A 56988-nucleotide genomic window follows, 5' to 3' on the forward strand; every position below is an offset into this window, starting at 1 on the left:
GTCGTGAAATCCCTGTTCCACTTCTACGGACCTTTTAGACAGATTTCCGACCATATCCTTCAGGTCGCCAGCCCCGGGGGAACGCAACCCGCGTTCCGCGATATCGCACTGACCAAGCGAACGCTTCCGTATTGGCCGGCGGTGGAACACCCGTTTCCGGATGCCAACCTTGAGAAAGCCGGGTGCCTGACCAAGCCCGCTGAGGCGTGATACGCTAGACATTGCGCCGATGTGTTCGTTTGTTGCGTTCACGCCCCGTATTCCGCCCGGACAACTCAGGATTGCCCGGGCCTATTTATCGGTGTGTGCGTTAAACCTTTTCGAGCTTTACGTTTTTGCCCGGAATAGGTGAGGCTGCGATGGATCCGAAATTGCGGACCGTTTCCAGGCCCCCCAACATTTCGATACGCGCCCATTGATCCTTTTTGCTTTGCACATCCAGAGCTTCGGGATCGACCATGGCGCGAAGGGCGGCCGCAAGTTCTGCCTCTCTGGGGTGGGACTGGCCGCCAGCCAGCAGATCGTTCGCCTCGTTGGGGTCGTCGGCCAGGTTGAACAGCTGATTGGGCATGTCCACGTGATAGATCAGCTTCCATTCCCCCAGGCGGATCAAGAAGCTTGAATTCAGGCTGCCCATTGCATGGTATTCGGCAAAACCCGGTCGTGTTTCGACCGCACCTCTGGCAACCGCGACCAGCGATTGTCCGGGGAGGGTCCCGTCTTCCTCGCTCGCGGCGACGTCAAACAGGTCCAGCATTGTGGGAAACAGGTCCACATGGCTCACGCAATCCTCAACCACCTTACCTGCGGGCAAACCCGGCCCCGCCAGGATCAGAGGCACGCCCGAGGAATGCTCGTACAGGTTGGCCTTGCCAAGAATACCATGAGCGCCGATCGCCTCGCCGTGGTCTGACGTGTAGGCCATATGCGTGTTGCCCGTCAGGCCAAGCGCATCCGCTTCATCGATGACCTTGCCGATCTCGGCGTCGGTCTGGGTGATCAGCGCGCAATACCCGGCATAGGCGTTGCGGACAAAGGTTTCGTCCATACCTTCGGGCAGTTGGTTCATGCGGGCCAGATAGGCCATCGCCGGGTGGTCATAACGGTCCGGCGCATCCCAGGTGGCGGGCAGCGGCATATCGTTTGGCGGATATTTGTCCCAGATGTCCTGAACTGCCCGGAACGGAGGGTGCGGGCTGGGATAAGAGACGACCAACACCCAGGGTTCGGGGTTGTTCGCATTCTCGCGCAACCAGTCCACCGCGCGTTCAGTGATCTGCCGGTCGTAGATCTGATAGTCCGTCTCGCCGGGTCCGGAGTTACCGTAGATCGCCTTGTGACCGCCCCGTGTCGGCACACCTTCTTCGGTCGCGCGCAGCAAGGTCAGGGGCGAACCGACCTTGTCGACCACATGCATGGTATGGATTTCCTCGGTAAATCCATTGTCGTCGTCGCCGGACCGGTAGTGCAGTTTGCCGATCGCCGTGACCGGCACGCCTGCATCCCGCAACCGGTGATGCCACGTCGGCACCGTGCCGTCATACATCATCGCATTGTCCCAAAAGCCGGTCTGATGCGGCCATTGCCCGGTGGCCATCGCGGCACGAGATGGACAGCAAAGGGTCGTCGTCGCGTAGGCGTTGGCAAAGCGCATGCCCCGCTTGGCCAGACGATCCAGATTGGGCGTCTGCACCACCGGGTGTTGCGCCACCCCCAAGAAACCACGGTTGTGATTGTCTGTTACAAATAGGATGAGGTTGTTTGTCTGTGCCATTTGGGTCTCGCGATGTTGTTAAGTGGCAGCCGTCCGGACCGCGCCCGTTTCGACCATCCGCGCAATCTCGACCGGGTCATAGCCAAGTCCGGACAGGACCGTTTCGGTGTCAGCACCCAAGCTGGGAGGGGGACAGTTCGGGGCATGGACGGGTGCATCATCGATGCGGAAGGGCAGGGTGGGCACGACCAACCCGTCCTCTCCCTTGTGCAGATACCCGCGGGCCGCCACTTGGGGCATGTCCAAACATTCGGGCATGGTGCGCAACCGCGCCACGGGGACGTGATGCGCTATCAGTATCTCTTCCCACTCGGCAGCGGTCCGCGTCAAAAGGATCTCTGCAAGTTCGCGTTCCAGTTCGGCGGCATTTTCACGCCGGGCCGCACCGGTCTGAAAGCGCGGATCAGAAAGCCAGACCGATCGACCCAGAGCATGCGCCATGCGGTCGAATTGCGGTTCTTCGTTTGCCCCCAGGGACAGAACCCCTTGTTTGCAGGCAAAGCTGCCCGCACCGGGCGTTCGACTGTTGGCGGCATTGCCGCGTTGTTTCGGCGCGGTCCCGGTCGCCAGATAGTCGACGATGGTTGAGGTCATCAGGGTCAGGCCGGTCTCTAGCATCGAGACGTCAACAAAGCTGCCTTTGCCCGTCTTTTCCCGCTGAAACAGCGCTGTGCTGATGGCGAATCCGGCGGCCAGCGCGACGCCGTAATCCATGATCGGCGCCCCGGTGCGCAGCGGGCCCGTTTCGGATGTGCCGGTCAAAGTCATGATCCCGCAAGCGGCCTGAATGTTCACGTCATAGGCCGGAGCGTCGGCCATATCTCCGCCGCGCCCATAACCCGTCATAGCGCAGTGAACCAGATGCGGGTGGCTAGAGCGCAGGGTCTCTTCGTCCAGTCCAAAGTCCCGCATTGTGCTGGGCAGGTGGTTTTCCACAAAGACGTCAGCCTGCGTAAGCAGACGCTGCATGACCTCTTTGCCCTCCGCACTGTTCAGGTCCAGCGCGATCGAGGCCTTCCCCGATCCCTGTGCCTGATAGGCGGTGCTCATGCCATTGGCTGACCGCTCGGCATCGGTACCGCCGCGATAGCGCATCGCGTCACCGCGGCTGACGCTTTCAACCTTGATCACGGTGGCCCCCAAGAGGCCCAGGAAGTAGCCACATGCCGGACCGGCCAATACATGCGAAAAGTCGATCACCTTGATCCCGACAAGAGGTCCTTGTGTACCTGAGCCCATGGGTAGAAGTCCTTTCTTCGCGATCACATCAACGACAAAGGACCGGCCGAACCCAGACCAAGGCGGGTTGTTTCCGTCTCGATAACCACATCGGCAGTCACATTGCCCAGGTTAACGTCTGGTCCGAATGTTTTGACCAGGAACTTTTTGCCCGCATAGATTTCCGGGGTGGTCGATCCCACGCGCGGCGTGGACAGTTCGAACATGCATCGGCTGACATCTACGTTGTCTTGAAGAACCTTGATCAGGTCCTTGTTTGGCGCGCCATTGAGCATCAGCTCCTGTCCTTCGATCATTGCGATCTTGGCACCCGAGGCCAGCACTTCGTTCACTTCCCTGACCATCTCGGCCGGGTCCGAATTGTCACGTTTGTCGCCAATTTCACCCACCGGAGCGAGGCCTGCGTCCTGAACCATCCGGATCAGCCGATCGCGGGTGCCTTCGCCCAGATCGACGATATTGTCCGAGATTTCCACCATGTCGAAACCGACTTCTTTGGCTTCTTTCAGGTGGTTTTCCATCGCATCTACGCCCATGGTGTGCAGAACATATTCCTGCATTTGCCCACCCAGGAACGGGCGCACCTGATGTTCACGCAGCAGCGCCAGTTTGGCGACCAAATGCTCGCGCGGGAACAGGCGGGACGTGCCCGTCGCCACTTTGAAGATGTCGAAGTAAGCGCCACCAAGTTCCAGCAGCCCCCGCAGACCTTCGAGCGTTGTTTGGTAGTCGGTCACCATGGTCAGCCCGGATGTGCGGGGCTTCTCGAGGCTGCGCCGGGGATCGAGGGGAACGTCGGGGAAAGCGGTGGTCAGGGGCATGTCGGCTCCGGGATAGGATTGTTTTCCTCAGAGCGTAACCAGATCAAAATGATCTGAAAATTCGAATTTTCTTTACCCTTGTTCCAAAAAACTGACTAACTATGTGCGTCAGCGATTTCTTCGACAATCTGCTTCAAGTGTTTGACGAAGGGATCGATCAAAGGGTGCCGCAGTTTGCTTTTGGACAAAAACAAACCCACTTTGAGGTGGCTTGTCGGCTCTAGCGGGATCAGTTTCAACGTTTCCGGCATGTCCAGCCCAACTGCGATTGCATCGGTGATGGTAAAGCCCTGCCCACCGGCCACAAGCTGGTGAGCCACCGCAGACACCGACACTTCATGGCGCGTTTTTAGCTGTATGTCCGTCTTGATCAGGTTTGCTTCGACCAACTGGCGCAGCAGCGTGTTTTCGGTCAGTGCAATATAGTCCATCCCCTGCAACTCACGCATATGCAGCACGTCATGTTGTGCCAAGGGGTGATCGCGGCGCACCAGAACGCCCAATGGGGTTTCACATAGATATTGGCTTTCCAAATCCTCCCAATGGGCCGACAAAGACCCAAGGCCCAGGTGAAACTGGTCCTGGACGATATACCGGCCAAAACTCTGGCGCGGCTGCACTTCCAATCGCACACGCGCTTCCGGTATCTCATCAGACAGCCGCCGGATCGCCGGCAGCATCAAACCATTCGCCATGCGCGGATGCGAAATCAACCGTAACGGAGGTGTTTGTTCTTGCCGCGCACGTTCCAGAAAATCGGGCAGGCTGTCGATACCGGCCAAAATGCGCAGAGCCTCGGGCAAAAGCTGCTCACCGGCCTGCGTTGGGATAAGCCGTTTCTTGACGCGCTCAAACAGCGGCTGACGCATCTCATCCTCAAGCATACGGAGCAAACGGCTAACAGCAGGAGGGCTCAGTCGCATGACCTCAGACGCCCGCGCAAGCGTTCCGTGTTCCATGATTAAGACAAAGACACGCAAGCTTTTGAGGTTCATGTTATTCAGCTTTTCTGAATTACTCGTAAAATGTTTATAATTTTTTTTTGCTTCTCCGCTCAAGTAACTTTGCAAAGATCGGCGAGGCCTCTGCCGTTGGCGCGCCTCAGTAACATCTGATGGGAGGACATCATGGAACGTAGAACCTTTTTGAAAACATCCGCACTGGCGTCGGTCGGATTGGCCTTGTCGGGCACGGCTGCTTTCGCGGAATGGAAGCCGCGCCGCCCGGTTAACATCATCCTGCCGTACAAGGCCGGCGGTGGCACTGACAGCTATGCCCGCGCCGTTTCATCCGCTGGCGATGGCCTGTTCCCCGTGCCCTTCGTTGTCGTGAACAAGCCGGGCTCGTCCGGTATTACCGGGGCTGTCGAAGCGTCCCGCTCGCGCCCTGATGGCACGACCGTTCTGCTGACCTCGGCTGGCTCGTTCCTTCTGACCTCGCTGCTGCGCGACACCGACGTGACGCCGTTGGATTCCTTCCGCATCGTGGCACAGATCGGCAAGCTGACCACCTCGCTGATGGTGCCTATGAACAGCCCCTATCAGTCGCTGGATGATCTGGTCGCAGACGTCAAGGCCCGTCCGGGCGAGGTGCGTTGGGCGCACACCGGCAATGGTGGCTTCCACCACGTTGCCGGGCAGGGCTTCCTGGATTCCAACGATCTGGAAGCGGTTGGTGTTCCGTTCAAAGGCGGCTCGGCCACGCGTGCAGCCCTGATCGGCGAACAGGTCGACTTTGGCATGATCGGCATCCAGCAGGCCGCCGGTTTCGAAAATGAACTGCGCCCGCTTGCCCTGAATTCGGACCAGCGCGACGCCTTCATGACCGAAGTGCCCACCTTTGCCGAAGCAGGGTATGACGCGGTCGACGTCAGCTCGCCCATCATCATGTTTGCTCCCAAGGACACGCCGGACGATGTCGTGGCCGGTCTGGAAGCTGCGATGAAGGAAATCACTGAATCCGAGGCCTTTATCAACGCGATGGCGGAACGCGGCAATGCGCCGGTCTTCCTGCCGGGACCCGAGGCCGAGGCAAACCTGCGCTCAATGAAGGACAACGTGTCCTCGATCATCGGCGCACTGAAAAGTCAGGGCTAAGCCATGTCGTCGCGCACTCTGAACACAAACACGGTCATAGGGGGGCTGATGACCCTGTTCGGTCTGGTGGCTGTCGTCGCCAGCATGGGCATCAACCCCGATCCTGATGGCGGCTGGGGCGCCCGTATCTTTCCGCTTGTCGGGTCGGTCGCGCTGGTCATCCTGGGCGTGGCGGAGTGCGCCAAAGGCCTGAAATCTCCGCCGCCAGTTGCAACAAGCGGCGGAGACCGCAGCACTATGGGGCGCATTCTGGCCCTTTTGATCCTGTCGCTGGCCTATGTCTGGCTGATCGGCAAGATCGGCTATCTGATCAGCACCGGTCTGGCCGCCGTCGGAGCGCTGATGATCTTTGGCGTTCGCAACCCGATTGGCCTGTTGATCGCTGCGGTTGTCTGCCCCGCGGTCTACCACGTCATTTTCTTTGTCCTGCTCGGAGTTTACCCACCCTACGGGGAATGGTTCGAGCCGCTGGACATCATTCAGGGGTATTAAGCCATGGAAATCTTTGCAGCCCTGGCATCGGTCCTGAGTGATCCGATCATTCTGATGTGGGTCTTCGCCGCCGCAATCGTCGGCATGGTGGTTGGCGCCATCCCCGGTCTGACCGCATCTGCCGCTATCGCGATGCTTTTGCCGGTGACCTTTTACATGCAACCCCTGGCCGCATTGGCGTTTCTCTACGTCATTGGCAAATCGGGGCGCTACGGCGGTTCGATCGCGGCCATCCTGTTTAACACCCCTGGCACCGCGGCGTCGGCCGCAACGCAGATCGACGGCTACCCCCTGTCCAAGCGGGGGATGTCCTCAAAAGCGATGAAAGTCGCCACTGTGTCGTCCATCATCGGCGACTATGTGGGCGAAATCCTGTTGATCGCTGGCGTCGGCATTATCGCTGCAATCGCGCTGAAACTGGGCCCGCCGGAACTGTTTGCGGTGTATTTTGCGGCCTTTGTGGTCATCGGTTCGGTCATCGGCAAATCCATTACGCGCGGTTTGGCGTCAGCGGCCCTTGGTGTGCTGATCAAGATGGTGGGCCTCGACCCCATCTCATCCGAAGAGCGGTTCACTTTCGGCTCGTTCGATCTTTCGAATGGAATTTCGCTGGTGCCGCTGATGATCGGTATCTTCGTTCTGGGCGAGGTGTTCTCGCAGCTTGAAGCACGCGGCAAGCCCATCGAACAGTTCGACGATCCCGACAACGAAGATGCGCGCGCCAAGAACCGCCTGACCTGGGCAGAATACAAACCCTGTATCCCGCATGTGATCCGCTCCTCCTTCATTGGATCTTTCATCGGGATGCTCCCGGGGCTTGGCTCGGCTATTGCGGCCTTTGTCGCCTATGGCGAAGGAAAACGCCGAGCCAAGAACCCCGAGGAATGGGGCAAAGGTGCCCTCGAAGGGATCGCCGCGCCCGAAGCTGCCAACAACGCGGTTTCCGGTCCGTCGATGGCACCACTGCTGACGCTTGGCATTCCGGGCTCGACCATTGGCGCGATCCTTGTGGGCGTGTTCCTGATCCACGGCATCCAGGTCGGCCCGACGCTGTTCCTGACCCAGAAAGAGCTGATCTATCAGCTGTTTGCCTGTGGTCTGGTAGGCATCGCCGCTTACGGTCTGATTGGCTATTACGGCGCGTCTTTTGTCGGTCGCTTCATCCTGAAGATCCCGACGGATGTGCTCTATCCGGTGATCTTCCTGACGTCTTTCGTCGCTGCCTATTCTGCACGCGGAAGCATGTTTGATGTCCTGATCATGGTGATCGCGGGCTTTGGTGGCTGGCTGATGAAGCGCTATGACTTCAACCCGGCGGCCTTTGTCATCAGCTTTGTCCTTGCCGGCGGTGCCGAGGAAACGTTCCGCCAATCACTTCTGCTATCGGATCATGGCGCGTTGATCTTCTTCACCCGTCCCGTGGCACTGGCCTTCTTGATCCTGGGTGTAGCGGCCGTCGTGGCCCGCGCCCGCAGCCTGAGCAAACAGGCAAAAGAAGCGTCGCTCAAAGACGCTTAACTGAACCAACCATTGGGGAAAGCTCGCAATTTGCAGGCTTTCCCGCCTCTACAACGCACCGCGTCGCGCGTGTGAACGGGCACTCTGTGCCATCTGAAAGGAAAACGATATGCCCAACCACGATTACCGCCGCGACCTGATGGGCAGTGCCACGGTGACCCCACAAGGCCCGATCGAGGCCGGCTCGTGGCAGAGTTACACGCTGGTCTACACCGCCGGGAAGTTCGGCGTCGACGATCAGGGTGGGCTGAAAGTTGCGTTCCGAACCCATTCGGACATGACCCCGCTGCAAATGGACGACCCGACTGCCCCCGGTTACCTGACCATCGAAACATCGAACGGCGCGCCGTTCGAGGCCGATTTCAGCTATAAACGCAACCTGCGCCCCTGGGGTCTGTGCATCACCGTGCTGTGCAAGCAGTTCCTGAAACCCGGTGATCAGATCACCTTTCGCATCGGCGACCAGCGTCAGGGTTCCCCCGGTGTGCGCACCCAGACCCATATCGAGGCTGAACATCAGTTCCGCGTCACCGTTGATGCCTTTGCCACTGTCGACTACACGCCGCTGGAAGAAGACAGACAGCCCTATATCACCATCGTGCCGGGCGCGCCGAAACTGTGGAAAGCGATCCTGCCAACCCTGCGCCGCGCGGATCAGCCGTTCCGCTTTATCGTCAAATCCGAAGACAATTGGGGCAACCCGTCGGACAAGTTCGACGGTGAGGTCACGCTGCGGTCAAACAAGCCAATCAACGGTCTGCCCGAGACGGTCAGCTTCAAGGCCGGTGATTTCTCGGTGGTGCTGGACGATCTGACCGTCGCCGAAGATGGCGACTACACCATCGAGGCGCTGATCGACGGCGAAGTTGTGGCCAAATCGAACCCGCTGCGGGTGTCATCCAAATCGAAGGTCGCGCATTATTGGTCCGACATGCACGGCCAATCGGGCGAGACCATCGGATCGGGTTCGGCACGCGACTACTTTTTCTTTGCCAAATACCGCTCATTCGTGGACATCACCGGCCATCAGGGCAACGACTTTCAGATCTCGGATGCGTTCTGGGACGAAATCAACGCGCTGACAGCCGAGTTCAACGAAGAAGGCAAGTTCCTGGCGCTGCCCGGTTACGAATGGTCCGGCAACACCGGTCTGGGTGGTGACCACAACATCTGGTACCGCAACGAGGGGCGCCCGATCTATCGCTCATCCCGCGCGATTGTGCAAGACAAATCACGCCCCGAAAGCGATTGCCATGACGTGACCGAGCTGTTTGATGCGCTCAAGCACGAGGATGTTCTGGTCGTACCCCATGTCGGCGGTCGCTTTGCCGATGTAACCTATGCTCATGACGCCAGTGTCGAGCCGTCGGTCGAAGTGCACTCCAGCTGGGGTACGTTCGACTGGATCGTTCAGGATGCGATGAAGATGGGCTATCGCATCGGGATCGTGGCCGGATCGGACGGGCACAAGGGCCGCCCCGGCGCATCCTACCCCGGGGACGCAAAGTTTGGCGCCTATGGCGGGCTGACCTGCCATTTGCTGCCGGACCTGACGCGCGACCACCTGTTCGAAGAGTTCCGCCGCCGCCACCACTATGCCACAACCGGTGCCCGCCTGTTCATGTCAGCCGAAATGACCTATGCGGAACCGGCGCGCGTGTTTGTGCGCAACCCGTCGCTGGACAACGACGCCTATGATGAATCGACCACAGCGATCATGGGTGACATCGTGCAGACCAACCAGGACACCGCCATTTTTGATCTTGAAGTCTCGGCGCAATGCCCGATCGACAAGATCGAAATCTTTGACGGTTTGGATTTGCTGCAACGCGTCCGCCCCTATGGAGAAGCCGACCTGGGTGCGCGCTATCAGATCACCTGCAAGGGGCAGGAGACACGCGGTCGCCAACGTCTGGTGAAATGGGACGCATCGGCCACGCTGAGCGGGGGCACGATCTCGCGCATCAAGGCGACCAACTTCTACAACCCCGACAAACAGCCCAAGCAGGTGTCCGACACTCAGATCGATTGGACCAGTGTCACCACCGGCGGCGCGCAATCGGTCGACCTGTGGGTCGAGAATGCCGCCGCGGATGCCAAGCTGACCATCAAGACGAACCAGGGTGATCTTGAGGTTGCTTTGGCCGATGTCGGGGTCGAAGGCGTCCAGGTCACATGCGGCGGAATGGATAAGGTTCTGATGGTCCAGCGTCTGCCCGACGAACGGACCGAAACGCAAATGGCCATCCGCCAAGAGGTCAAGATCCCTGCAACAGGCGACAGCGCGATCTTTGCGCGCGTTGTACTTGAGGACGGTCACGTTGCCTGGACCAGCCCGATCTACAGCTTCAAATAAGTTACTTCGGTGCCCCGGATTGTCGGGGCACCGCATCCCCCACTGGATTTCCCGAAAATGACAAATCGTACCGAAACCGATTCACTCGGCTCTGTCGAGCTGCCCGCTGATACGCTTTACGGCATTCAAACCGCCCGAGCGGTGCGCAACTTTCCAATCTCGGACGTTCCGCTTCATCACTTCCCCCGACTGGTCGAGGCTCTGGCTTTTGTCAAAAAGGCCGCCGCCCGCGCCAACCTGATCGCCGGAGTTCTAGACCCGGACAAGGCCCGCATCATCGAGGCCGTCTGTGACGAGATTTTAGCCGGGCACCATCATGAGCATTTTGTCGTCGACATGATTCAGGGCGGGGCGGGCACCTCGACCAACATGAACGCCAACGAAGTGATCGCCAATCTTGGGCTGATCAAGATGGGCCATGTACCCGGCAATTATGCCCATCTGCATCCCAATGATGACGTCAATCGCTCGCAATCGACCAACGATGTTTATCCGACAGCGATCCGTCTGGCCGTTCTGCGCATGCTGGAACCACTGACCACGGCGCAAGAGGATTTGGTGCGGGCGTTCCGGGACCGTGCCGCCGCCTTTGCCGACGTTCCCAAGGTTGGCAGAACGCAACTGCAGGACGCCGTCCCCATGACCGTGGGGCAGGAATTTGCATCTTTTGCCAACACTATCGAAGAAGACATCGAACGCACCCGGCAGCTTTCCGCCCTGCTGCTTGAGGTCAATCTGGGTGGCACAGCGATCGGTACAGGCGCAAACGCGCCTGATGGCTATACCCAAGTGGCTGTCGCGCAGCTTTCCGCCGTGACCGGTCTGTCCTTTGTTCCCGCCAAAGATCTGATCGAGGCGTCATCCGACCTGGGCGGGCTGGTGATGTTTTCGGGTGTGCTGAAACGTGTTGCCGTCAAAATCTCAAAAATCTGCAACGACCTGCGCCTTCTGTCCAGCGGTCCAAGGGCGGGCATCGGCGAGATCCGACTGCCTCCGGTCCAGGCCGGCAGCTCGATTATGCCGGGCAAGGTGAACCCGGTGATCCCCGAAGTGGTCAACCAGGTTGCGTACCAGGTCATCGGCAATGACATCACCATCACGATGGCCGCAGAGGCCGGTCAATTGCAGCTCAACGCGATGGAGCCGATCGTGACCTTCCGTCTGCTGGACTCGATCCGCATTCTACGGCGCGCGATGACCACTTTGACCGAACGCTGTGTCGCGGGCATCGAGGTTGACCATGATCGCTGTTCGGATTTGCTGGCCAACAGTCTCGTCTCGGCCACTGAGCTGGCCCCCATTCTGGGCTACGACGCGGCCGCAAAGATCGCCAAGCAAGCCTTGGCGGACAATTCGACAATTCCCGAAGCCAAAGAGCGTCTTGGGTATTGACGAAAAAGTCACGCGCTGAGCGGCTGATGGCAGACCGCCCGTCAGCCGCCGACATTCCGGCGGCGTATACTTAGGCGGCTCAGACCGATACCGCGGACTTTAGCTGTTCCTCTCCGACCTCGGATTTGGCGCCCTGCAGGAATGGCGTTCCACGCTCTAGCACCAGAAAGTCATCGCCAAGCGAATAGGCGAACTCAAAGTACTGTTCGACCAGGATAATGGCCATTTCACCCTGATCACGCAGCAGGCGAATGACTTCGCCAATCTGTTTGATGATGTTGGGTTGAATACCCTCGGTCGGCTCGTCCAACAGCAACAGCTTTGGCTTTGTGATCAACGCACGTGCAATGGCAAGCTGCTGCTGTTGCCCCCCCGACAGGTCGCCCCCGCGCCGCGACAGGAACTCTTTGAGGATCGGGAAAAGGTCAAAGATATAGTCGGGGATCGTATGATCGCTGCGGGGCAGGCAGGCAAAGCCGGTTTCAAGGTTTTCGCGCACCGTCAAAAACGGGAAAATCTCGCGCCCTTGCGGGACGTAGGCCACGCCTTTTCGGGCGAGCTCGAAAGACGTGGTATTGCCGATCTCTTCGCCGTTCAGCACATAGTCGCCACCGCTGCGGGGATGCGTGCCGGATATCGCTTTCAAAAGGCTTGTTTTTCCAACGCCGTTTGTGCCCATCACGCAGGTCACCTGACCCTGACGCGCAGTAATGTCGACGCCGTTCAAAATCTGGCTGCCGCCATAGTGCAGGGTCAGATCGGAGATATTCAGAAGGTCAGCGGCCAAGATAAACCTCGATTACTTTTTCGTTCCGGGTGACATGGTCCAACGATCCTTCGGCCAGAACCGATCCCTCGTGCAGCACGGTGACTTTGCAGTTCAGGCGACGGACAAACTCCATATCGTGTTCGACAACGACGACGGCCCGGGTTTTGGCCGCTTCGACAAGAATGTCGGTCGTATGCTTCCGCTCTGCCGGGGTCATCCCTGCTGCAGGCTCATCGACCAGCAGCAATTGCGGGTCCTGAGCCAGCAGCATCCCGATCTCAAGCCATTGCTTTTGCCCGTGGCTAAGTTCACCGGCTTTGCGGTCCAAGGCGCTCTGCAGTCCGATTTCCTCGGCCAGCGTTGCGACCTTCTCATGATCTTCCTGACGCGCCCGGAACCGCAGTACAGCCATCGGCCCGCGTTTGTTTTTCAGGGCAAGCATCAGGTTTTCGCGGACGCTTTGGTCTTCGAAAACAGTCGGTCGCTGGAACTTTCGTCCTACTCCGGCCTGCGCGATCTGACTTTCGCTCATGGACAGGAGTGAGACCGACTTTTTGCCCCACAGAACGTGACCATCATCCGGCTTGGTCTTGCCCGTGATGATGTCCATGAACGTCGTCTTTCCCGCCCCGTTCGGGCCGATGACGGCGCGCATTTCGGCCGGACCAATTTGGAACGTCAGGTTGTTGATCGCCTTGAAACCGTCGAAGGATACAGAGACGCCGGAGACTTCGAGAAGCGTGCTCATTCATTCGCCTCCTTTTCGCGCAGCGATCCACGGTCTGGTCCCAGGTCGGCCCCATGTCGATCCGGTGCGCGGCGCTCTGTAAGCTTGTCGATCAGTCCCCCTATGCCGCGGGGCGCGAACAGCGTGACCGCAACAAACGAGAACCCAAGCAGGATGGTCCACCAGTCGACCCATTGGATCGTGTAGAACCCAAGCGAGATGTCGGGGGCTTGCCCGCCCGTGAACCATGTCGACAGCAACGAGACAAAGGCCGCGCCAATCACCGCACCGTACAGCCGTCCGCGCCCCCCGATCGCCACCCAAACGGCCAGATAGATTGACGCAATGGGCGCAATTTCGGCCGGGTTAATGATGCCCGCCTGTGGATAGTACAAAGCGCCCGCGATACCACAGATCACGGCGGTGAAGGTGAAGATGAAAAGCTTGTAGGCTTCGACCGAGTATCCAAGGAACCGAACGCGGCTTTCGTCGTCGCGGATGGCGCGAATGACCGATCCGAATTTGCCGGACACCACCCATGCGCAGACAAGGTAGCCAAGGCCAAGCGCCAAGGCGGACGCCCAGAAGAACAGGATCGAAACCGTTGATTGCGGCACCGAGTCCAGCCCCGGCAGGTTCTGCAGTCCCGACAAACCATTGTTCCCGCGCAGCCCGCTGTCGTTCTGGAACAGGTACAGGGACAGCGCCAGCGTCATCGCTTGCGTCAGGATCGACAGATAGACCCCGGTCACGCGGCTGCGAAACGCCAGCCACCCAAAGACAAGGGCCAGCAGACCGGGCACCAGTACGACAGCGGCCAGTTGCAGCGGCAGGGAATGTGCGAAGGCCCAGATCGGGGGAAACTCGGACGCGCCGACAACGCCGAAAATTTGGGTGGCAATGCCATCCGAGATTTCCTGGGCCGTCGGCGGCAAGGCAGAGGCCGCGAGGCTGTCGACCACGATTATCTCGGTCCGGGCGTACATCAGCCACATGCCGATGGCATAGCCGCCAATGCCAAAGAACGCCATGTGCCCCAGCGACAGGATACCCGTGTATCCCCACACCAGATCCATCGCCAGCGCAGCAAGACACAGGCACAGCGTCTTGCCCAGCGTCTTGATAAAGCTGGTGGAAATCAGCCCGATGCCAAACCCTTCGCCCAAAACGGTGATGATCGCCGTAAACAGGGACAGGATGATCAGAAAGATCGCGACAGAGGGATAGCGCAGCACCAGCGGCTTGCGTATCGGCTCGGCTGTGGAAGTCATGTCAACCATATCACGCTTCCGCCGCCCGACCTTTGAGCGCGATGATGCCGCGCGGTCGGAATTGAATGAACAGGATGATGAAAAGGATCATGTAGGTCTGCGCCGCCAGCGTATTGGACGGGTTGAACCACTCGATCCCCTTTTGCAGCGTTCCAACCATCGTCGCGCCCAGCAGCGTGCCCCAGATGTTGCCAACGCCGCCGACGACCACCGTCATAAAGCTTTGCACGATGTAGTCAGAGCCCATCTCGGACGTGACTTTGGCGTAAAGCCCGATGGCCACGCCGGCGATGCCCGCGATGCCCGAACCCAGACCAAACGTCAGCATGTTGATCCGGTCCGGGTTGATGCCCATCGAGGACGCCATGCGCGGGTTTTGGGTCACAGCCCGCACCTCTAGCCCCAGCCGGGTTCGGTTCATGACGATAAGGAACAAGGCCAGAAACAGCAGCGCCAGAACGAAGATCGCAATGCGGATATAGCTGATCGACACGATGTCGTTCAGAACCATCGACCCATCCAACCATGCCGGAGCCGTCAGAGGGCGAGCCTGCGTGCCAAAGATGTTTTTGGCCAGTTGCTGCAAGGCAATGGAGACACCGAAGGTTGCCAGCAACGTCTCTAGCGGGCGGTGATACAGCCACCGAATAACCAGTCGTTCCAGCAGAACTCCGGCCCCGAAGGTCACCAGAAACGCGCAGGGAATGGCGACAAGGATCGAAAGCGTCAGGTCAGGAATGAACAACTGCACCACATAGCCGGTGTAGGCGCCCATCATGATGAACTCACCATGCGCCATATTGATCACGCCCATGACCCCGAAGGTGATCGCAAGACCGATCGCAGCGAGGAAATAGATCGAGGCCAGAGACAACGCGTCCAACACCAAATCCGCTGTCTGGTTCAAAGCAACCTGCGTTTCGATGTTTTCCAAAGCCGCCTGCGCAGCAAGGGCGATAGGAAGGGGGGCCGACACGTAAACCTTGAAAAACTTATGCTTTTGAACGGCTTCGGCTATATCTTCCTGTGTCACCAGCGGGGTGGCAAGACCTTGCTGGGCCAACACCTGATACGCGGCCTCTCGGGCGGCGTCCTCGTCAAGGCTGGCCACTTGTACACCCGCGACGGTATCGCCGTTTATGTTGGCGATCAGGGCTTGCTTTACCGCTGCGGCATCCACCGGCTCCGGGGCCAACCCATTTGCGACAAGCAGGTTATAGGCCTGGTCCTGCGTCAGCTCGTCTGATCCGACCTCAATGCCAATCGCACCGTCCGGGATTTCATCTGCGACCTTGATTTCGGATGAAACCAAAGGATTGAGCGTTGCCCTGACATCAACACCGAGATCGCCGGCAAAGCTGTCGATTGCAGCAAGCCTCGCGGCCTCATCCTCATCAAAGCGAATGGTGAGCAAGCGTTCCAACCGGTCTTTGCGCGCCTTGAGGTCGACGTCTTGTTCAGCCTCGATGGAACCCCGCAGGGCAGACAGGTGCGACGCTTCGGCGTCTCGCTCAATCGCTGTCAAAGCAGCGTCGCGGGTTCTGGGATTGGGGTCGTTCAACTGAAACTGCACCAGAGCAGACGCGATCAACCCGCGAATACCAGAATTAGGTTTGAGTTGTTTGTATGCCTTTTTGTCGACAATCCCGATCTCGGCCCCGTCAGATACATCGAAGATCTGCAACCCACCGTCAGCCTTTGAGGCAAAGACAAACAGACCGGTTTCTTTGTTGAACCACATGTCCTTGGCTTGCCAACGTGCCAGAACGGTCTGCGCTTCCGGCAGTCCACTTTGCGCCAGCGCGTCGATCGCGGGGCCAATCGTCTTGCGAGAGGATTTCTGGATCGCCTCTGCGTGGGACTGCAACACCTGCTGCACCGGGGCGTCTGCGGATTGCGCTTGCAAAAGGGTAGGGGCCACAAGGACCAGCAAGGCAAGCACTGCCCGCCTGAACGGAAGCGTCATTTAGGAAGACCTTTGTATTGGGCCTCGGGGCACAAGTCGCGCGCCCCGAGGAAATCAGGTTAAGACCTTAGTAGTTGGACTTGATCTGTACGCAGCTCTCGGTTTCGGTGTTGTACATCCCGCAACCCAGCTCTTTCCAATCCGACACGAGAACAGCGGACTCAGGCAGATAGTCGGTCCAGGCGTCGCCCGGAACTTCTTCGGTCTGGCTGATGATGTCGAACTGCCCGTCTTCCTGGATTTCACCGATCAGGACCGGCTTGGCCAGATGGTGGTTGGGCAGCATCACCGCGGTGCCGCCTGTCAGGTTCGGGAATTCCTGACCGTACATGGCGGTCCGAACGGCGTCGACATCGGTGGTGTCGGCAGCGGTCGCCGCGTTTACCCACATGTTGAAGCCGATATAGTGGGCCTCCATCGGGTCGTTGGTTACACGGTCTTCACCCATGCGGGCTTTCCACGCTTCGACCCATGCCTCGTTCGCATCGCTTTCGGCCGATTGGAAATAGTTCCAGGCCGCCAGGTGACCGACTAGGTTGGTGGTATCGAGACCGGCCAACTCTTCCTCACCGACCGAGAAGGCGACAACCGGAATGTCATCAGCCGAGATGCCCGCGGCCGCAAGTTCCTTATAGAAACCGACGTTCGCGTCGCCGTTGATGGTCGAAATCACGCCGACTTTCTTGCCATCCGCACCAAGCGCGACCACGTCGGCCACGATCTTGGACCAGTCCGAATGACCGAACGGCGTGTAGTTGACGAAAATGTCCTCTTCCGCGATTCCCTTCTGCTTCAGGTAGCTTTCAAGGATATTGTTCGTGGTCCGCGGATAGACGTAGTCGGTTCCCAGCAGCGCAAATTTCTCAACTTCCAGCTCATCCAGGAAGTAATCCGTGGCCGGGATCGCCTGCTGGTTCGGCGCAGCGCCTGTGTAGAACACGTTTTTCGAGCTCTCTTCGCCCTCGTACTGAACCGGGTAGAACAGCAGGCCGTTCAGTTCTTCAATCACCGGCAGGACGGATTTGCGGGAAACCGATGTCCAGTTGCCAAAGATCACGTCAACTTCGTGCACGGTCAGCAACTCACGCGCCTTTTCGGCAAACAGCGGCCAGTCCGAGGCCGGGTCTACAACGACAGCTTCAAGCTCGCATCCCAGAAGACCACCGGCTTCGTTTTGCTGTTCGACCAGCATTTCCATCGTGTCTTTCAGCGTGGTTTCCGAAATGGCCATGGTGCCGGACAACGAATGAAGGACGCCAACCTTGATCGGGCAATCGGCCAGTGCAGGCAATGAACTGGCCAACAGGACTGCGGCGGTTGTGGTGAGAAGTTTGGTGTGCATCAGCATTTCCTTTTATGCGACGCGCAGCAGGGTTGTTCGGGGCGCCGAAACGTCCCATATACCCCCCACGCATAATTGCGGTGTGCGAGGGCGTCTTCAGGTTCCTAGGCCGGGCACCTTCGCACATGTTCCAAGCCGTCTTGCGGCACTCCATAGTGCTAGGACAGTTCTCCGCAGCACTCAGAGTCTCATGACCCGAGTTCCTGGACAGATTGAGGGTATTGCCTAATTTTGCGGCAGCGCAGCATGTCCCGCTTAATAATGCGGCAGCGCAGCGAAGCGTCTCTTATGCACCGCCCAGGATCAACAGGTTACACTGATCCAAATACTGCTTGGCGGTACGGCGCGCCGCACTTGCCTTCGTTTCGTCTGAACCAAAGGTCGCGGTTTGCAGCAAACGTGCATGCGCGTGTTTGGAATTCACCCTGTGGCTCAGGACAAATTCGGCATTTTCCGCTGTGGTCGTCGCTTCCAGCAAAGACACAAACCCGCCGCGCCGCAGTTCATAGTCCTGAGCTTTTGCATCGTTCAAAAGCCACGCATGTTCCATTTCGGCCGAGAAGCGTCCTGCACAACCTGCAAAGGATTTGACCATATCACCTTGGGCGGAAAGCAACCCGGCAGACATCAGGAAGCACTGAATTGAAAGGAGAATTGTTCTCAAAGCGCTCATAATTTGACCATTACAACTGAAAAAGCGCCCGTCAAGGCAGCACTTTTGAAACGCTTTTCTGTTGTCTACGGCCTGCTTTGCGCTGAGCGCCCAGGTTTATCGGGCGTCCGCCCTCAATTTCCGTCGGTTGCAAGAATCGCAGTCATGGGTGATCTTTCAAGAAATCGAAGGATCGCAATATGTTTAGATATCTAGTAATTGCCCTCGGTCTTTGCGCATCAACCGCCCTGTTTGCACAAGAGGCCACAGATGATGCTGCAGCTTCAGAAGAGACCTCCGACCGACTTACCGATGCCGAGCTGCAGACATTGGTCGCCCCGGTGGCGCTTTATCCCGACACGCTGCTTATCCAAATACTCGTCGCAGCAACGCAGCCGCTGGAGATTGTGAAGGCCGAGCGGTATCTGTTGGATAATGCCGACCGAGACCCTGTTGAGCTTGAGCCTGAAATCAACGCCATGGGTTGGGACCCTTCGGTCAGCGTTCTGGCAACGGCATTCCCCGAAGTTGTTGGGCAAATGGCCACCCATATCGATTGGACCGAAACTGTGGGCACCGCGATGCTTGCCCAATCCGATGACGTGATGGACGCGGTGCAGGTGATGCGGGATCAGGCGATTGACAGTGGTGCACTTGTTTCCGGGCCAGAACAAACTGTCGAGGTGTCAGATGACGATACGGTTGTAATCACGCCGACACAGCCTGAAACGGTGTATGTTCCGCAGTATAATCCCGCGACGGTTTATACCGGCCCGTCGACCGGAGACGTTGTGGGCGCGGCTTTGCTGACTTTCGGCGCTGTGGCCCTGATCGACGAGATCTTTGATGACGATGATGACTGGTATGGCTACTGGGGCTGCCGAAATTGTGGTGGCTGGGGCGGGGGTCCGATCTATCGAAACCCGGACATCGACATTGACGTCGATGGCAACGTCAATATTGGCAATGACATCGATCTGGGCGACCGCACGGATGTTGGCTGGAAGCCCGACCCGGAACGCCAGAAGGAAGCCCGGGAAAGAATTGCAGATCACGAAAGACGCGAAGGTGGGCGTGGTGAGTTGCCGGTCAACCGCCCCGAGGGTCGGACCGACGAACTGCGCGCAAAACTGAGCCGCGAGTCCGGCGCCGCTGATATCAGCCGGGATCGCGCCGGCGCGGCAGCCGCAGTTGGCGCAGGAGCGGTCGCTGGCGGTGCTTTGGCGAACCGTGGCGGTGGAGACCGATCCCTGCCGCAAGTGAATCGGGGCAATGTCGACGTGGACAGGGCCGCTGCAAAACAACAGGCAATCGATCGCACCAAACGTCCGGATGCCGCGAACAGGCCGGTGGCGCAAAGACCGCAGACCGGGACCAGGAAGGCCACGACAACTCAGCGCAAGCCCACAGCATCAAGGGGGCAAGCGATGCAGAAAAAGGCGTCCGGCAGCCGGACACACAACGCGTCCAGACGGGGACACGCGGCCAAAGGCACACGGAGACGATAAGATGCGTAGATCAGTATTCTCAGTTTTAGTGCTTGCCGCGACTGCAGGCCCCGCGTTTTCCGAGGGAGCTCGGTTTGACACGCCGCAAACCGCGTTGGATGCCTTTGTCGGTGCGTTGCAAGCCAATGATCAGAGCAAACTGCTTGAGGTTTTTGGGCCGGAGGCCGAAGACCTGATTGGTACCGGTGATCCAGCGGAAGACCAGGCAAGACGGCAAGAGGTGCTTGGCATGTATGCTGAAGGCTATCGTTTTCAGCCCGAAGATGATGGCGTTGTCCTTCTGCTTGGTGAAGATAGCTGGCCCTTCCCGATCCCGATTTTACGATCAGAAGACAGTTGGCGCTTCGATATTGAAGCCGGGATCGAAGAGCTTTCGGCCCGCGAAATCGGTTTGAATGAGCTGGAAGTGATCGATCTGCTTGAAGCCTATGTTGACCTGCAAGCGGCATTCCGTCTTGTGGATCACAATGGCGATGGCGTCATGGAGTTCGCACGGACGATCATCGCGGACCCCGGAGAGCGGGATGGGCTTTTCTGGCCAGACGAAGACAGCTTTGTCGGAGCAGCACTCGCCCGAGCGGCGGCAACCGGGTGGAGCGACGGTGAGGCCGACTATGAAGCCGAACCGTTTCTGGGATACTACTACACGATCCTGCAGGGTCAGGGACCGAACGCGCCCGGCGGAGAGTTCTCGTATTTTGTCGGGGATCATTTCGTCTCGGGGCATGCACTTCTGGCAGTGCCCTCGGACTATGGCGAAACCGGTATTCATTCCTTTTTGGTCGGAGAAAATGGTATAGTCTACGAGGCGGATTTTGGCCCGGAGACGCTTGAGCGTACCTCTGAAATCTCTGCCTATGATCCGGGTCCGGACTGGTCACCGGTCGAGTAGGTTCGGAGCGTAGGTTATGGTATGCGCGGTCTCACCACAGGCGGAGGTTCGACCGCGCCTAGACAGGGCGCTCAAGCGTCCCCAAGGCGTTGTTCGCCCCTAACATTGACCCGTTAGCTGACACCTCAGTGCGTCCCGCGCTTTATTCTGTAACGGCGCGCAGAAAGGTTCCGCGCGCCGTGGTGCGTTTACTCTTGCCAGCTCATGAAGACCTGCCGCGCCTCTTCGCTTTCGGGTCGCAGGTTATCGATGCCGCCATAGGGGATGTCCTTTCCGATCTCCGAGTTCGGATATTTGGCAATCATCTTCTGATGACGCTTGATCATGTCCTGAAACGACGCGCCTGCCCAAAGCGAGTATCCCACCAGCGGATGCTCTTCGCGCGGGTCGCGATAAACGTTATACGTGGGTGCGGCCGCTCCGGGGGCACCCGGCGCAGGCAAGTGCATCTTGAACTCTTGCTTGACGACCGAACGCAGAACCGGGCCCTCATACACATAAACGTAGTCGCGACGCCCGTTTCCTTCTCCTTCCAGCAGCAGTGCCGTTTGGTCGATCCCATCGATCACACGATCACGCGGGATAAAGTCTGTGGCGCCTGCGATACGTGCGATTGTGGTATAGATATCCGAGACGTGGAAAATGTCACCGGCCGCACTGTCGGCTTCGATCACGCCGGGCCAGCGAATGAACGCATCGGTGCGCACGCCCCCTTCGAGGTGTTGGGTTTTGCCACCCCGATAGATCAGTTGGTTCAGCCCGGATGTCCCCTCGTAATGGTACATCAACCCGTTGTCGGCCATGATCATGACGATGGTGTTGTCCGCCTCGCCGGTCTCTTCCAGTGCAGCGAGGACTTCGCCGATCCAACCGTCCAGTAGCTGCAGCTTGTCTGCGTGGAACCCTCCGTTCCGTGACAGCGCCTGATCGGGATAGGCAAAATTCAGCGGGTAAAGCGGCCAGTACTGGAGGAAAAACGGCTCATCCAACGCTGCAACGCGCTCAAGCTGCTCAATCGCCTGCGCCTGGTAGCGCTCGTTCATCTCTTCGTATTTGGCTTGCGTCCATTCTTCGCCCGCGGCCATTTCGACCTCGCGCGCTGTTCCGCCCGCCTCGGCTTCAACACCTGTGACCAATCCATAGGGTTTGAATCGTTCGTCCAATAGAAACTCGTTGTTCTGTCCCGATGCGTGATAGCCCAACATATTGTTCGCCTGCATCGCCTCGCGGGTCATCAGGCTCAGCTGGACCTGTTGATGCAGTGGGAACGCCGCCCAGTCGAAGCCCTGATTGTGCGGGTAGGCCTCTTCGATATCGCCCTGATGCCATTTGCCGACATGCGTAGTGTTGTACCCTGCCTGTTTCAGGATTTCTGGCAGAGTCACTTCGTCCGCAGGTAGCCCTTCACCCACCAAAGCTACTTTCACCTCTTCTACTCCGGCCCGGATGGGATGCCGACCGGTCAACATGGCCGTACGCGTCGGTGTGCAAGAGGGTTCGGTGTACATACGCATCAACGACAAGCCTTCGCTGGCAAAGTCATTGATGTACGGGGTTTCGATGCCCATCACATAATTGAGCTTGCGCTCTCCCATCTGGCCAAAGCTGATGTCATCGATAAGGATGTACAGAAAATTAGGGGGTTTGCCGCCGTTGGCGTCCCGAATTTCTGCCAACCTCGCTTCGATCTCGATGTCCTGCGCATCCCATTGCTCGCCAAATTGGGCGCGCAGGAACTCAAACTCACCGTCATGCACAATTGCGTCTTGTTGAGCGGCCGCTGGCGTGGCGGCGAGCGCAGCCAGCAAGCAGGCTAGAACCCCAGTCTTGTGAATAACACTAGTCACCCTTCTTTCCCCCTTTTATATCCGTGAAGCTCATCGCCTGAACAATCAGTTCATGGCATTTGGCTGAAATAGATTGATTTGACTGATGTGCCAGCTCAGATAGCCGCCGATGTTCCGGTGGAGTGAGAAACGTCACCACGCGCTCTGATCGAGCATCGGCCTCCGGCAGCCGTGGTCGGCCCATGGTGGCAAGGTTTGGAGTTTTAGCTGACACTTGACTCCCTGCGGTTCGAATTCGCTACATTACCGGTAAAGTGTCAGGCTTTGGGAATGGACCACATCAAGAATTCGCCAAATTTGCAAAAGGCTGACCCTGCCGTAGCGGATGGGGTGATGCCCGCAGTCGTGCTGAATTTCGACCATCCCAATATGATCGGGGACTTTACGCCCTGGGACATTGACTTTCGACAGCTGGATTCGGGGCGTTTATCCACGAGAGTAACAGTGCGTTCAGGGCACTCGGTGTCCGCGCTCAGCATTGCAATGAACCAACGCGTTCACCAACGTGGTGTTTCGCCGAAAGGGTCGGTCACGTTCGGGATTCCGTCAAATGGCGCTGTCGACAAGTGGCAATCAAAGGACGTCACCGATAACGCATTCCTGTCTTTCGGAGATAGTGATGGGTTCGACGGTATTTCAACGGCCGGATTCACGGGCAACGTTGTTTCGTTTGAAACCGATCGATTGGAGAGGCTGGCTGAAACTTGTGGGTTTCATCTGGAACACGACACTCCGGACGCGCACAAGCTGAGGTCCAAAGCAGGTTTGGCCAGCATGGCGCAATTGGAACATCTCGTATCCGGGCTGTTGACTAGCGCAGATGCGCAGTGGTCTGAGGAAACAGAGGAAACTCTGATGCTTGAAGCCCTGAGTATTCTGACGGACAACGAAGCGCATTTTGACAGAAGTCAGGCGGCTACCAGACGGCGTGCCGTTGATCGTGCAATGGACCTGATGGCTGCAAACCTGGAAGATCCGGTTTCGATAGAAGAGATTTGCAAGGAAAGTGGGGCGTCTTGGCGAACTTTGGATCGCGCGTTCAAAGAACAGTTCGGACTTGGCCCAAAGTCTTACTATGTGCGTCTTCGGTTGAGCCGCGTTCGAGAGGACCTTTTGACCGATTCTTTCAATGGCACAATAAACGACGCCGCAAACCGCTGCGGATTTTGGCATATGGGTCAGTTCGCACAGGACTACAGGCGTTTTTTCCGCGAATTGCCGTCTGAGACGAGGGGCTCGTAGAACTGCCCGCTGGGTTACCGCGTCACGTATTGTAGCCATCCTGACCACTCGATCTATGCACGCTATAGCTCGATAGCCGTTCCCACAAAGACTGAACAGAATTTCAAGCGAATGCGGCGTCGTCGCGCGTAAGGCAGCTTCGTCCGCCTGGCAGTTGTTCGCCTTGCTGACCGCTTCTCAGGACAAATTCTTTGACATGAATGATGATTCATGTTTCATATCTTCGCGAGGAAAACGGGAGGAGCCTTTATGTTGCGCATGCTTGCACTAACCGCTGTCGGCGCGTTGATATCGTCGACGGCGATCGCGGAAATCAGAATTGCCCATGTCTACGGCAAAACTGGACCTTTTGAGGCCTACGCGGCCCAATCCCACAATGGTCTGAAGCTGGGGCTGGAATACGCCACCGATGGCACGATGGAGATCAATGGAGAGAAGATCGTCATCATCGAAAAAGACACTCAGTTGAAGCCGGACATTGGCCGCGCGCAACTGGAGGAGGCTTATGGCGACGATGATGCCCATATCGCCGTTGGCCCGGTCAGCTCTGGTGTCGCCCTGGCGATGCTGCCCGTTGCCGAGGAGTATGAGCGTGTGTTGATCGTAGAGCCCGCTGTGGCGGATTCGATCACTGGCGCGAACTGGAACCCATATATTTTCCGCACCGGCCGCAACTCGTCTCAGGATGCAATTGCGAACGCAGTGGCCTTGGGCGGCGAGAACGTCACCGTAGCAACCTTGGCGCAGGACTATGCATTTGGTCGTGATGGCGTGGCCGCGTTCAAGGAAGCATTGGAAGGCACCGGTGCGACGCTGGCGCACGAGGAATATGTGCCGACCGACACGACGGATTTCACCGCAGCCGCAGAACGCATCTTCAATGCAATGAGTGAAGTCGAGGGCGAAAAGAAGCTGTTCATCATCTGGGCCGGTGGCGGCAACCCCATGAGCAAGATCAACGCGATGGAGCCCAGCCGGTTCGGAGTTGAGATCGCCACTGGCGGGAACATCCTTGCAGCTTTGAAAGCGTACAAAGAACTGCCTGGCATGGAAGGGGCCACATATTACTACTATGAGATCCCGCAGAACCCGGTGAATGACTGGCTTGTGAAAACGCATTTTGAACGTTTCGACAGCCCACCGGATTTCTTTACCGCCGGCGGCATGGCTTCAGGCATCGCCATTGTTGAAGCGATCAAAAAGGCCGGTGGTGCCGAAGATACCGAGGCATTGGTTGCGGCGATGAAAGGGCTCACGTGGGAAACGCCCAAGGGCACCATGATGTTCCGTCCGGAAGACCACCAGGCAATGCAGACCATGTACCATTTCCGCACCGAAATTCAGGACGGCAAGGACTATGGCGTGCCGGTTCTGGTTCGTGAGATCGGCATGGACGAGATGGAAATCCCGGTTCGCAATCAGTAATCCGCGACCTCAGCCTGTCGCATGAAACCGGGGCGGTTCGTTCTTCCCGCCCCGGGACCTTAGGACTTCATCCAATGACCCAGATACTTTTGGAAACTGACGCACTTACTGTGCGCTTTGGTGGGCATGTGGCCGTGGATGCGGTGACCTGCAAATTCCCCGCCGGAGAGCTGACGGCGATTGTCGGACCCAATGGCGCAGGCAAGACGACGTACTTTAACCTGATCTCAGGTCAGATCGCGGCGACAGCCGGAACGGTGACCCTGAAAGGTCAGGACATCACCCGCCTGGGCGTCGCCGAACGCTGCCGTCGTGGTCTGGGGCGCGCCTTTCAATTAACCAACCTGTTTCCTGACCTCTCGGTTCTTGAAAACCTTCGGTTGGTTATCCAGTCGCGTAAACACAAAGGCTTTGGGCTGTTTTCAATGGCTGACAGCCACACAGAATTGACTTCGGAAGCCAGCGGTATTCTGGAACGGGTTCGCCTTGATACTCAGAAAGACCAACTGGTGACCGAACTGTCGCATGGCGACCAGAGAAAGTTGGAAGTGGCCATGCTTATTGGCCTCGACCCGCTAGTTTACATGTTCGACGAACCGACCGCAGGCATGAGCGTGGATGAGGCCCCGGTGATCCTCGACCTGATTGCCGAGATCAAGGCCGATACCAGCAAAACGGTGCTGCTTGTCGAACACAAGCTCGACGTGATCCGCACCCTGGCTGACCGCATTATCGTTTTGCACAATGGCGCCTTGGCTGCTGACGGTCCGCCCGCCGAAGTCATGGCCTCGGCCGTGGTGCAAGAAGCCTATATGGGCAAGGAGCTGGATCATGTCTGACCCGATCCTGACGCTGAAAGATGTCTATACCGACATCGCGCAATACCACATTCTGCAAGGTGTCGACTTTGAGGTGCCACGTGGCGAGGTGACCATGCTGCTTGGTCGCAATGGTGTGGGCAAAACCACGACGCTCAAGACGATCATGGGGCAATGGACCGCAAAGTCGGGCGAAATACTCTATAACGGGCAGGACCTGAAACGCCTGCCCGTCTCTGCCCGCGCCCGAGCAGGCGTTGGCTTTGTGCCCGAGGACATGGGCATCTTCAGCGATTTGACGGTCGAAGAAAACATGGTGCTGGGTGCCAGCTCTGGTCCGCTTGACCCAGAACGGAAAGAGTGGCTGCTCGGTGCGTTTCCGGCACTGGGCACCTTCTGGAACAGCGAAGCCGGAAACCTGTCGGGGGGGCAAAAGCAGATGCTCGCTATCGCCCGCGCCATGGCCGAAGATCGCGAACTGTATCTAATCGACGAGCCCACCAAAGGGCTGGCACCCGCCATCATTGCGACCATGGCGAATGCTCTGCGCGACCTAAAGGCACAGGGGCGTTCGATCCTTCTGGTGGAACAGAATTTTTCCGTCGCCAAAGCCCTTGGGGACAGCGCAGTCGTCATGGATGACGGGCGCGTAATCTGGACCGGGGCCATGGCGGAACTTGCAAGTAACAAAGACCTTCAGGAAAGCCTGATGGGTTTGAGCATGGAGGCGCACTGAATGACGGCCGCTCCTGATCATAGACCAACCTTCGCAGACGTATCGCTGAGTGAGCGTCTGGACAAAGCGATGCCGTTTCTCTTGATCCCGATCCTGGTGGTGCTTGGGTTCTTCGCGATCGGCGCGCCATCGTCCTGGCTGACTTTGACGGTGTCGGGCCTCGCCATGGGGATGATGATCTTCATCATGGCATCCGGGCTTACGCTGGTATTTGGCCTGATGGATGTCATCAACTTTGGCCACGGCGCATTCGTTTCGGTCGGGGCCTTCGTCGGGGTCTCGGTCCTGATTGCGCTTGGCGACTGGACAGGAGCGACTTCGCTGCTGCTCAACATGTCCGCGGTTTTCCTTGCCGTTGTAGTAGCGATGACTGTGACTGGCGCGTTGGGCTGGGTGTTCGAAAGAGTTATCGTCAAACCCGTTTACGGCGCACACCTGAAGCAAATCCTTGTCACTGTCGGCGGCCTGATCGTGATCGAACAGCTGATCCATGTGATCTGGGGCCCGGATGAGATCTTTATCAACCGCCCCGAAATGCTGAAAGGCGCGATCACCTTTGCAGGTGCTGCGATGGAAAAGTACCGCCTTCTCGCCGTGGGGATCGGCGCTGTTTTGTTCATCGCCATGCGCATGATCCTGCGCCGTACCAAGATCGGTCTGATCGTGCGGGCAGGCGTCGAAAACGGCCCGATGGTCGAAGCGCTGGGGTATCGGCTGCGCGTGGTTTTCGTTGGCGTTTTCATCGCCGGATCAGCACTTGCTGGCTTGGGCGGTGTGATGTGGGGCCTTTATCAAGAGGTTATCACGGCCGGCATGGGCGAACGCATGATGGTCCTTGTTTTCATTGTGGCGATTATCGGTGGCCTTGGTTCGGTCGAAGGAGCTTTTATCGGCGCGCTGCTGGTCGGGCTTTTGCAGAACTACGTCGCGTTCCTTGAACCGAAACTGGCGCTTGTGTCCAACATCGCGCTGATGACTGCAATCCTGATGTGGCGGCCACAAGGCATGCTGCCTGTAGTGAAGGCGAAGTGAAATGATTGTGCGTCTGATATCTGGCGATACGCCCCGGTCCCCCATTCTGACCGCGCTTTTGCTGCTGATCCTAATTTGTCTGGCCGGTGCGCCGTTCCTCTTTGAAGGTGTGCGAGCGTTGGATACCGCTGCTCGGATCTGCATCTTTATCCTGCTGGTGGCGGGTTATGATCTGCTTCTTGGATACACCGGGATCGTGAGTTTTGCGCATACTATGTTCTTTGGCATGGGCGCGTATGGCGTGGCGCTGGCATCCACCCATATGGGGCGCGGGTTTGATGCCCTTCTGGTCGGTACGGTCCTGGGCGCGTTGGCGGCGATTGTTCTGGCGCTGTTGATTGGTCTGTTCAGCCTCAGGGTGCGCGCGATATTCTTTGCGATGATCACACTTGCTGTTGCCTCTGCCGTCGCGGTTCTTGTGTCACAGTTTTCTGACATCACCGGTGGTGAAGACGGGCTGACCTATAAAATCCCGCGCGTTCTGACCTCTGCCAACAGGATGGGCGAGGTGATGGGGGTCAAGTTCACCGGGAAGATCCTGAACTACTACCTGATCTTCTTCAGCTCGCTGGCGCTGTTCCTGCTTCTGCTGCGTATCGTGAATTCTCCGTTTGGTCGGGTCCTGCAAGCCATCCGCGAGAACGACTTTCGGGCCGAAGCAATCGGTTACCGGGTGGTCTGGTATCGCACGGCTGCAACTTGCTTGTCGGCGGCCACTGCCGCGCTTGCCGGAAGCTTGTTTGCAATTTGGCTAAGGTATGTCGGTCCGGATACAACGCTGAGCTTCGAGATTATGCTCGACATTCTACTGATGGTCGTCATCGGCGGCATGGGAACGATGTATGGCGCAGTGCTGGGTGCGGTGCTTTTCGTACTGGCACAGACCTATCTGCAAAACCTCATGGGCGCGGCGTCTCATGCCACCGAGGGCTTGCCACTGATCCCCGAGCTTGTTGACCCTGACCGGTGGCTGATGTGGCTGGGCATCCTGTTTATTCTCAGCGTCTATTTCTTCCCAACCGGCATCGTCGGTCGCCTGCGCAGGCAGCGCACCACATGAGCGTACCGCTGGTTTTCCTGCATGGCTGGGCCATGAATGGCGCGGTATTTGACGAGGTCAAAGCTCGGCTCGGGCTTGCTTTCGACTGCCATGCACCGGATTTGCCCGGACATGGTTCCCGAGAAAAGGATGAGCCGAGCCTTGCGCGTTGTGTCGAGGTTGTGGGCAAGATCATCGACCAGTTGGATCATCCTATTCTGGTCGGCTGGTCTATGGGGGCTGCGGTTGCGTGGCAGTATCTCGCGCAGGCAGGCACCCAAAGTTTGGGCGGGCTGGTCACCATCGACATGAGCCCGCGTTTGCTGCCTGACGATCAGTGGACTTTTGGATTGGGCGGCCAAAAAGCGGATGCTGTTCTGTCCACGTCCTCGAAGATCGAATTTCAATGGCGCAGCATGGTCCAAAACATTCTGCGTAACATGTACGCGCCCGGCGGTGTGCAAGAGACCGACGACGATGCGATGAGGGCGCTTCTTTTGAAGCAGGACCCGACAACGCTGCGCCCGATTTGGGACGATCTTGTTGCAATGGATGCACGGCAGATCATCGCCGGGATCGATATTCCCTACCTAGTTTGCGCGGGGGCGCAGAGCAGGCTTTATGATCCTGAGGTGGCGTATTGGATCGCCGGACAATCACCTATGGCCGAGGTGCAGATTTTTCAGAACTCGGGCCATTCTCCGCATCTCGAAGAGCCCGACGCCTTCTGCGATGCCCTCCGGCGCTTTGTCAGCACACTGCAAAGCGCAAAGACTGAGCAAAGGAAGACACTATCAAGATGACAAAATCCTCTGCTTCCCAACCGAAAACCAAACGCGGGATCGAACGCCGCGCAAAGATCCTTGCGGCTGCCGAGCAGGTGATCGGTGAAAAGGGCTTTGCCGCTGCTTCCATCGCCGACATTACACGTGCGGCGGAAACGGCACTTGGCACGTTCTACATCTACTTTTCCAGCAAGGAAGAGCTGTTTCGCGAGCTGGTCGAGGACATGGGCCGCGCCACAAGAACCCAGACGACCGAACGGATCGTGGACGCGCCAAACCGCTTGGAAGCCGAGCGCGCCGGGCTTGAAGCCTATTTGCGTGTAGTTCGCGACCGCCCGTTGCAGTACCGGATCGTGGAAGAAGCCCGGTTTGTTGATCCCGAAGCCTATCGCACCTACTACACAGAGTTCGGCAAGGCCTATGCCGATCAGTTGGAACACGCCGTGCAAAAGGGCGAGATTTCTCAAGGTGATGCCGAGATCAGAGCCTGGGCTTTGATGGGGATCGCGAAAGCCTTGGGCGAGCGCTATGTGCTGTGGGACGACAATGTCGATATCGACCGCGTTGTTGCCGAAGCGCATGAGTTGATCTGCAACGGACTGGCCCCATGAGCGGGTTGGTCACATGGCAAACAATAGAACTGCCGAACTCGGAACCCTGCTTTCAAATCCGCTTGCAAGCGCCGCGCGCAAATGCTCTGGAACCCGGTCTTCTGGCCGAACTGCACCGGGCATTTGATGCGCTGGACCAATTGGATGTACAAAAAGCGCTGATCTCAGGCGGGCGTAACTTTTCGACCGGCGGGGATGTCGGACGGTTTGCCGAGGCGGCGCGGGCTGGGCCAATCGACAGCTATACAGCGCAAGTTGTACCCGTTCTGCAGGCGCTGGTTTTGCGCATGGTCGAGATGCCGGTCGTCCTGGCTTCGGCCATACGCGGTGCAGCTACAGGAGGTTCGGCCGGGATGGTGTTTGCCTCTGATCTGGTGGTTGCCGCGCCTGACGCTTTTGTTCAACCCTATTACGGAGTGGTGGGTTTTGCCCCGGATGGCGGATGGACCGCCCTCTTGCCGGACTTGATTGGCGGCGCAAACGCAAGGGGTTGGATAATGGCCAACCATCGGAAGGGATCAGAGCAGCTAAAAGGCCTTGGGCTTGTTCAAGCTATTGATCCCGACCCCGAAACGCGCGCCGCGAAACTGCTTGCTGAGATCGATACCGGCACTGCGCTGGCAACAAAATCCCTGTTCTGGGACGACAAGCGCCAGGCGGACATCAAAACCCGGCTCGAGGCTGAGACCGAGGCTTTCCGGGCCCTCATTGGACGACCGGAAACTCTGACCAAGATGCAAGAATTCCTTCAACATGGGGGATGAAAGAGATGTTTGACCAGATCCCTGACATGGCCGCAAAAAGGGCAGAGCTTTCGCCCAATGCCCTGGCGTTTCATGACACTGCATCGTCGCGCGATTGGACCTTTGGCCAGATAAATGATGCTGCAAATGCAGTTGCTGCCGGTCTCACCGGCCTTGGGCTTTCCGAGGGCGACCGCGTGGCCATCCTGTGCCAGAACTCTGCTGAGTTCTTCATCACCCTGTTTGCCTGTCAAAAAACAGGCATCATTCTCTGCCCGTTGAATTGGCGTCAGCCCGCACCAGAGCTTGTGGAGACTTTGAAGCAAGTTGGTGTCTCGATTTTGCTTACGGACACGGAATTCCAACAGGTTGCGGCCGAAACGGCTAAAGGGGTCGGGGCGCCGCTCTTGACGATAGAAAACGACCTCGCCGGATGGATCGAGCAGGGTGGCCCAGCGTTGACGGCTCCGATCCCATCCGATCGGCCTTGGTATCTGCTTTTCACCTCTGGGACGACGGGCCTGCCCAAGTCTGTCATCCAAACCGCGGGAATGGCCTGGGCAAACACCATAAACATCGGGCAAGCCATCGACATCGCGTCGACAGACCGCTCTGCGTGTTTCTTGCCTTTGTTTCATACAGCGGGGATCAACCTTTACACGCTGCCCATTTTTCTATCCGGCGGTTCATCGACCATCTTTCCAAAGTTCGAAGTGGACGAGATACGCGACCTTATCGCATCAGGTCAGATCAACCAGTTCTTCGCCGTGCCCGCGGTGTATCAGGCGTTGTCGCTTGCCCCATGGATTGACGATCTTGACTGGCGCAATATCCGCTGCGGCTGCGGCGGTGCCCCTCTGTCGGAACCCCTGATCCAGTTTTTTGCTGAACGCGGTGTGAAAGTCCTGAATGGAATGGGCATGACCGAAACTGGCCCAACTGTGTTCCTGATGGACCCCGCCCATGCCGAGCAAAAGATCGGTTCGGTCGGCAAACCACAAAGCCTGACGCAAGTACGATTGAGCGGAATACCCGATGGCATGGAGGGTGTAGGCGAGTTGCACATCAAAGGCCCCGGTGTGACGCCGGGCTATTTTGGCAACCCGGAAGCTACGGCAAATACCTTCACCGAAGATAGGTGGCTCAAAACCGGAGACGTCGCACGTCGCGATACGGACGGGTATTATTACATCGTCGACCGCATCAAGGACATGTACATTTCGGGCGGCGAAAACGTCTATCCGGCTGAAGTTGAAAGGGTTTTACATTCCCATCCCGCCGTTCTCGAAGCAGCTGTGATCGGTGTGCCCGACAACAAATGGGGAGAGGTTGGCGCCGCGTTCATTCTGTTGCGACCGGAAGCAGCGCTTGACGTTGAAAGCTTGCGCCCGTGGTGCCGCGAGCGCCTGGCCGGGTACAAAGTGCCTGCGCATGTCAGAGTTGTCGAAGATTTCCCACGCACCGCTGCGGGTAAAATTCGCAAGCCCGCCCTGATGGAGGCATTTGATCATGATTAACGTCCAAGAACGCTGGACGCCGACGCAGGATGATTTCAACGCCTTTGCGCGCGTGTCCGGAGACGACAACGCGATCCACGTGGACCCGGATTTCTGCGCAAACACCGCATTCGGTCGGACGGTATCTCATGGCATGCTGCTCTATGCCAAGCTTTGGGGCATGTTGAAGCAACACGATCCGTCTCTCAACACGACTTCGCAAAGTCTTATGTTTCCTAACCCGGCTTTTGCCGGAGAACCCCTGGATTTGTCGATCAAGCAAGACACCCAAAGACGCCTGAATATGCGCGTCGTCCGGGTTGCCGACGGCGCGGAATGTCTGATCGGAGAGGCCGAGATTTAATGTTGAAAGTAGGACAATCCGCTCAAATTGCCCGACGATACACCCAAGAAGACTTGCGCGCTTTCACCTCGCTGAGTGGGGGCAAGTCCGAAAGCGTCCCGGAACCGCTGCTCGCCGCTTTGTTTTCCTACCTGCTTGGGGTCGAGTTACCAGGTTCAGGCACCAACTACCTAAAACAAGACCTGCAGTTCCATGCGGCGGCACCGTTGAATACCGTCCTGACCGCGCAAGTCACGATCACCAAATTGCGCCCCGAAAAACACCTGGTGGATCTCTGGGCGAGCTGCACGACCCCCGAAGGCACCGTGATTTGCGAGGGCCGCAGCCTGGTAAAAGCCAAAGATGTTCATGGGGCCTTTTGCGAGCTGACGTAGATTTGCGTTGAACCCGAATGGAAAGGGCAGTCATTCCGCTGGATGGCAGATCAACAACGAAAACGCCTCCGCGACATTCAAAATCGGTGGCAAACAAAGCCTCGGTTTTGGGTGAACCGGTATCATGCAAGGCAATCAAGCCCTTGACCGACTGTAAAACAGTGTTCTTCAATGAGGAAAATTCGGACTGGTCACTCCGACGACGACCAAAGCCTGTTCCGAGCAGCTAACAGCCAAGGAGGTGCTTGCCGGTGAGGCGCAGATACAGGTTCTGCGCGATGGCATGCGAAACTACACAATGTCTGATCTTGCGCTCTGGCTTGAGAAACACGGTTTGTCGAAGTACTCCGCAGCCTTTGCTGAGCATGAAATCGAACTTGGTGATCTGACCGAGTTGACAGACCAAGACCTTGTGACAATTGGGCTTCCGCTGGGGCCAAGACGGCGTTTCATGAAAGCCGTGCGCGCAGATACAACGGGGGGACAGAGACCACCCAATACGGCCTTGGGTCCTGCCATCGTGGCAGAGCGTCGGCAGCTTACCGTCATGTTTATCGACTTGGTGGGATCGACGGAGATAGCTCAACGCGTCGATCCAGAGGATTTGGCCGAAGTTCTCAGGCTGTTCAAAGAGACATGTGCCGCGTCAGTTGCAGCTTTCGATGGGCACATCGCAAGCTACTACGGCGATGGGATCATGGTCTTTTTCGGATTTCCCCATGCGCATGAAGATGACCCTGAACGCGCCATTCGCGCAGGTCTTCGCATCATCGAGGAAATACCAAAGATCCGCACGCATGCGAAACTGAATGTCCGCATTGGGATAGCGACCGGTTTGGTCGTTGTCGGCGATTTGCGCGGCGAAAAAATGTTTGAGGACGGAACAGCGATGGGCGAGACGCCAAATCTGGCTGCCCGTCTGCAGGCAATGGCCGACCCTGGAACTCTGATCGTTGCCCCAAGTACCCATCAACTAGCTGGCGATACTTTCGAATACGTTCTGCGTGGCGCATTCAAACTCAAAGGTTTCGCCAAGGAAGTCGAAGCCTGGCAAGTGACAAGGGCGCGCGATACCGACAGCCGTTTTATGGCGATGCATGATGTGCAGCTAAGCCCTTTGGTCGGCCGCGCCGGTGAGTACGAAACCCTGAACGAAAAGTGGAACCTGGCGAGTCTTGGTCAGGGCCAGATTGTGCTGGTGTCGGGTGAGCCGGGAATTGGGAAGTCTCGATTGATGGAAGAGTTGAGGCAGAACGTTCCCGCGGCCTCTCACACTCAAATCCGCTACCAATGCTCTCCGTACCATTACGCGAGTGCGTTTTACCCAGCAATTCGTCAATTCGAGAACGCCGCGGATTTTCATTCCGACGATTCCAACGCGGAAAAGCTGCAAAAAATCTCTTCCGTTCTGGACGACAAATCTGACCACGCCCTGAAGCTGGCCGCGTCACTTCTTTCTGTTCCATTCGAAGATCAGCTGGGACCATTGGAGCTGACACCGCAGCAACTTATGGAGCAGACGTTAGAGTTGTTGTTAAACAATCTGACGTCAAAAGCTGCGAAAGAACCCGTGCTGCTTTTGTTTGAAGATGCGCATTGGATTGATCCGACAACCAAGCTGTTGCTCGACCGGATTGCCGACCGGATTTACACCCTTCCGGTTCTTGTTGTGATGACATTCAGACCCGAGTTCGACCCAGGCTGGGCGCTGCAATCCAACCTTTCGAAACTGGTTTTAAAGCAATTGGATTTTCACCAGGTCAAAAGCATTGTGGATGATGTCGCCAAAGGACAGTCAATTTCGGAAGAGATGTACAACACCGTCGCGGCCAGATCTGACGGTGTGCCGCTATACGTTGAAGAGGTGACAAAAGACCTTCTGGAATCCGGTGCCTTGAGCGACGCAAAAGCCTCGCATGACACGGGCGGGACATCCCCGGCTAGCTCGGTTCCCAGCACGTTGCATGACGCACTGATGGCGCGACTGGATCGCCTGAGTTCCGCCAAAGAGGTGGCTCAGATCGGAGCGGTGATCGGACCTCAGTTTTCGTATCCGTTGATCGCTGACGTAGCTCGCGTGGGTGACAAAGCCTTGCGCGCAGGTTTGGAGCTGTTGGTTGAAGCGGGCGTCGTCACAAAATCTGAAGAGGAAAACTTGGAAACCTTCAGCTATCGTCACGCCCTTATCCGCGACACGGCGTACAACAGCCTGTTAAAAAGCGAGCGACGGGTTTTGCATGCTCGTGTGGCCCAAACGCTAAGTGATGAAACTGCGGCGATCGGGGACGCCAGTCCTGAGATATTGGCCCATCACTACACCATGGCGGGCATGAGCGCCGAGGCCATCGATCATCGCTATCTTGCTGGCCAGCGCGCTGTGCAGCGTTCTGCCAATATCGAGGCAAACACCCAGCTGTCCCTGGCGATAGAACAGTTGAGCGACCTGACGCAGAGCGTTGAACGGGATCGTAAGGAGATTGAGATACAGGTTCTCAGGGCGGGTGTTCTGCGATCGACTGCGGGCATAGCAGCAGATGAGACCGGTGCCGTGTACTCAAGAATACGGGAATTATGCGAAGGGGTTGAAGAAACAGATCACCTGTTCCCGGTGCTGAATGGCCTGTATTCCTTCCATTTGGTGCGCGCCGAGTATGACTTGGCCAGAAATGTTGCCGAACAAGTGCTGAAATTGGCCGCTTCGACACATGAGACACAGCATCAAATGGTCGCTCATCGTGCCATGGGTGCAGTTCTGTTTCATATCGGCGAGCTGGACGCGGCCTATTCGCATCTGAGCAAAGCCCTGGAACTTTACAGCCGCGAGCGTGATGGGCATCTGGCATTTATCTACGGATCAGACCACGCAGCCATCACTTCATGCTTTCTGAGCTTGGCGATCTGGATACGCGGGGAACCCGACAGAGCGCTTGAAGTCCAAAACCAAGCGGTCGCGGCCGCGCATAAGCTTGAGCATGCACACAGCATTGCTCAGTCTCTCACCTACCTGTGCATGCTTCATCTTCTGCGTCGCGAACCTGAAAAAGTGATTGAGCTTGCCAACCAACTTGACGCGCTTTCATCCAAGCACTCATTCACATTCATGTCTTTGACTGCCAACCTCTGGCGAAGCTGGGTAAGCGCCTATGTTTCGCCGAAACCGGAAACGATCGAAGCGTTGCACAAGGCATCCGAAGCTTGGTGGACCAGCGGGGCGGGAAACTACAAGCCTTTCTTTCTTACTTTGATTGCCGAACTCACCCTAAAAACAGGTGACCGGGAAGGTGCTTTGGACTTGTTGTCCCAAGCTCGCAAACACCAGGAAATCACCAATGAAGGTTGGGCCCAGACCGAGACGGATCGAGTTTACGCACTCGCAAACTGCGAAAATGAGGTAGCCGAAGCCGAGTTTCGTACGGCCTTGAGCGCTGCACGACGACAGCGTGCGACGATGTTCGAACTTCGAACGGCGGTGGACAGCTTGAAGCAACATCGAAAATACGGAGATGCGCAAAAGGCCAGCTCCGATCTGCGATCTGTTCTTGAGGCGGTCAACGGCGGAGAGAACACAGTCGACATGCGCGAAGCTTTTGAGCTGCTTGATGAGGTTGCCATAGGTTAGTCTGCCGCCCTCAAGCCTTCGACGCGAACAGCCCATTCAGGATAAAGTCGGCCGTGCTTGGGCTGCTGGCAAAGGGCAGGTCATAAACGATCGCCAAGCGGCTCAGGGCTTTTACATCGACGTCATGGGGCATCGGGGACAGCGGGTCTATGAAGAAAAACAAACCATCCAGTTTCCCTTCGCAGATCATCGCGCCCAGCTGTTGATCGCCCCCCAAAGGACCGCTCTTTAGACCTGTAACCTGCAAATCCGGCACCGATGCGTTGATGCGCCCGGCTGTGGTGCCGGTCGCAAACAATGTTGACTTTTGAAGCTGATCGGCATGCGACAAAGCCCACTCGACCATCTGGTCTTTCTTGGCATCATGCGCCACCAGTGCCAGTTGCAGGCGCCTATCTGATGAACTGCTCGACATAATCCGCCCCCAAACCAACCTCTTCATAGTGCTTACGGCACATGTCGATTTTGGTAAAGACGTCCTCGTAGCCCATGGTTTTACCCCATGGGTCGACGTAGAGCATTACGCCATTCACCTGAAAATAGGTGATCATCTCGTCGACATCGTCAGGCACGACAAGTGTATGGGTCTCGCCGGGCGGCTCATACACGTACCCGCCTTCTTGGGCGATCCAGTCATGTTCCAGATAGTGCCAGCGGCCTTTCAGAACAAAGCCATGAACGGGCTGTGGGTGCCGGTGTCGGGACAGAACACCCGATTTCCGAACACGCAGAAGGTTCATCCAATAGCCCTGCGATCGGTTCAGGCACAAAGGCCGGAACGACACGTTCTCGGTTTGCGGAACCCAGATACGCTCATCTTGGGCAATCGCATCAGCAATAACGATCTCTTCCTGCGCATCTTTGGGAAACGGCAGTTGATACGGCATTCTCGGGTCGTCGTCGTGTTCTTGTATTGGCATTTGCAGCTCCTTTGTCACATCGCGGAATAACCGCCGTCGACCGGGTAGACGGCTCCGGTTACGAATGCTGCCTCGTCCGACAGCAACCATGCGGCCAGCGCACCGACCTCTGCCGGTTTGCCCCAGCGATCCAGCGGTGTGCGGCCAAGGATCGGCTGGTTCCTTGCCGGATCGGCGCGAAGGGCGTCGGTCATTTCGGTTTCGATCCAACCGGGGGCCACCGCGTTGACGCGCACGCCATCGGCGGCCCACTTTCCGGCCAATGCCTTGGTCAACTGGGCGACTCCGCCCTTGCTGGCGGAATAGGCCGGGACGAGTGGCCCGCCAAAGTAGCTGAGCATCGAGGCAGTGTTCACGATGGCCCCGCCTGATGCGGCCAGCAAAGGTTGCGCGGCCAGACAACACCGCATGGTGCCGGTCAGGTTGATGTCGATGACCGTTTCAAACACATCGATCTCATATTCTGCACCACGCGCCAGAATGCCTGCGCAATTCACCAGACCGTCGAGGTGCTCAATCCCACCGAAGAATGCAGTTACGGCCGAAGTATCCCGCACATCCAGCTGCGCGCAGGTGTCGTCTGGATGCTGCGCGGCATAAGCGGAAACCTCATCAGTGCCGACGCCGGATGTGGTGATGCGCCATCCTTTGCGGCGTAGTTCGCTTGCGATACCCGCCCCAATGCCGCGGGTACCACCAATGACAACGGCGTGCTTCATGGGTCAGTCTCCTTCCGCAAGAAACGCCTCGACCGCGTCCTTGCGCGGCATTGGGGCGACTGCGCCATACCCCTGGGTCGACAGGGCGGCGGCGGCGTTGGCATAGCGCGCGGCCTGAAACGGATCATCGCCCGCAACAATACGAGACAGGAAAGCACCGTCAAATGTGTCGCCCGCGGCGGTAGCATCCACCGCCTCGACCCGGCGGCCTTTGACGCGCTCGCGCTTGTCTGGTGTCGCAACCAGGGTCCCTTCGGCCCCCAGCGTCAGAGCAACAATTTTTGCCCCGAGGTTCAGGTAGAAATCTGCGATGGCATCCGGGTCGGAAAGGCCGGTCAGTTGCTCTGCATCGTCCAGACCGGGAAGGGCTATATCGCATTGTGACATGGCGGCATGCGTTACGGCGCGCGCGCGCTCGATGGGCCAGAGCTTCAGGCGCAGATTTGTGTCGTAGGACACGAGGCCTCCGGCATCTTTCACGATCTGGATGGCGCGAAACACAGCATCAGCCGCGACATCCGATATCGCCTGACTGATGCCCGAAACATGCAGAACTTTGGCCGATTGCAGCGCGGCGACCGGCAGATCATCCGACCCCATCCGGCTGCTGGCAGAGCCTGCGCGGAAATAGCTGAACTCGTGCCCGTTCGCGCCATGCGTCACGAAATAGACCCCGGTATGAGCGTCCGTAACCTGACGAACGGTCGACGTATCCACCCCTTCGGCCTGCCACAAATCCATGAACGAATTGCCGAAAGTATCCGCCCCGATATGCGTCACGTACCCAACGGATGCACCCTGACGCGCAGCGGCGATGGCACAATTCGACGTGTCGCCGCCATGTCCGGGCAGGTAATTCCCATCGGGCTGCTGATTGAACTCCAGCATCGGTTCGCCAAGGCACAAAATATCGGGGGTCATTGGTGTCTCATTTCCGAAAAAGGGGTCAGCCCCGAAAGGCTGACCAAGGTGTATGGGAGGATTATTCGGCCGTATAGCTTTGGCCGACACCCGGAATCTTCCAGATACGGAAGTTCGGGATTTCGGGGTCTTCAAAATTCATGTCGCCATCGACCCAGACATGCAGGTGGTTCGACACCACATACATCTCACCATCCGGTCCCCAGGCCAGCGTGTCAGGCCAGTTCATTTCCGGGTGGTGGACGAAACGACTGACCTCACGCGTGGATTCATCGAACTTCATGATCCCGTCCAGCGACAGCGCGGTCATGTAGATGTTGCCTGCGTTGTCCGCCGTCATCCCATCGGTGTTCGAAGGCAACACTGCGGCAACCTCAACCGCGTTTTCGATGACCGTCTCATTGGTCTCGAAATCACGCAAGATTTCGGTCGGCAGGCTATACAGGTGATTGCCGGTCAGGTTGGTCCAGTAGAGCGTTTCCTTGTCGCCCGACAACGCGATGCCATCGGCGCCAGTGCGCATTCCGCCCTCTTTCAGAACAGGGCGGTTGTCGATGTTGAAGAAGAAATTCGGCTCATCATTGGTGAACCGGTGCTGATCCAGAACGCGGCGCACCGTATTGGTGTTGCTGTCATAGACGATCAGACCGCCATGCAGCGGGTCACAAAAGATGCCGCTGTCGGCGATATAGGCAAAACCGGTATCGTTATCGACGGCCAGATCGTTCAGGAAGGAACACTGACGATCCGCTTCTTCCGCCGTGAAGACATAGCGCTGGATTTCCTTGTTCTCTTTCAGATCCCAAAGCACCAGCTTGGCGTCACCGTCTTCGAACGGGGGGCCTGCCACGTGGCCCTGATCCAGAATCCACATCACATCGTTGCGGTCGATTTCAAATCCCAGAACAGCCTTCAGACCATCAGGGTTGGACATGCTGTTCATGTCCTCAGACGGAAACGCCTCCAGCTCCCACGTGTCACCGTTTTTGACCAGTTTCGAGACGGTCGCTGGGATCTCGGCCCCGCCCCAGCGCGCGGTGGACACATAGATGTTACCCTGGCTGTCGACCCTGGCGCCCTGAACCAGCGCCTTGCCGAAAATCTCGCTGCCCTCCCAGGCGGATTTTGTCGCCTCGTCCTTGACGGCATAGGGCAGACTGTTCCATTCCGCGACTACCTCGGGCCCGTTCGCGAGCGCCGGGGTGGCCAGAACGGCGGTAAGGGCCACCGTGTTGAGCATTCGTTTCAGCATGTATTCCTCCCTTGCTGAGTTTTGGTGTTCCGCAGGCCGTTGGCGCGGCCTGCGGGACGTTTAGTTTAGATGCGACCGTATTTCGCCAGACCTTCGCGCAGCGAGCCGGTTTCGATGATCAGGCGTGCCTGTTCGGCTTCGCGCTCGTCGATCTCGCGCGCCATTTCCAGGATTGCCTCGGCATGGTCGCGCGGCACGGCCACCGCACCGTCAATATCGGCTACGATGATATCGCCGGGGTGCACGATGACTTCGCCCATCGCCACTTCGACATTCGAGGCCAGCGTCCGGATGCGGCCCAGCGTGGTGCCCGGGCTGACACAGCGGGAATAGACGGGGAAGTCATAGTCGCGCTTGATTTCGACCAGATCGCGGACACCACCGTCCAGAACCGCGCCTTCGTGCTTGTTGGCGACTGCTCCGGCGGTCATCAGACCACCCCAAAGGGCAACGTCAGTGGTCCCGTTGGTCGAGATCACAATGACCGAACCGGCCTCGGATTCATCAATAGCGTCCAGCGCGTGCTGGGGTGGCAGAAACTCATCAGTCGGACCTTCCAGAATGGTCACGGCCGGGCCAACGATTTTCTTTTCGTTGATGCGCGGCTTGATCGAGGCAGGCAGAAAGCCGGTTTTTCCTGCGATCTTGTCTACCGCGTCTGCGACGGATGCGGTGGCCACTTCGCGAAACCCGGCAACGAGTTCTTGAGTGTTCATGAGTATTATCCTCTTGGGTCAGATAGTTAGAAAGCGGGGCGTCTCACCACGGGTTTTTCCAGCTTTTGGGCTGATCCCCGTTGAGAACGCGGGTGATTTCTTCGGCGGCGTTGCGCTGCAGGACTGCAACCGAGCGTTCCGAGTACCAAGCGGCATGATCGGACACGATTGTGTTGGCGCTGTGCAGCAGCGGGTTGTCAGGGGCGACCGGTTCCTGTTCGAACACATCGATGCCAGCGCCAAATATGCGCCCCTGGTTCAGGGCGTCGGCCAGCGCCGCCTCATCGATCAAGCCCCCACGCGATACATTGATCACGATCGAGCTTGGCTTCATCAGCGCGATGTGTTCGGCATCCAGGATATGCCGCGTTTCAGGGGTGAGCGGCGCGTGCAGGCTGATCACGTCGGCTGTTTTGCAAAGCTCGGCCAAATCGACCTTTTGCACATCGGCAGCGGCGGCAGCCTCGTCTCCAAGGTACGGGTCAAAGACCAAAACGGACGCAAACCCAAGCGCCCGGAACTTTTGCGCTGCCTGCAAACCGATCTTGCCACACCCGATCAGACCAAGGGTGGCGTTTTCGCGGCTGGGGATCAGGGCCGCCTGGCCGATGCCCCATTTGCCTTGTCGCACTTCGGCATCGCGCGACGGGATACGCCGCTGCACCGCCAGATAAAGGGCCAACGCGTGTTCGCTGACTTCAGTTTCGGCCCCATAATCGGGGACATTCGCGACGTAAATGCCGCGCGACTGCGCGTAGTCCAAGTCGATGTTGTCGACGCCCACACCATAGCGGACGACGAGCTTGAGGTTTGGGCAGGCGTCGATCACCGCCGCATCCACCGCGCGTTCGCGTACAAGGATGGCGACAGGGTCCAACGCCTGCAGGGCTGAGACCGCCTCAGTCTCCGGTGCGACCGGTGCGATTTGAACGTCCTGCTCAGCCAGCACCGAGGCTTCGGTGTCATAAGCGGCGTAGCCGGGTTCCAGGATTGCTATGGTCTGGCGGGTCATGTGACGGTTTCTCGGCATGGGTTACTGGGCCTTGTACGCTTCGACAGCAGCGTCGAGGCGGTTCGGCCAGTCCTCACCAATCTCACCGACGATGTATTCGCGCACGGCCGGTTGGGCGGCGGCGCGGAACATCGCTTTTTGCTCGGGGCTGACTGGTACGACTTCCATGCCTTTTTCTGACAGGATCGCGGTTGCGTTGGCGTCCTGTGCAGCGGTCATGCCGCGGTGGATCGTTTTCGAGATCTCGACGCACTGCTCAACAGCTTTCTTTTCGTCGTCGGTCAGGCTTTGGAAAAACGCGTCCGACATCAGGTAGGCGTGCCAGCTGAACACGTGGCCATCCAACGAGACGTATTTCTGATGCTGATAGAGCGAGGCATTGACGATATTCGTCACGCCATTTTCCTGTCCATCCACAACGCCCTGCTGCAGCGCACCGGGCAGTTCAGGCCACGGAACCGGGGTCGCCGACGCACCCAGGCTTTCGACCAGAGTCACCCAGACCGGCGCGGTCATGACCCGCATTTTCAGGCCTTCCATATCGGCAGGCTCGGCCACAGGTTTGACGTTGTTGGTGAAGTTGCGCACGCCGTTGTCGGCCACGCCAAAGTTGCGGATGCCGGTCTGGGCCAGCATATCTTCGGCCAATGCATCACCGAATTCGCCGTCCATAACCGACCACGCCATCGCCTGATCGTCGAACAGGTAAGGCATCGCCAGAACCGAGAACGGTTTGTAAACGGCCGAGATCGGTCCGTCGTGGATCACCGCCATCTGAACAGTGCCAAGCTGCAGGCCTTCCATGATTTCAGAACCGCCACCAAGCTGCGACGCCGGGAAGATCTGAACATCGATCGAGCCCGAGGTCTTGCCCTCGACACAGGCTTCAAACGCCAGCGCCGCGGCATGTTTGGGCGAGCTTAGGTCAGCGGCCTGAAAATGCGCGTATTTCAGTTCCTTCGCCGAAGCCGCACCAGCAGCGGTCATCGCGACAACAGCAGTGGCCGTCATCAGTTTCGACATGGTTTTCATGAGGTTCCTCCCTTTCATGTCAGTTCGCAAATCCAAAGAAGTTGGGGACAAAGGTGCTGACGCCCGGCACGAGAATGACCAAAAGCAGCACCACGAGTTCAGCCAGCAGCAGCGGCAGCACCGCTTTTGACAGGCGTTCGATTTTGAGTTGCCCGACCGTGGCGATCACGAACAGCACCGGGCCGACCGGCGGTGTGATCATGCCAATGGTCAGGTTCAGGACCAGCATCATGCCGAATTGCAGCGGGTCGATCCCGGCGGAATAGGCGATAGGGCCCAGGATCGGCGTCAGGATGATCAACGCGGGCAGGGTGTCGATGAAGAACCCGCAGATCAGGGCAAATGCGGCAAGGATGAACAGGATGCCCAACCGGTTGTCGGTAACCTGAGTGATCAGCTTGGCCAGTTCCTGCGGGATTTGCAGGTAGGTCAGCAGCCAGGCAAAGATCGAAGCCATCGCGACGATCAGAAAGACCGAGGATGTCACCACCGCCGCCCGAACAAAGGCGGCATAGAGCGCACGGATCGTGAAGGCCCGCAGGATGAAGCCCAGAAACAGCGCATAGGCCGAGGCCACAGCGCCCGCTTCGGTGGGCGTGAACACTCCAAACAGGATACCGCCCAGAATGATCGCTGGCATGATTAGGGCCGGAATGGCGGACAGGGTTGCGCTGGCCAGTTCTGACCGGGTGGCGCGATGCTCGCGCCCGCGATACCCATAGCGGGTCGAAACGATGTGGTTGGCGACAGCCAAAGCAAGACCCAGCAGAACGCCCGGCACGATTCCGGCCAGAAACAGACCGGCAACTGTCACGCCATTGGTTGAGATTGCAAAAATCACAGCCAGAATGGATGGCGGAATGATGGGGCCAATCGTGGCCGTCGCAGCGGACAACGCTCCGGCATAATTCTTCTCGTACCCCGCCTCGCGCATCATCCGCATGACGATGGCCGACGGCCCGGCCGCATCTGCAAGTGCAGACCCGCTGATCCCGGCAAACAGCATCGAGACGAGAATGTTCACATGCCCCAGCCCGCCGCGCACATGCCCGACCAGAGCGTTGGCAAAGCGCAACAAGGCGTTCGTCAATCCGCAGGCCGTCATCAACTCGGACGCGAGGATGAAGAACGGCACCGCCATCAACGGGAAGCTGTCGATCCCGGCAAACATACGCTGCGTCGCCACAAGGGGGTTCAGCGAACCATCGACAAAGATCGCGGCCAGCCCGGCAATTCCCACGGTGAAGGCCACAGGCACGCCCAGAAACAGGGTGGCAAAAAACAGGATGATCAGAGTTTTTGCCACGGCTCAGACCTCTGTCTCATCGCCATCGGCGTCGACGCCGTGCTCAAAATCCTGGTCGACAAAGCGCTTGGCAAAAAAGGCCAGCTGGATCAGGAACAACGCACATCCGATCGGGATCGCAAGGTAGGGGATGCCGCGCGATATGCCGGTGGACATGGTTTCCTTGTTCCAACCGAACTGGACGAACTGAACGCCCAGCCACAGCATCGTTGCCATAAATCCGAACATGACGATGACGATGCCCCAACGCAGCAGTCGGGCCAGAGGGGGTGGCAGCAGATCTGGAACAGTCGTGATCGCGACGAGCCGTCCTTCGCGCAGGGCAAGGCCCGCGCCGCAGAATGCGCCAAGGATCATCAGGTGGCGGGCAACCTCTTCGACCCACGCAAAAGACGAGCCCAGACCGTAGCGTCCGACCACGTTGGCAAAAACGATTGCGAAGACTGTCGCCAGCGCCAGAGCGACCAGCGCACGGTTCAATCCCACAATCCATGTTTCCAGAATTCGCAAAGAGGCCCCTCCCGATGCCGTCCCTTGTGAGAATCACAACTGGCATACAGTATGCCAATATGTCAACACTAACACATTGTATGCCAGACGCAGGGCTGCTAATGTCCATCTGAGGAGAGCGAGATGAGCCCATTCAACAGACCGAAATCATTGACAGAATTGGTGACCGAGAACCTTCGCGAACGGATCATCAAAGGCGAGTTTGAATTGGGCGAGCAGCTGTCCGAAGCCAAAATCGCAAAGAATCTCGAGGTCAGCCGCACGCCCGTTCGCGAGGCGATCAACCGGCTTGAGATGGAAGGGCTGCTGGTCGTTGAACCCCAACGTGGATCTTTTGTGTTCAACCTCGAACCCGAAGAACTGGCCAAACTCTGCGATGCGCGTGTCTGCCTTGAGACCACGGCGATCACCTCGGCCATGCAGTCGAACCCGGATGCGCTGCATAAGGCGCTTAGTGAATGTGTGAGCCGAATGAAAGCCGCGCGCGAAGCCGGGGATGATGCGGAATACCTGTATCAAGACACGGTGTTTCACCAATGCCTGTTCGATTGTGCCGACAATCGGTTCCTGAATGATGCCTACCAGACCATTGCCCTGAAAATGGCCGCCTTACGCAGCCGGTTGGGCCACCACGCGGATCACATGGCCAAATCCTATCGGGAACACATTGAGCTGGTCCAATGCGTCGAAGACAGGGATGTCACAAAGGCGCTGGACGTATTGAAGCTGCATATCGATAGGAAAGAGGGCTCCTACTGGAACGACGCGACAAATCTGGACGGCGCTCCTGCGGCAGTTAATTGAACGGTCGGAACCCGTTCAATGGGAAAGAAAGCGGGGACCATGGTGTGCCCCCACATCTTGGATTTACTTGTTAAAAAATTCGGCCACAGCGTCCGTCGACGCTTTCACGGCCTCGGGTTTGTAATAGAAATCCACATGAGAGAACTCATCAAAAGCCAGCTCTTCATGCTCGTTGGTCAGCTTCTCGACGAACTGCGTTGAGCAGGGCGCAGTGGAGGCGTTTGTGCCGTAGATGGTGAGGGACGGCTGCGCAATCTTGTCTGCATGGGCTTCACCGATGGAAATCAACGACTGCATAGGCTGATCGCCGATGTGCATGTTCGTGAAGGTTTCAACCGCAAGTGGACCTTTTGCACAATCACGGCCGTAGTAGTCATAGGTCTCGCCAGCCATCGCAGGAAAGGCGGCCGCGTCGACGAACTCTTCGCGGGACATTTCATCGTTCAGCCCGAATGGGGCAACATAATCCGGCTCACCGGTTTCATACATCTTTTGCGTTGACGCATTCGCGGAAGCGATCAACTGGTTCGCGGCATCACGGTCGGTCCACTGGAAGGCGTCCGCTGCCATCATGCCCGACACCATAGCAATCTTCTTTATCCGATGATCGGTCACAGCAGCCGATGCGATGATCGAACCGCCTTGGCAAACGCCCAGACCGTAAATCTCGTCAACGAACGGCAAAGTGCCTAGGTAAGATACGGCGTCCCAGGTGTTTTCGATGAGCCGGAACATGTAGCGGGATTGCTTGTGCTCTCCGGGCAGCGCAGGGGACAAGCCCATTCCGAGGTAGTCGAAACCGAGGTAGATAAATCCCCGCGCGGCCATTTCCGGGCCGTAAGTGGCCGGGATCTGATCTTTGACCTGCGGGAAGGGGCTGGCCCCAACGATCGCCTTGTAGGTCTTGGTCTCATCAAAGCCTTCGGGCAGGTAGAGATCGCCGGCCAAATCCACGCCAAAGGATTTGAAGGTGACTTCGTTTTTGCCAGCGGTGAGATTTTGGATAGTCATAGTCTTGGTCCTTTCGGGGTCAGACAGCTTTGCGCCTTGCTAAAGTAAATCGTTGTGTTTACTTATGGTGATGGGTGATGTTTTGTAAACACATCTTTTTACTTTTTGAGGCTGAAATCGTGAAACGCACTGAAAAAAAACGAAAAGATATCATAGATGCGGCCATCGATGAGTTCAAAGAGCAGGGGTTTCTGGGGGCAAAGACCACTTCAATCGCGAAAAAAGCCAACGTATCGAGTCGCACGCTCTACAATCACTTCGAAAGCAAGGAGGCCCTTTTTGAAGCGATCTCACAGATCATGCTGGAGCAGAACCGGAGCATGGAGCCAGTGCCCTATGATCCGGATCGCGACTTCGTTGAGCAACTGAAGGACGCCTTGTGGCGCTACATAGGGGTGATCACCGAAGAGACGGCCATCGGATTAAACCGGATGGTCATCTCAGAATTGATCCGTGACCTTGACCGGTCCCGGCAATTCTTCACTGAGACCGCGACACATGATTACCCAATTACGAGGCTGATCAGCGAAGCCATGGACGCGGGAGTAATACGAAAGGCTGATCCGGGAATTGCAACCAACCAGCTCCTTGCACTCGTTAAAAACTTCTTTTTCTGGCCTGAGTTCTTCCTCGGTGAGAACCCAACGCCAAAGAGCGCACTAGACGATTGCATCACGATGTTTATGGCGCACTACAAAACGGATGCTTGATTGGTAACCAGTCACGGTGGCGATGCCGGAACCTGCTTCACGTTTCCCGTCACGCCTCATTCGGTGCATAGCTTCCGTCTTCGCGATGGACCTCCCCTCCGGTGAGGGCAGGACTGAAGACGCATATCAGCCGAAGGTCCGTACTCAGCGCTTGCACAAGATGTCTGTCGTGTTGGTCCAAGGCGTACAGCGTGAAGGGCTGCAACGCGTGCCATGTCTGGTCGTCGAAGCGCCTGATCTGACCTCTTCCCTCGATGCAGTAACAGGCTTCCAGATGATGGGTGTATTCAAGCTCGAGCACGGCGTCTTTTTTGATGACGGTGTCCGTCATCGAAAAGCCCATGCCGTCAGACGCCAGCAATAGTCGCCTGCTGTTCCATCCCGGTCCGGTTACGTCACGATCTGTGCCCACGACATCCCCAAGCGATCTTACGATCATACCTTCCCCTTTCCGAACTCATCGAACCCCACGGTTCATTCCACCATCCGACAGGATGTTCTGGCCATTAATGTAACGCGCGCCGTCGGACGCAAGGAAGACACAGGCCTGTCCAATCTCGGCAAAGGTGGCCGGGCGTTGCGCAGGGATAGACCGTCTTGCCAGATCGGACAGGTTCACGTTTTCGCAAAAGCCGGGCATCAGGTTGTTCATGTTGATGTTGTGGCGGGCGTATCGATCTCCGAACAGCTTGGCAAAACTGTGTAGCGCACCGCGCAGCATGCTCATCGGATAAGGCGCGCGCGGTTCGACAGTGTTCATGGACGAGATGTTCACAAAAGAACCGCCGCCCTGTTCAATCATGATCGGGGTCACAATGCGGGCCAGTTTGACGACGTTGAGGACATACATATCCAGGCTTTCGTGCCAAAGTTCATCCGGCAGTTCCAGCAGTGGTCCGTCAAAATCCGGGTCAAAGCCGACCGTCTTGATGGCTTCGGGCACGCCGCCACCATGACCCATGTTGCTGACGACCACGTCGATCCTGCCGTAGGCGCTGAGCGTGGCATCGACCATCGCCTGTAAATCTGCTGTATCGAGGACCGAGCCCTGGCGCCCGATCCCCCCCAATTCCTTTGCCAGATCCATGGACCGCATTGAGGGGGACATCAGCGAGACCTTGTAGCCCGCTTTCGCCATTTCGATGGCGCATCCTCGTCCGATGCCCTGGCCGGTTCCGGTCATCAGGGCCACTTTGACATCAGTCATCTGATAATCTCCGCTGTGATATTTCCTGTCAAAGATAAGCGGCGGGAATCCACCTTCCAAACGACTTTACGGCGCAAGTATGTGAGATAAACTCACATCTATGACGAACATCAGACACCTACGCGCTTTGCAAGCCTTCGACGCAACCGCAGCGCGCCTGAACATCAGCAAGGCAGCCGATGATCTGGGCGTGACGCATGGCGCTGTCAGCCGCCAGATCAAGCAACTGGAGCAATATCTGGATGTTCGGCTGCTGCACAGGTTGCCGGGTGGCGTACAGCTGACCGAGGAAGGTGCCCGTCTGCATCGCTTCACGCAGGAGTCATTTGCGACCTTGCAGCAAGGGATTGGCGCGGTAAAGCGGACAAGACCCCGGCGTTCGGTAACGGTGTCGCTTTCATCATCCCTGGCGATCAAATGGCTTGTGCCAAGGCTTCCGGAGTTCCGCGAACGTCATCCGGGCATCTCCATTCGACTGGATACCGATGATCAGATCATCGACTTCTTTGACAGCGAGGTTGACGTGGCCTTGCGGTACGGCGGCCAACAGTCGGCTGGGCTTTATTGCGAGCGTCTTGTGACTGAACGCCTCGTCGTTGTTGCTGCGCCGTCTTTGGCAGAGGGTTCGGTCGGGCCTGAAACCATCATCCAACTGCCCCTATTGCATGATCAGTTTCATCCTCAGTGGGACAGATGGGCGACCCAAGCGGGGTTGGTCGACCCGGATGTTCAGTCAAAGAGTTCGGCCTTCCCGAACTCGGCCGTTTTGATTGCCGCTGCTATTGATGGGCAAGGTGCCATTCTGGTGCGTCAGGTTCTTGTCGAGGACGATCTGGACGCAGGGCGATTGATCTACCTGAGTGACATCAGCATTGAAGACGAAAACGCCCTTTGCTTCGTTTGCCGAGTCGGTGATGAGCGGTCTTCTCCCATCGGCACATTCCGTGCCTGGCTGAGCGAAATCGCCACAAAATCATGACCACGCAGACATGCTAGGCTTCAAGCAATGACCAACAGAATTATCGTCGCCATACCCCATAGCGTCATCTGGTAGTGGGTGTTCTGCGCGCCTTCGTGGCAAAACCAATAGCAGAACCAGTTTCCGACTATCAAAAACCCGGCCCATGTCGCTGTGAAAAGCAAAACACCCAGCACGCCGATGGCGCGGGCGCTTGCGGGATCGACAACGCCCATGATGGCAAGAATAAGCAACACGACCCCGGCCCATAGGGTAAGGGTCGCGATGCCTTCCCAGCTGACAATCAGTTTGAACAGGAACTTTTGCATCGCGGGGTTTTCGATGCGGCGATGGGCGACGGCCTCATACGCCTCGGGGTACTCTTCCCGCATCCGCTCCATTGTCAGCACTTGGTTAGTGAAGGTTTCGTTGAGATCGGGATGGACGACGTTCTCGATGAAACCCGTGCTTAGCCATGCAGCAAGAAAAAAGACGGCTGCGGTTTGTGCAACCAAGACCACCAGTTCAAACAATCTGACTTACTCCGCAAGTGTCGCGGGGTGACACAGGCCACCCCGCAGCGTCATTAACTCCAATACATTTGCGCTGGACGTATTTCCAACGAGATATGCTGGGCAGCGCCGCCAAGCCCTTCGCGGGTGTGATTGTAAAGCGACCGCCAGTACGGCTGGATCGTCACGCCTTCGTCGCGGACAATCTGTTCGCCTTGGGCCATCAATTCGCGGCGTTTCTCAACATCGGCTGTTGCAAGCGCCTGTTCGAGGATCGCGTCAAATTCAGGGCTGGCCCAGCCAAACTCGTTCCACGGCTCACCCGACCGGTAAGCCAGAGCCCAGATCTGAACGCCCAGTGGACGGTGGTTCCAGTTGGTCGAGCTGAACGGATACTTCGCCCAGTCATTCCAGAAGGTCGATCCCGGCAGAACCGTACGCTTGACCTTGATACCGGCGTCCCGAAGCTGAGCGGCAACCGCGTCGGTGGTGTCTTTGCGCCAAGCATCGTCGATGGACAGCAGCTCGTGCTCATAATCCTCCATCCCGGCTTCCTTGATCAGTTCAAGGGCGCGGGCAGGGTCATAGGTCGGCATGCCGATGTCGGCGTATTCAGGATGCGCAGGGCCGACATGGTGGTTGGCGGCAACAGCGCCGCGACCGCCATACCCAAGCTCAAGCAGCACTGCGTTGTCCACGGCCATTGATATGGCTTGGCGGACACGTTTATCGGCGTAGGGCTGCACGCCGTCGACTTCGGCCAGCTGGTTTGGGCGGATGACGATTGTCGCCATTGTGACGACCTCGTTCTCGACCCAGCCGTCCAGCGAACTGAGGATGTCGATGAACTCACCTTCCGAGATGTAAATCATGTCGACCTCGCCAGCATCCGCAGCTGCAAGGTGCGCCGACGGGTCGGTGCCAAAGTCGATATATTCGATACGGTCGAGCCATGCGCCGTTTCCGGCATTCCACCAGGTGTGGTCCTCATTGCGGACCAGCACGCCTTTTACACCAACTTCAAGGCTTTCGGGCAGGTAGGGCCCGGTCCCGATCGGATTGCCCAGCATGTTTTCGGCATCATGCGAGGAATGGACGATGGCCGCCGGATAATCCGCCATGCCTGCGATCAGCGAAATATCCGGGCGCGGCAGGTTCAGTTGAACTGTGTGAGTGTCCACGACCTCAATCGCGCTGTCCAGAGCACGTTCGGTTTCGGGATCGACCAGAACCGAGAAACGGCCAGCCATCGAGTTGCCCTCAACCGACTTGTCGCACCAACCCGCGATGTTGCGCGCCACGTCATCTGCCGTGAAGTCGTCGCCATTGTTCCAGGTTACGCCCTGACGGACTTTTAGCGTATAAGTCTGCGCGTCATCCGAAATCTCCCAGCTTTCCAGAAGGGCTGGTTTGAATGTGCCGTCGTTTTCATAGGTAACAAGGTTTTCCAGCCAGCCTTTGGCATAGTTCGCGATTTCATTCCAATCGAACGTACGCGGGTCCTTCAGACCACGAACGTCCATTTGAATTCGAACAGTGCCGCCCTGTTTAGGCTCGGTCGCGGCCTCGGCAGGCGTGGGCAGGCCCAGCATCGCATAGGCCGTGGCGGCGGTGGCTCCGAATGAACTGGCAATCGCCAGAAACTCGCGGCGGTTCACCGAGTCATTGCCAACCTTTTTGGCCTGATCGGTGACCACTTTGGGCAGTGGTTTCCCTGTACGGGTTCTGAAAGTCATGTGTTTTCCTCTCTGTTGGTCGTGAGGTGGACCCCTCGGTGGGTGCGGCGTGTTTCGCCATCTGGTGCCCGGCCGGGTTGCCGGGTTCTATTGTCATATGCGCATGGTTTCGATTGCGTCGGCTTCCGTGACGGTCGAGCAGATGCTCGACAGCACGCGCGGCTGTTCGTAAGGCCACGGCGTGCCACGATGGAGTACCGCGCGCTGATCCCAGATCAGAACGTCGCCGACCTGCCAGTTGTGGGAATAAACAAACTGCGGCTGCGTGCAGAAGTCGATGAGTTCTTCGATGATCGCCTGGCTTTCGGCTTCGTCATAGCCATCCAGTTTAAATGCGTGCGACGCGATATACAGCGCCTCGCGCCCGTTCACCGGATTGCGCCACAGCGCGTTCCAATGCTGATCCGGCCATTTGTTGAACATTGGCAACTCGGCCAGTTCCGGTGAGATTTTTCGGCGCGAATGGCTATAGCGATGCCAGATGCCACGCCCTTGCACCTTTGCTTTCAGACTGTCGGGCATTTTGGCCCACGCCGCGCGGGTGCTGGCCAGTTCTGTAGCACCGCCCTCGGTCGTGACGACCCGACCGATCAGAATATTCGTCAGGGCAGGGGTGGGCAAAAATGTGCTGTCCGAATGCCACAGGAAATTCGACTTCAGGTTCAGCGTGTGCAGGTCCATTTCCCCGGCTATCGACCCGTCGTCGCGCACATTGGAAACCGTCGGAACCTCGAATTTCTCGCCCTTTTTGCGCTCGTCGGCCTTTCGATCCTCGATGGGGCCGAACAGTTCGGCCAGTTGCTTGTGTTGGTCGTCCGAGATGTCCTGACCGCGGAACAGAAGGGCGGAATGTTCTTCGAACAAGGCGCGGACCTGTCCAAACAACCGATCTTTCGTGGCGTCGGCCAGGTTGATCCCGGTGACTTCGACACCGAATTCCGGGTTCAGGGGGCGTGTTTCAAATGCGGACATGGCGACCTCTTACACAGTTGCCTTGGCTTCGATTTCTTCGGGTGGCAGGTCCTTGACCAGATCCCAGGCGCGGGATTTTCCCGGGTTCAGCAACCCCTTGGGGTCCAGTCGTTTTTTCCATGCGAGATGCAGGTAATCGGCGGTTTTCAATCCACCGCTTTCCACGTGGAAACTGTGGGCGTCGTACACACTGTGACCGTGGTCTTCGTAAATTCGACCAATCTCTCGCAGGCGATCTTCGGTGGAATACCAGATGATTGGCAGATCAAAGGCGACGACTTCGCCGTTCAGCAGCGAGAATTCGTGATGCTGCCAAACGTCGTCTCCCAAGGCCGCACCTACCTTGGCAACCGCATCGGAATCAGAGGCGTCCGGCACACCGATTTGCTGGTAGGTCGCTGACCGGTCCGCTTTCAAAACCTGTAAGGTGGTGTGGTTGTATGCAAACTCAAACACATGCGGCAGCGACGCTGCCTTCCGATCCTCCTCGGTCAATTCCAGATCGAGGCTTCCGCCCTGATCGGCAATGCGGTCGCGAAACTGCTGCATATCGGTCGCGGGCACCAGCGAAACAAGCAGGTGCTTGTTGGGTCGGACATGGCCTTTCAGTCGGGGAAAATACTCGACGATCCGCGCGTCGACCGTGCTGGCCAGTTTGCATCCGATCTGATCGTCGGTCGCAACCGCGTACCCGGCGGAGTAGCATTCCTGGTAGCTGTCGAATGTTGCCATACACCCGATCCAATCTGGGTGAGGGACCGTGCGCAGCGTCACCTCGGTAATAACCCCGTTCAAGCCCCAGGCGTGGTGGATCTGCAGAACGTCCTGACCTTCGAACACATATTCCTGTGGGTTTTCTTCAACGGACAAAGCCTTAAGCTGCAGGATGTTGCCGGGCTCTCTGAGGACACCGTTCGCGATCGAGCCAATGCCGGCGGACCCGCCCGCGACAAACCCGCCGATCGTCGCGATATCCTGCGTTGAAGGGAACATGGCCATTTCCCACCCCTGCGCCATCAGCGCCGCATTGACATCGGCCATCAGCGCGCCCGCTTCGGCGCGAACAAAGCCGTCTCCGATTTCCAGAATTCGGTTGAGACCGGTGGTTTCGATGATCAAACCACCATGCAAAGGCACGGCCTGGCCGTAATTGCCCGTCCCGCCACCGCGCAGCACGACGGGGGCATCCGCCGCATGCGCGGTTTTGAGGCAATGCGCCATTTCTTCAACGGTTTTCGGCAGGGCAACAAGATCGCCAAAGCTGCATTTGAGCTGTTGGTTCAGGATCGGGCTGTACCAAAAGAAATCCCGAGACCGTTTTTTCACCAAAACGGGTTCATCAATGACCTCGACAGGGGCCAAGCGTTCGGCAAACGCGGCCCAGTCCAAGTCGGATTTTCCTGAAATCGAAGTCATGCAAGGTCTCCTGTCAGGACATTTGCCAAAGGTTTGGGTTCGGTGGTTCCGGTCAGCCAGTCAGATGTAGATTCCGCATCAAAGATCAGCAGGTCCCGGACCGCGGCCCCATCCACGGTTGTTGGTGAAAGCCCCAGCGCCCTTTGCGCGTTCGTTGTGATCATTGGCAGCAGATCACCAAACGGCGGGTCCAGATGCGCCGTCAGGGCCGCCAGTTCCAGACTTTTGCGGGGATCATGGCGACCAAGGGGACAAAAGGCGTCGCGCACATTGTCCGTCCCAACGACAACCGGCACACCAGCGGCGCGCAGCTCACCGATCCGCGTGATCCCGCGCCGGTCCGGTGTGCCGGTATCGCGCCCCTGCAGATAAAGGTTGGACGTTGGCAGGCTGGCTATGGTCAATCCGGCCCGCGCAGTCTTCTCCAAAAGCGCATGCAAGGGCTCGCCTGCCAGATTGATCAGGCTGCAGGCGTGACCACATAGCACAGGGCCCTGAAACCCGGTCTCGATCAAGGTGTCGGCAATGATCTCAAGCCCGTCCAACCCGTCGTGCAGGCCTTCGTCCACGTGAAAATCAAGCGCCAACCCGTATTTTTCGGCCACGCGCACGGCGGCTGCAATTGCCGCGTGACGATCGGTCTGATCCAAGACAAACACGCCCAGAACGCCACTGCCATTGGCGATTTTTTTGCCCATCGCATCCGCGCGCACGGCGTCCGTCAGCTCTGCCGTGTCGATCAGCGGCGCGACCTGCAGCAAGATTTTGTCCTCGAAGTCTTTTGCCAGGTCGCGCAGTACATGCCACGCCAGCGGGTTCGTGTCTGAGCCCGGTTCGGGCGACCAGTCCAGATGGCTGCGCACGATGCCACAGCCCGAGGACATCAGCTCTTTCAAACCCCGTTCCGCTCGGCGCCGCAGATCATCCTCGGTCCAGAGGACGCGGTCTCGGTACTGGGCCTCTATGGCGGCGCTCAGATCTCCGCCCACCCGGTCCATTCTTGAAATCGTGTGGCATTTATCCAGGTGGACATGACATTCGGTCAGGCGCGGCATGACGAGGCCCGAAACTTGCGCCTGTCCTGCACAGGGCTGCAAGGCTACGGCGTGCCCATCACGGATAACCAAATCGCCATGCACACAGTCTGAAACCGGAACGCCGCCGAACTCTTGCGGGTTGGCGATCATCGAAGACGGCACGAGAACGTTTTCGACGGTCAGCAGATCGGACGAGGGCAGCACATTCATGTCGTGCCCCTCCGGTGATCGAACCGGGCAAACTCGGCCAGAAACTGCGCAAAATTGGCGGCGGCCGTGTCCAACAGGCGCTCCCCCTTTTTCACAGTCGCGGCAGAGGCATCCCCGCAGGCCCCATCCGGATGCAGGTCATCAATGATCCAGCCCGGCCGTGCGGCTTGTCCCGTCAGACCGATATGGTTGAACTGCTTTTCCCATGTGCGGATCGCGGGAACAAAATTCTGCGCCCGGTTCATATCCACCAGATGCGGTCGCGCCGCCAACATGGATGAGGTCTCGGACTCTCCGGCATGCAAGTCGACCGAGGCCGCATCGGGGTCAAGAACGCTGTCCCATTCGGAAAACCCGAACCACGAACATGTGGCGACAATCAACTCGTGCGAGATCCGCAAGTCACGCGCGGCGGTTTCCAACACCGCAGTATTGCCCCCATGGCCGTTGAACAGCACAAGCCGCTTCACACCCGCCCGCGCGACTGAGGCTCCGATGTCGCGCAAGACTGCCAGCAGAGTATCTGCGGACAGGCTGAGGGTTCCGGGATGCCGATCGTGTTCACCACTTTTGGTGACGGTCAACCCCGGCAGGACAAGCACATTCTGCTCGGCACCCAACTGCGGCAACGTGCGATCGACCACCGCGGCCACCAGATCACTGTCAACGGATACTGGCAGATGCGGCCCGTGTTGTTCGGTTGCACCAACAGGCAGCACCGCGATCATATCATCCGGTAGATCGCGGAAATCCGGTGCCTTGTGATCGGCCCAATAGCCTTGAATACTCATGCGGCCCTCCCAAAAAGGCGGGCCATATATCCTATTTCCCGCTCACCCTGAGGGTCGCCGACAAAGGGTTTTTGGCTGCCGGTTTCCAAGCCTGCCCGGCCAAGCCGGGTGGCAATTCGAACATCGGTGGGATCATTCCCATGGCGCACCAAAAGAACACGTTTTCCCATATCGCCCTCCTTGAACGACAGTGGTTTTACGTGGCCCTTGGAATATCCGTGCCAGAGAATGGCTTTAAGACTTGCAAAGAATATTCAAACTCGCAAGCTTAAATTGACAGCGAAAAAGAG

Annotated in this window: 55 protein-coding genes (1 of these 55 cut by a window edge); 24 read left to right on the forward strand and 31 right to left on the reverse strand. The window is 57.8% G+C overall.

Annotation, left to right across the window (positions count from 1 at the left end; genetic code table 11):
• Window positions 1-210: the 3' end of a M81 family metallopeptidase gene (locus ACR0MV_RS08430; protein ID WP_480701781.1), read on the forward strand. 1290 nt of this gene lie to the left of the window's left edge; only the last 210 of its 1500 coding nucleotides appear in the window; its start codon lies off the left edge, out of view; its stop codon occupies window positions 208-210.
• 100 nt (window positions 211-310) lie between these two features.
• On the opposite strand, the gene ACR0MV_RS08435 is transcribed toward ACR0MV_RS08430, so the two are convergent.
• The 4 genes from ACR0MV_RS08435 to ACR0MV_RS08450 form a co-directional block, all read right to left on the reverse strand.
• Window positions 311-1774 carry a sulfatase family protein gene (locus ACR0MV_RS08435; protein ID WP_480701783.1) on the reverse strand — a complete coding sequence of 488 codons (1464 nt, stop codon included), beginning with the start codon at window positions 1772-1774 and terminating at the stop codon, window positions 311-313.
• A gap of 18 nt (window positions 1775-1792) precedes the next feature.
• Window positions 1793-3013 (reverse strand): CaiB/BaiF CoA transferase family protein, encoded by a 1221-nt coding sequence (locus tag ACR0MV_RS08440; protein ID WP_480701785.1) that lies wholly within the window; start codon window positions 3011-3013, stop codon window positions 1793-1795.
• Between the two features lie 23 nt (window positions 3014-3036).
• Window positions 3037-3834: a phosphosulfolactate synthase gene (locus tag ACR0MV_RS08445; protein WP_480701787.1), complete on the reverse strand. Its 798-nt coding sequence runs from the start codon at window positions 3832-3834 to the stop codon at window positions 3037-3039.
• Between the two features lie 95 nt (window positions 3835-3929).
• Entirely contained in the window at window positions 3930-4829 is a 900-nt protein-coding gene (locus ACR0MV_RS08450) for a LysR family transcriptional regulator (protein ID WP_475205873.1), read from the reverse strand.
• 132 nt (window positions 4830-4961) lie between these two features.
• On the opposite strand from ACR0MV_RS08450, the gene ACR0MV_RS08455 reads away from it, so the two are divergent.
• From ACR0MV_RS08455 to ACR0MV_RS08475, 5 genes are all read left to right on the forward strand, one after another.
• Window positions 4962-5930, forward strand: coding sequence for a Bug family tripartite tricarboxylate transporter substrate binding protein (locus ACR0MV_RS08455; RefSeq protein ID WP_480701789.1), 969 nt, complete (start codon window positions 4962-4964; stop codon window positions 5928-5930).
• Window positions 5931-5933: 3 nt separating this feature from the next.
• Window positions 5934-6422 (forward strand): tripartite tricarboxylate transporter TctB family protein, encoded by a 489-nt coding sequence (locus ACR0MV_RS08460; protein ID WP_480701791.1) that lies wholly within the window; start codon window positions 5934-5936, stop codon window positions 6420-6422.
• Between the two features lie 3 nt (window positions 6423-6425).
• Window positions 6426-7940, forward strand: coding sequence for a tripartite tricarboxylate transporter permease (locus ACR0MV_RS08465; protein WP_480701792.1), 1515 nt, complete (start codon window positions 6426-6428; stop codon window positions 7938-7940).
• A gap of 109 nt (window positions 7941-8049) precedes the next feature.
• Window positions 8050-10296: a DUF3604 domain-containing protein gene (locus ACR0MV_RS08470; protein WP_480701793.1), complete on the forward strand. Its 2247-nt coding sequence runs from the start codon at window positions 8050-8052 to the stop codon at window positions 10294-10296.
• Window positions 10297-10353: 57 nt separating this feature from the next.
• The gene (locus ACR0MV_RS08475) at window positions 10354-11688 is read left to right on the forward strand and encodes an aspartate ammonia-lyase (protein ID WP_480701794.1); all 1335 of its coding nucleotides are present in this window, start codon (window positions 10354-10356) and stop codon (window positions 11686-11688) included.
• Between the two features lie 79 nt (window positions 11689-11767).
• On the opposite strand, the gene urtE is transcribed toward ACR0MV_RS08475, so the two are convergent.
• The 6 genes from urtE to ACR0MV_RS08505 form a co-directional block, all read right to left on the reverse strand.
• Window positions 11768-12475, reverse strand: coding sequence for an urea ABC transporter ATP-binding subunit UrtE (gene urtE / locus ACR0MV_RS08480; protein ID WP_480701795.1), 708 nt, complete (start codon window positions 12473-12475; stop codon window positions 11768-11770).
• The gene (gene urtD / locus ACR0MV_RS08485; RefSeq protein WP_480701796.1) at window positions 12465-13205 is read right to left on the reverse strand and encodes an urea ABC transporter ATP-binding protein UrtD; all 741 of its coding nucleotides are present in this window, start codon (window positions 13203-13205) and stop codon (window positions 12465-12467) included. Before urtD ends, urtE begins: the two co-directional genes overlap by 11 nt.
• Window positions 13202-14455 carry an urea ABC transporter permease subunit UrtC gene (urtC, locus tag ACR0MV_RS08490; protein WP_480701872.1) on the reverse strand — a complete coding sequence of 418 codons (1254 nt, stop codon included), beginning with the start codon at window positions 14453-14455 and terminating at the stop codon, window positions 13202-13204. Before urtC ends, urtD begins: the two co-directional genes overlap by 4 nt.
• Before the next feature lie 10 nt (window positions 14456-14465).
• On the reverse strand, window positions 14466-16421 hold the full coding sequence (urtB, locus tag ACR0MV_RS08495) for an urea ABC transporter permease subunit UrtB (protein ID WP_480701797.1): 1956 nt from the start codon (window positions 16419-16421) through the stop codon (window positions 14466-14468).
• A gap of 67 nt (window positions 16422-16488) precedes the next feature.
• Window positions 16489-17763 carry an urea ABC transporter substrate-binding protein gene (gene urtA, locus ACR0MV_RS08500; RefSeq protein ID WP_170424094.1) on the reverse strand — a complete coding sequence of 425 codons (1275 nt, stop codon included), beginning with the start codon at window positions 17761-17763 and terminating at the stop codon, window positions 16489-16491.
• 286 nt (window positions 17764-18049) lie between these two features.
• Window positions 18050-18391, reverse strand: a complete 342-nt coding sequence (locus ACR0MV_RS08505) for a hypothetical protein (protein ID WP_170424096.1) — start codon at window positions 18389-18391, stop codon at window positions 18050-18052.
• A 224-nt stretch (window positions 18392-18615) separates the two neighbouring features.
• Here ACR0MV_RS08505 and ACR0MV_RS08510 point away from each other — a divergent pair, with 224 nt between their 5' ends.
• Both ACR0MV_RS08510 and ACR0MV_RS08515 read left to right on the forward strand, forming a co-directional pair.
• Window positions 18616-19923 carry a DUF3300 domain-containing protein gene (locus ACR0MV_RS08510; protein ID WP_170424098.1) on the forward strand — a complete coding sequence of 436 codons (1308 nt, stop codon included), beginning with the start codon at window positions 18616-18618 and terminating at the stop codon, window positions 19921-19923.
• Window position 19924: 1 nt separating this feature from the next.
• Entirely contained in the window at window positions 19925-20815 is an 891-nt protein-coding gene (locus ACR0MV_RS08515) for a DUF2950 family protein (RefSeq protein ID WP_480701798.1), read from the forward strand.
• Between the two features lie 188 nt (window positions 20816-21003).
• Here the strand turns inward: ACR0MV_RS08515 and ACR0MV_RS08520 are convergent, their stop codons facing one another.
• Window positions 21004-22662, reverse strand: coding sequence for a sulfatase-like hydrolase/transferase (locus ACR0MV_RS08520; protein ID WP_480701799.1), 1659 nt, complete (start codon window positions 22660-22662; stop codon window positions 21004-21006).
• Between the two features lie 270 nt (window positions 22663-22932).
• Between ACR0MV_RS08520 and ACR0MV_RS08525 the strand changes: the two genes are divergently transcribed.
• From ACR0MV_RS08525 to ACR0MV_RS08585, 13 genes are all read left to right on the forward strand, one after another.
• Window positions 22933-23904 (forward strand): helix-turn-helix domain-containing protein, encoded by a 972-nt coding sequence (locus tag ACR0MV_RS08525; protein WP_480701800.1) that lies wholly within the window; start codon window positions 22933-22935, stop codon window positions 23902-23904.
• A 249-nt stretch (window positions 23905-24153) separates the two neighbouring features.
• The gene (locus ACR0MV_RS08530; protein ID WP_170424104.1) at window positions 24154-25329 is read left to right on the forward strand and encodes a substrate-binding domain-containing protein; all 1176 of its coding nucleotides are present in this window, start codon (window positions 24154-24156) and stop codon (window positions 25327-25329) included.
• 74 nt (window positions 25330-25403) lie between these two features.
• Window positions 25404-26168: an ABC transporter ATP-binding protein gene (locus ACR0MV_RS08535; RefSeq protein ID WP_480701801.1), complete on the forward strand. Its 765-nt coding sequence runs from the start codon at window positions 25404-25406 to the stop codon at window positions 26166-26168.
• Window positions 26161-26883 carry an ABC transporter ATP-binding protein gene (locus ACR0MV_RS08540; RefSeq protein WP_480701802.1) on the forward strand — a complete coding sequence of 241 codons (723 nt, stop codon included), beginning with the start codon at window positions 26161-26163 and terminating at the stop codon, window positions 26881-26883. Before ACR0MV_RS08535 ends, ACR0MV_RS08540 begins: the two co-directional genes overlap by 8 nt.
• On the forward strand, window positions 26884-27915 hold the full coding sequence (locus tag ACR0MV_RS08545) for a branched-chain amino acid ABC transporter permease (RefSeq protein WP_170424110.1): 1032 nt from the start codon (window positions 26884-26886) through the stop codon (window positions 27913-27915).
• Window position 27916: 1 nt separating this feature from the next.
• Window positions 27917-28975: a branched-chain amino acid ABC transporter permease gene (locus ACR0MV_RS08550; protein WP_170464588.1), complete on the forward strand. Its 1059-nt coding sequence runs from the start codon at window positions 27917-27919 to the stop codon at window positions 28973-28975.
• Window positions 28972-29757, forward strand: coding sequence for an alpha/beta fold hydrolase (locus tag ACR0MV_RS08555; RefSeq protein WP_170424114.1), 786 nt, complete (start codon window positions 28972-28974; stop codon window positions 29755-29757). The genes ACR0MV_RS08550 and ACR0MV_RS08555 overlap by 4 nt, the downstream gene beginning before the upstream one ends.
• Window positions 29754-30350, forward strand: coding sequence for a TetR/AcrR family transcriptional regulator (locus tag ACR0MV_RS08560; RefSeq protein WP_170424116.1), 597 nt, complete (start codon window positions 29754-29756; stop codon window positions 30348-30350). Before ACR0MV_RS08555 ends, ACR0MV_RS08560 begins: the two co-directional genes overlap by 4 nt.
• A complete protein-coding gene (locus ACR0MV_RS08565) occupies window positions 30347-31114 on the forward strand; it encodes an enoyl-CoA hydratase/isomerase family protein (protein WP_480701803.1) in 768 nt (255 codons plus the stop codon). Before ACR0MV_RS08560 ends, ACR0MV_RS08565 begins: the two co-directional genes overlap by 4 nt.
• Window positions 31115-31119: 5 nt before the next feature.
• A complete protein-coding gene (locus ACR0MV_RS08570; RefSeq protein WP_480701804.1) occupies window positions 31120-32610 on the forward strand; it encodes an AMP-binding protein in 1491 nt (496 codons plus the stop codon).
• The gene (locus tag ACR0MV_RS08575; protein WP_480701805.1) at window positions 32603-32953 is read left to right on the forward strand and encodes a MaoC/PaaZ C-terminal domain-containing protein; all 351 of its coding nucleotides are present in this window, start codon (window positions 32603-32605) and stop codon (window positions 32951-32953) included. The genes ACR0MV_RS08570 and ACR0MV_RS08575 overlap by 8 nt, the downstream gene beginning before the upstream one ends.
• Window positions 32953-33327 (forward strand): hotdog family protein, encoded by a 375-nt coding sequence (locus tag ACR0MV_RS08580; protein ID WP_480701806.1) that lies wholly within the window; start codon window positions 32953-32955, stop codon window positions 33325-33327. The genes ACR0MV_RS08575 and ACR0MV_RS08580 overlap by 1 nt, the downstream gene beginning before the upstream one ends.
• A 298-nt stretch (window positions 33328-33625) precedes the next feature.
• Window positions 33626-36946, forward strand: a complete 3321-nt coding sequence (locus ACR0MV_RS08585; protein ID WP_480701807.1) for an ATP-binding protein — start codon at window positions 33626-33628, stop codon at window positions 36944-36946.
• A 10-nt stretch (window positions 36947-36956) separates the two neighbouring features.
• On the opposite strand, the gene ACR0MV_RS08590 is transcribed toward ACR0MV_RS08585, so the two are convergent.
• The 10 genes from ACR0MV_RS08590 to ACR0MV_RS08635 form a co-directional block, all read right to left on the reverse strand.
• Window positions 36957-37361 (reverse strand): methylglyoxal synthase, encoded by a 405-nt coding sequence (locus tag ACR0MV_RS08590; RefSeq protein ID WP_170424128.1) that lies wholly within the window; start codon window positions 37359-37361, stop codon window positions 36957-36959.
• Window positions 37339-37866 carry a 2,4'-dihydroxyacetophenone dioxygenase family protein gene (locus ACR0MV_RS08595; protein ID WP_480701808.1) on the reverse strand — a complete coding sequence of 176 codons (528 nt, stop codon included), beginning with the start codon at window positions 37864-37866 and terminating at the stop codon, window positions 37339-37341. The genes ACR0MV_RS08590 and ACR0MV_RS08595 overlap by 23 nt, the downstream gene beginning before the upstream one ends.
• Window positions 37867-37880: 14 nt before the next feature.
• Window positions 37881-38585: an SDR family NAD(P)-dependent oxidoreductase gene (locus ACR0MV_RS08600; RefSeq protein ID WP_480701809.1), complete on the reverse strand. Its 705-nt coding sequence runs from the start codon at window positions 38583-38585 to the stop codon at window positions 37881-37883.
• A gap of 3 nt (window positions 38586-38588) precedes the next feature.
• The gene (locus tag ACR0MV_RS08605) at window positions 38589-39506 is read right to left on the reverse strand and encodes a sugar kinase (RefSeq protein WP_480701810.1); all 918 of its coding nucleotides are present in this window, start codon (window positions 39504-39506) and stop codon (window positions 38589-38591) included.
• 61 nt (window positions 39507-39567) lie between these two features.
• Window positions 39568-40758, reverse strand: coding sequence for an L-dopachrome tautomerase-related protein (locus ACR0MV_RS08610; protein ID WP_480701811.1), 1191 nt, complete (start codon window positions 40756-40758; stop codon window positions 39568-39570).
• A gap of 65 nt (window positions 40759-40823) precedes the next feature.
• Window positions 40824-41474, reverse strand: a complete 651-nt coding sequence (locus ACR0MV_RS08615; protein ID WP_170464565.1) for an RraA family protein — start codon at window positions 41472-41474, stop codon at window positions 40824-40826.
• Window positions 41475-41517: 43 nt separating this feature from the next.
• Window positions 41518-42486, reverse strand: a complete 969-nt coding sequence (locus ACR0MV_RS08620; RefSeq protein ID WP_170424140.1) for a C-terminal binding protein — start codon at window positions 42484-42486, stop codon at window positions 41518-41520.
• 21 nt (window positions 42487-42507) lie between these two features.
• Window positions 42508-43518, reverse strand: coding sequence for a DctP family TRAP transporter solute-binding subunit (locus ACR0MV_RS08625; RefSeq protein WP_480701812.1), 1011 nt, complete (start codon window positions 43516-43518; stop codon window positions 42508-42510).
• Between the two features lie 19 nt (window positions 43519-43537).
• Window positions 43538-44824, reverse strand: coding sequence for a TRAP transporter large permease (locus ACR0MV_RS08630; protein WP_170424142.1), 1287 nt, complete (start codon window positions 44822-44824; stop codon window positions 43538-43540).
• A 3-nt stretch (window positions 44825-44827) separates the two neighbouring features.
• On the reverse strand, window positions 44828-45334 hold the full coding sequence (locus ACR0MV_RS08635; RefSeq protein WP_170424144.1) for a TRAP transporter small permease: 507 nt from the start codon (window positions 45332-45334) through the stop codon (window positions 44828-44830).
• A gap of 123 nt (window positions 45335-45457) precedes the next feature.
• On the opposite strand from ACR0MV_RS08635, the gene ACR0MV_RS08640 reads away from it, so the two are divergent.
• The gene (locus ACR0MV_RS08640; RefSeq protein ID WP_480701813.1) at window positions 45458-46138 is read left to right on the forward strand and encodes a GntR family transcriptional regulator; all 681 of its coding nucleotides are present in this window, start codon (window positions 45458-45460) and stop codon (window positions 46136-46138) included.
• A gap of 63 nt (window positions 46139-46201) precedes the next feature.
• Here ACR0MV_RS08640 and ACR0MV_RS08645 read toward each other — a convergent pair whose 3' ends face one another.
• Window positions 46202-47149: an alpha/beta hydrolase gene (locus tag ACR0MV_RS08645; RefSeq protein WP_480701814.1), complete on the reverse strand. Its 948-nt coding sequence runs from the start codon at window positions 47147-47149 to the stop codon at window positions 46202-46204.
• 119 nt (window positions 47150-47268) lie between these two features.
• On the opposite strand from ACR0MV_RS08645, the gene ACR0MV_RS08650 reads away from it, so the two are divergent.
• Complete coding sequence (locus tag ACR0MV_RS08650) at window positions 47269-47859, forward strand: TetR/AcrR family transcriptional regulator (RefSeq protein WP_480701815.1); 591 nt, start codon at window positions 47269-47271, stop codon at window positions 47857-47859.
• 49 nt (window positions 47860-47908) lie between these two features.
• Here ACR0MV_RS08650 and ACR0MV_RS08655 read toward each other — a convergent pair whose 3' ends face one another.
• Window positions 47909-48298 (reverse strand): ectoine synthase, encoded by a 390-nt coding sequence (locus tag ACR0MV_RS08655; protein WP_480701816.1) that lies wholly within the window; start codon window positions 48296-48298, stop codon window positions 47909-47911.
• An 18-nt stretch (window positions 48299-48316) separates the two neighbouring features.
• Complete coding sequence (locus ACR0MV_RS08660) at window positions 48317-49066, reverse strand: SDR family oxidoreductase (protein ID WP_480701817.1); 750 nt, start codon at window positions 49064-49066, stop codon at window positions 48317-48319.
• 100 nt (window positions 49067-49166) lie between these two features.
• Here ACR0MV_RS08660 and ACR0MV_RS08665 point away from each other — a divergent pair, with 100 nt between their 5' ends.
• The gene (locus ACR0MV_RS08665) at window positions 49167-50045 is read left to right on the forward strand and encodes a LysR substrate-binding domain-containing protein (RefSeq protein WP_480701818.1); all 879 of its coding nucleotides are present in this window, start codon (window positions 49167-49169) and stop codon (window positions 50043-50045) included.
• A gap of 20 nt (window positions 50046-50065) precedes the next feature.
• Here ACR0MV_RS08665 and ACR0MV_RS08670 read toward each other — a convergent pair whose 3' ends face one another.
• The 7 genes from ACR0MV_RS08670 to ACR0MV_RS08700 form a co-directional block, all read right to left on the reverse strand.
• On the reverse strand, window positions 50066-50557 hold the full coding sequence (locus ACR0MV_RS08670; RefSeq protein ID WP_480701819.1) for a DUF2165 family protein: 492 nt from the start codon (window positions 50555-50557) through the stop codon (window positions 50066-50068).
• Window positions 50558-50610: 53 nt separating this feature from the next.
• Complete coding sequence (locus ACR0MV_RS08675) at window positions 50611-52272, reverse strand: ABC transporter substrate-binding protein (protein ID WP_480701820.1); 1662 nt, start codon at window positions 52270-52272, stop codon at window positions 50611-50613.
• Between the two features lie 93 nt (window positions 52273-52365).
• On the reverse strand, window positions 52366-53244 hold the full coding sequence (locus tag ACR0MV_RS08680) for a TauD/TfdA dioxygenase family protein (protein WP_480701821.1): 879 nt from the start codon (window positions 53242-53244) through the stop codon (window positions 52366-52368).
• Between the two features lie 9 nt (window positions 53245-53253).
• Window positions 53254-54660 (reverse strand): FAD-binding oxidoreductase, encoded by a 1407-nt coding sequence (locus ACR0MV_RS08685; protein ID WP_480701822.1) that lies wholly within the window; start codon window positions 54658-54660, stop codon window positions 53254-53256.
• A complete protein-coding gene (locus ACR0MV_RS08690; RefSeq protein WP_480701823.1) occupies window positions 54657-55907 on the reverse strand; it encodes an amidohydrolase family protein in 1251 nt (416 codons plus the stop codon). The genes ACR0MV_RS08685 and ACR0MV_RS08690 overlap by 4 nt, the downstream gene beginning before the upstream one ends.
• Entirely contained in the window at window positions 55904-56698 is a 795-nt protein-coding gene (locus ACR0MV_RS08695; RefSeq protein WP_480701824.1) for a creatininase family protein, read from the reverse strand. The genes ACR0MV_RS08690 and ACR0MV_RS08695 overlap by 4 nt, the downstream gene beginning before the upstream one ends.
• Window positions 56695-56868, reverse strand: coding sequence for a hypothetical protein (locus ACR0MV_RS08700; protein ID WP_480701825.1), 174 nt, complete (start codon window positions 56866-56868; stop codon window positions 56695-56697). The genes ACR0MV_RS08695 and ACR0MV_RS08700 overlap by 4 nt, the downstream gene beginning before the upstream one ends.
• Between the last annotated feature and the right edge of the window lie 120 nt (window positions 56869-56988).

This window comes from Ruegeria sp. BC3 (assembly GCF_056539265.1).

Bases quoted from the DNA above. Each gene is read 5' to 3' on its own strand.
- ACR0MV_RS08435 (WP_480701783.1), bottom strand. From the start codon at position 1,774: ATGGCACAGACAAACAACCTCATCCTATTTGTAACAGACAATCACAAC.
- ACR0MV_RS08440 (WP_480701785.1), bottom strand. From the start codon at position 3,013: ATGGGCTCAGGTACACAAGGACCTCTTGTCGGGATCAAGGTGATCGAC.
- ACR0MV_RS08445 (WP_480701787.1), bottom strand. From the start codon at position 3,834: ATGCCCCTGACCACCGCTTTCCCCGACGTTCCCCTCGATCCCCGGCGC.
- ACR0MV_RS08450 (WP_475205873.1), bottom strand. From the start codon at position 4,829: ATGAACCTCAAAAGCTTGCGTGTCTTTGTCTTAATCATGGAACACGGA.
- ACR0MV_RS08455 (WP_480701789.1), top strand. From the start codon at position 4,962: ATGGAACGTAGAACCTTTTTGAAAACATCCGCACTGGCGTCGGTCGGA.
- ACR0MV_RS08460 (WP_480701791.1), top strand. From the start codon at position 5,934: ATGTCGTCGCGCACTCTGAACACAAACACGGTCATAGGGGGGCTGATG.
- ACR0MV_RS08465 (WP_480701792.1), top strand. From the start codon at position 6,426: ATGGAAATCTTTGCAGCCCTGGCATCGGTCCTGAGTGATCCGATCATT.
- ACR0MV_RS08470 (WP_480701793.1), top strand. From the start codon at position 8,050: ATGCCCAACCACGATTACCGCCGCGACCTGATGGGCAGTGCCACGGTG.
- ACR0MV_RS08475 (WP_480701794.1), top strand. From the start codon at position 10,354: ATGACAAATCGTACCGAAACCGATTCACTCGGCTCTGTCGAGCTGCCC.
- urtD (WP_480701796.1), bottom strand. From the start codon at position 13,205: ATGAGCACGCTTCTCGAAGTCTCCGGCGTCTCTGTATCCTTCGACGGT.
- urtC (WP_480701872.1), bottom strand. From the start codon at position 14,455: ATGACTTCCACAGCCGAGCCGATACGCAAGCCGCTGGTGCTGCGCTAT.
- urtB (WP_480701797.1), bottom strand. From the start codon at position 16,421: ATGACGCTTCCGTTCAGGCGGGCAGTGCTTGCCTTGCTGGTCCTTGTG.
- urtA (WP_170424094.1), bottom strand. From the start codon at position 17,763: ATGCACACCAAACTTCTCACCACAACCGCCGCAGTCCTGTTGGCCAGT.
- ACR0MV_RS08505 (WP_170424096.1), bottom strand. From the start codon at position 18,391: ATGTCTGCCGGGTTGCTTTCCGCCCAAGGTGATATGGTCAAATCCTTT.
- ACR0MV_RS08510 (WP_170424098.1), top strand. From the start codon at position 18,616: ATGTTTAGATATCTAGTAATTGCCCTCGGTCTTTGCGCATCAACCGCC.
- ACR0MV_RS08515 (WP_480701798.1), top strand. From the start codon at position 19,925: ATGCGTAGATCAGTATTCTCAGTTTTAGTGCTTGCCGCGACTGCAGGC.
- ACR0MV_RS08525 (WP_480701800.1), top strand. From the start codon at position 22,933: ATGGACCACATCAAGAATTCGCCAAATTTGCAAAAGGCTGACCCTGCC.
- ACR0MV_RS08530 (WP_170424104.1), top strand. From the start codon at position 24,154: ATGTTGCGCATGCTTGCACTAACCGCTGTCGGCGCGTTGATATCGTCG.
- ACR0MV_RS08535 (WP_480701801.1), top strand. From the start codon at position 25,404: ATGACCCAGATACTTTTGGAAACTGACGCACTTACTGTGCGCTTTGGT.
- ACR0MV_RS08540 (WP_480701802.1), top strand. From the start codon at position 26,161: ATGTCTGACCCGATCCTGACGCTGAAAGATGTCTATACCGACATCGCG.
- ACR0MV_RS08545 (WP_170424110.1), top strand. From the start codon at position 26,884: ATGACGGCCGCTCCTGATCATAGACCAACCTTCGCAGACGTATCGCTG.
- ACR0MV_RS08550 (WP_170464588.1), top strand. From the start codon at position 27,917: ATGATTGTGCGTCTGATATCTGGCGATACGCCCCGGTCCCCCATTCTG.
- ACR0MV_RS08555 (WP_170424114.1), top strand. From the start codon at position 28,972: ATGAGCGTACCGCTGGTTTTCCTGCATGGCTGGGCCATGAATGGCGCG.
- ACR0MV_RS08560 (WP_170424116.1), top strand. From the start codon at position 29,754: ATGACAAAATCCTCTGCTTCCCAACCGAAAACCAAACGCGGGATCGAA.
- ACR0MV_RS08565 (WP_480701803.1), top strand. From the start codon at position 30,347: ATGAGCGGGTTGGTCACATGGCAAACAATAGAACTGCCGAACTCGGAA.
- ACR0MV_RS08570 (WP_480701804.1), top strand. From the start codon at position 31,120: ATGTTTGACCAGATCCCTGACATGGCCGCAAAAAGGGCAGAGCTTTCG.
- ACR0MV_RS08575 (WP_480701805.1), top strand. From the start codon at position 32,603: ATGATTAACGTCCAAGAACGCTGGACGCCGACGCAGGATGATTTCAAC.
- ACR0MV_RS08580 (WP_480701806.1), top strand. From the start codon at position 32,953: ATGTTGAAAGTAGGACAATCCGCTCAAATTGCCCGACGATACACCCAA.
- ACR0MV_RS08585 (WP_480701807.1), top strand. From the start codon at position 33,626: ATGTCTGATCTTGCGCTCTGGCTTGAGAAACACGGTTTGTCGAAGTAC.
- ACR0MV_RS08590 (WP_170424128.1), bottom strand. From the start codon at position 37,361: ATGTCGAGCAGTTCATCAGATAGGCGCCTGCAACTGGCACTGGTGGCG.
- ACR0MV_RS08595 (WP_480701808.1), bottom strand. From the start codon at position 37,866: ATGCCAATACAAGAACACGACGACGACCCGAGAATGCCGTATCAACTG.
- ACR0MV_RS08600 (WP_480701809.1), bottom strand. From the start codon at position 38,585: ATGAAGCACGCCGTTGTCATTGGTGGTACCCGCGGCATTGGGGCGGGT.
- ACR0MV_RS08605 (WP_480701810.1), bottom strand. From the start codon at position 39,506: ATGACCCCCGATATTTTGTGCCTTGGCGAACCGATGCTGGAGTTCAAT.
- ACR0MV_RS08610 (WP_480701811.1), bottom strand. From the start codon at position 40,758: ATGCTGAAACGAATGCTCAACACGGTGGCCCTTACCGCCGTTCTGGCC.
- ACR0MV_RS08615 (WP_170464565.1), bottom strand. From the start codon at position 41,474: ATGAACACTCAAGAACTCGTTGCCGGGTTTCGCGAAGTGGCCACCGCA.
- ACR0MV_RS08620 (WP_170424140.1), bottom strand. From the start codon at position 42,486: ATGACCCGCCAGACCATAGCAATCCTGGAACCCGGCTACGCCGCTTAT.
- ACR0MV_RS08625 (WP_480701812.1), bottom strand. From the start codon at position 43,518: ATGAAAACCATGTCGAAACTGATGACGGCCACTGCTGTTGTCGCGATG.
- ACR0MV_RS08640 (WP_480701813.1), top strand. From the start codon at position 45,458: ATGAGCCCATTCAACAGACCGAAATCATTGACAGAATTGGTGACCGAG.
- ACR0MV_RS08645 (WP_480701814.1), bottom strand. From the start codon at position 47,149: ATGACTATCCAAAATCTCACCGCTGGCAAAAACGAAGTCACCTTCAAA.
- ACR0MV_RS08655 (WP_480701816.1), bottom strand. From the start codon at position 48,298: ATGATCGTAAGATCGCTTGGGGATGTCGTGGGCACAGATCGTGACGTA.
- ACR0MV_RS08660 (WP_480701817.1), bottom strand. From the start codon at position 49,066: ATGACTGATGTCAAAGTGGCCCTGATGACCGGAACCGGCCAGGGCATC.
- ACR0MV_RS08665 (WP_480701818.1), top strand. From the start codon at position 49,167: ATGACGAACATCAGACACCTACGCGCTTTGCAAGCCTTCGACGCAACC.
- ACR0MV_RS08675 (WP_480701820.1), bottom strand. From the start codon at position 52,272: ATGACTTTCAGAACCCGTACAGGGAAACCACTGCCCAAAGTGGTCACC.
- ACR0MV_RS08680 (WP_480701821.1), bottom strand. From the start codon at position 53,244: ATGTCCGCATTTGAAACACGCCCCCTGAACCCGGAATTCGGTGTCGAA.
- ACR0MV_RS08685 (WP_480701822.1), bottom strand. From the start codon at position 54,660: ATGACTTCGATTTCAGGAAAATCCGACTTGGACTGGGCCGCGTTTGCC.
- ACR0MV_RS08690 (WP_480701823.1), bottom strand. From the start codon at position 55,907: ATGAATGTGCTGCCCTCGTCCGATCTGCTGACCGTCGAAAACGTTCTC.
- ACR0MV_RS08695 (WP_480701824.1), bottom strand. From the start codon at position 56,698: ATGAGTATTCAAGGCTATTGGGCCGATCACAAGGCACCGGATTTCCGC.
- ACR0MV_RS08700 (WP_480701825.1), bottom strand. From the start codon at position 56,868: ATGGGAAAACGTGTTCTTTTGGTGCGCCATGGGAATGATCCCACCGAT.